49 protein-coding genes and 1 pseudogene are annotated in these 57,671 nt (G+C 40.9%); 14 read left to right on the top strand and 36 right to left on the bottom strand.

All coding sequences use genetic code 11. The features are described from left to right. Positions 1–204: 204 nt before the first annotated feature. The gene (locus tag BLS49_RS14240) at positions 205–1,443 is read right to left on the bottom strand and encodes an MDR family MFS transporter (RefSeq protein ID WP_091231648.1); all 1,239 of its coding nucleotides are present in this window, start codon (positions 1,441–1,443) and stop codon (positions 205–207) included. Positions 1,444–1,637: 194 nt separating this feature from the next. Between BLS49_RS14240 and BLS49_RS14235 the strand changes: the two genes are divergently transcribed. The 4 genes from BLS49_RS14235 to BLS49_RS14220 all read left to right on the top strand — a co-directional run bounded on the left by BLS49_RS14235 (position 1,638) and on the right by BLS49_RS14220 (position 7,332). Further along, entirely contained in the window at positions 1,638–2,987 is a 1,350-nt protein-coding gene (locus BLS49_RS14235) for an amino acid permease (RefSeq protein WP_091231644.1), read from the top strand. A gap of 90 nt (positions 2,988–3,077) precedes the next feature. Beyond that, entirely contained in the window at positions 3,078–5,348 is a 2,271-nt protein-coding gene (locus BLS49_RS14230; protein WP_091231640.1) for an alpha/beta hydrolase family protein, read from the top strand. Positions 5,349–5,424: 76 nt separating this feature from the next. Then, complete coding sequence (locus BLS49_RS14225; protein ID WP_091231636.1) at positions 5,425–5,658, top strand: hypothetical protein; 234 nt, start codon at positions 5,425–5,427, stop codon at positions 5,656–5,658. A gap of 249 nt (positions 5,659–5,907) precedes the next feature. Next, positions 5,908–7,332 carry a M14 family metallopeptidase gene (locus BLS49_RS14220; protein ID WP_245742423.1) on the top strand — a complete coding sequence of 475 codons (1,425 nt, stop codon included), beginning with the start codon at positions 5,908–5,910 and terminating at the stop codon, positions 7,330–7,332. A gap of 21 nt (positions 7,333–7,353) precedes the next feature. On the opposite strand, the gene BLS49_RS14215 is transcribed toward BLS49_RS14220, so the two are convergent. Both BLS49_RS14215 and BLS49_RS14210 read right to left on the bottom strand, forming a co-directional pair. After that, positions 7,354–8,202, bottom strand: coding sequence for a DUF6544 family protein (locus BLS49_RS14215; RefSeq protein ID WP_091231629.1), 849 nt, complete (start codon positions 8,200–8,202; stop codon positions 7,354–7,356). Between the two features lie 4 nt (positions 8,203–8,206). Then, positions 8,207–8,665 carry a MarR family winged helix-turn-helix transcriptional regulator gene (locus BLS49_RS14210; RefSeq protein WP_091231626.1) on the bottom strand — a complete coding sequence of 153 codons (459 nt, stop codon included), beginning with the start codon at positions 8,663–8,665 and terminating at the stop codon, positions 8,207–8,209. A gap of 196 nt (positions 8,666–8,861) precedes the next feature. Here BLS49_RS14210 and BLS49_RS14205 point away from each other — a divergent pair, with 196 nt between their 5' ends. After that, the gene (locus tag BLS49_RS14205) at positions 8,862–10,181 is read left to right on the top strand and encodes a DUF5050 domain-containing protein (protein ID WP_175471419.1); all 1,320 of its coding nucleotides are present in this window, start codon (positions 8,862–8,864) and stop codon (positions 10,179–10,181) included. A 99-nt stretch (positions 10,182–10,280) separates the two neighbouring features. Here BLS49_RS14205 and BLS49_RS14200 read toward each other — a convergent pair whose 3' ends face one another. Then, complete coding sequence (locus BLS49_RS14200; protein ID WP_091231619.1) at positions 10,281–11,195, bottom strand: MBL fold metallo-hydrolase; 915 nt, start codon at positions 11,193–11,195, stop codon at positions 10,281–10,283. Between the two features lie 97 nt (positions 11,196–11,292). After that, positions 11,293–12,207 (bottom strand): AraC family transcriptional regulator, encoded by a 915-nt coding sequence (locus tag BLS49_RS14195; RefSeq protein WP_091231616.1) that lies wholly within the window; start codon positions 12,205–12,207, stop codon positions 11,293–11,295. A 319-nt stretch (positions 12,208–12,526) separates the two neighbouring features. On the opposite strand from BLS49_RS14195, the gene BLS49_RS14190 reads away from it, so the two are divergent. Then, positions 12,527–13,732, top strand: coding sequence for a GNAT family N-acetyltransferase (locus tag BLS49_RS14190; protein ID WP_091231612.1), 1,206 nt, complete (start codon positions 12,527–12,529; stop codon positions 13,730–13,732). Positions 13,733–13,834: 102 nt separating this feature from the next. On the opposite strand, the gene BLS49_RS14185 is transcribed toward BLS49_RS14190, so the two are convergent. The 13 genes from BLS49_RS14185 to BLS49_RS14125 form a co-directional block, all read right to left on the bottom strand. Then, positions 13,835–14,752, bottom strand: coding sequence for an N-acetylglucosamine kinase (locus BLS49_RS14185; RefSeq protein WP_091231609.1), 918 nt, complete (start codon positions 14,750–14,752; stop codon positions 13,835–13,837). A gap of 12 nt (positions 14,753–14,764) precedes the next feature. After that, on the bottom strand, positions 14,765–16,327 hold the full coding sequence (locus BLS49_RS14180; protein ID WP_245742436.1) for a glycoside hydrolase family 3 protein: 1,563 nt from the start codon (positions 16,325–16,327) through the stop codon (positions 14,765–14,767). A gap of 17 nt (positions 16,328–16,344) precedes the next feature. After that, positions 16,345–17,487, bottom strand: a complete 1,143-nt coding sequence (locus tag BLS49_RS14175; RefSeq protein ID WP_091231598.1) for an exo-beta-N-acetylmuramidase NamZ family protein — start codon at positions 17,485–17,487, stop codon at positions 16,345–16,347. 15 nt (positions 17,488–17,502) lie between these two features. Beyond that, positions 17,503–18,207: a PIG-L deacetylase family protein gene (locus BLS49_RS14170; protein ID WP_091231595.1), complete on the bottom strand. Its 705-nt coding sequence runs from the start codon at positions 18,205–18,207 to the stop codon at positions 17,503–17,505. Positions 18,208–18,209: 2 nt separating this feature from the next. Continuing rightward, complete coding sequence (locus BLS49_RS14165; RefSeq protein WP_342707201.1) at positions 18,210–19,181, bottom strand: GNAT family N-acetyltransferase; 972 nt, start codon at positions 19,179–19,181, stop codon at positions 18,210–18,212. A 12-nt stretch (positions 19,182–19,193) separates the two neighbouring features. Then, positions 19,194–20,402, bottom strand: coding sequence for an anhydro-N-acetylmuramic acid kinase (locus tag BLS49_RS14160; RefSeq protein ID WP_091231590.1), 1,209 nt, complete (start codon positions 20,400–20,402; stop codon positions 19,194–19,196). Beyond that, positions 20,402–21,262: a carbohydrate ABC transporter permease gene (locus BLS49_RS14155; protein ID WP_091231586.1), complete on the bottom strand. Its 861-nt coding sequence runs from the start codon at positions 21,260–21,262 to the stop codon at positions 20,402–20,404. Before BLS49_RS14155 ends, BLS49_RS14160 begins: the two co-directional genes overlap by 1 nt. Before the next feature lie 18 nt (positions 21,263–21,280). After that, positions 21,281–22,183 carry a carbohydrate ABC transporter permease gene (locus tag BLS49_RS14150; RefSeq protein WP_091231583.1) on the bottom strand — a complete coding sequence of 301 codons (903 nt, stop codon included), beginning with the start codon at positions 22,181–22,183 and terminating at the stop codon, positions 21,281–21,283. Between the two features lie 106 nt (positions 22,184–22,289). Then, entirely contained in the window at positions 22,290–23,744 is a 1,455-nt protein-coding gene (locus tag BLS49_RS14145; RefSeq protein WP_091231582.1) for an ABC transporter substrate-binding protein, read from the bottom strand. A 57-nt stretch (positions 23,745–23,801) separates the two neighbouring features. Continuing rightward, positions 23,802–24,707, bottom strand: a complete 906-nt coding sequence (murQ, locus tag BLS49_RS14140) for an N-acetylmuramic acid 6-phosphate etherase (protein WP_091231579.1) — start codon at positions 24,705–24,707, stop codon at positions 23,802–23,804. A 551-nt stretch (positions 24,708–25,258) separates the two neighbouring features. Beyond that, complete coding sequence (locus BLS49_RS14135) at positions 25,259–26,122, bottom strand: MurR/RpiR family transcriptional regulator (protein WP_091231576.1); 864 nt, start codon at positions 26,120–26,122, stop codon at positions 25,259–25,261. Positions 26,123–26,233: 111 nt separating this feature from the next. Further along, positions 26,234–27,595 carry a (Fe-S)-binding protein gene (locus tag BLS49_RS14130; RefSeq protein WP_091231573.1) on the bottom strand — a complete coding sequence of 454 codons (1,362 nt, stop codon included), beginning with the start codon at positions 27,593–27,595 and terminating at the stop codon, positions 26,234–26,236. Then, on the bottom strand, positions 27,588–29,003 hold the full coding sequence (locus tag BLS49_RS14125; protein ID WP_091231571.1) for an FAD-binding oxidoreductase: 1,416 nt from the start codon (positions 29,001–29,003) through the stop codon (positions 27,588–27,590). The genes BLS49_RS14130 and BLS49_RS14125 overlap by 8 nt, the downstream gene beginning before the upstream one ends. 116 nt (positions 29,004–29,119) lie before the next feature. Between BLS49_RS14125 and BLS49_RS14120 the strand changes: the two genes are divergently transcribed. Together BLS49_RS14120 and BLS49_RS14115 are read left to right on the top strand one after the other, a co-directional pair. Continuing rightward, positions 29,120–29,836, top strand: a complete 717-nt coding sequence (locus BLS49_RS14120) for a FadR/GntR family transcriptional regulator (protein WP_091231568.1) — start codon at positions 29,120–29,122, stop codon at positions 29,834–29,836. A gap of 427 nt (positions 29,837–30,263) precedes the next feature. Beyond that, a complete protein-coding gene (locus BLS49_RS14115; RefSeq protein ID WP_245742420.1) occupies positions 30,264–31,586 on the top strand; it encodes an MATE family efflux transporter in 1,323 nt (440 codons plus the stop codon). 248 nt (positions 31,587–31,834) lie between these two features. Here the strand turns inward: BLS49_RS14115 and BLS49_RS14105 are convergent, their stop codons facing one another. The 10 genes from BLS49_RS14105 to BLS49_RS14060 all read right to left on the bottom strand — a co-directional run bounded on the left by BLS49_RS14105 (position 31,835) and on the right by BLS49_RS14060 (position 44,175). Then, positions 31,835–32,899 carry a sensor histidine kinase gene (locus BLS49_RS14105; protein WP_091231557.1) on the bottom strand — a complete coding sequence of 355 codons (1,065 nt, stop codon included), beginning with the start codon at positions 32,897–32,899 and terminating at the stop codon, positions 31,835–31,837. Beyond that, a complete protein-coding gene (locus tag BLS49_RS14100) occupies positions 32,889–33,575 on the bottom strand; it encodes a response regulator transcription factor (protein WP_091231784.1) in 687 nt (228 codons plus the stop codon). The genes BLS49_RS14105 and BLS49_RS14100 overlap by 11 nt, the downstream gene beginning before the upstream one ends. Continuing rightward, entirely contained in the window at positions 33,556–34,245 is a 690-nt protein-coding gene (locus BLS49_RS14095) for a phosphatase PAP2 family protein (protein ID WP_245742418.1), read from the bottom strand. The genes BLS49_RS14100 and BLS49_RS14095 overlap by 20 nt, the downstream gene beginning before the upstream one ends. Continuing rightward, a complete protein-coding gene (locus BLS49_RS14090; protein ID WP_425432151.1) occupies positions 34,221–34,802 on the bottom strand; it encodes a class I SAM-dependent methyltransferase in 582 nt (193 codons plus the stop codon). Before BLS49_RS14090 ends, BLS49_RS14095 begins: the two co-directional genes overlap by 25 nt. Before the next feature lie 180 nt (positions 34,803–34,982). Continuing rightward, positions 34,983–36,341: a glycoside-pentoside-hexuronide (GPH):cation symporter gene (locus BLS49_RS14085; protein WP_091231556.1), complete on the bottom strand. Its 1,359-nt coding sequence runs from the start codon at positions 36,339–36,341 to the stop codon at positions 34,983–34,985. Positions 36,342–36,374: 33 nt separating this feature from the next. Next, entirely contained in the window at positions 36,375–38,420 is a 2,046-nt protein-coding gene (locus BLS49_RS14080; protein ID WP_245742416.1) for a beta-glucosidase, read from the bottom strand. A 221-nt stretch (positions 38,421–38,641) separates the two neighbouring features. After that, on the bottom strand, positions 38,642–41,104 hold the full coding sequence (locus BLS49_RS14075; RefSeq protein ID WP_091231550.1) for a GH39 family glycosyl hydrolase: 2,463 nt from the start codon (positions 41,102–41,104) through the stop codon (positions 38,642–38,644). A gap of 284 nt (positions 41,105–41,388) precedes the next feature. Further along, positions 41,389–42,411: an NADH:flavin oxidoreductase/NADH oxidase gene (locus BLS49_RS14070; protein WP_091231544.1), complete on the bottom strand. Its 1,023-nt coding sequence runs from the start codon at positions 42,409–42,411 to the stop codon at positions 41,389–41,391. Between the two features lie 91 nt (positions 42,412–42,502). After that, positions 42,503–42,931, bottom strand: coding sequence for a MarR family winged helix-turn-helix transcriptional regulator (locus BLS49_RS14065; RefSeq protein WP_091231542.1), 429 nt, complete (start codon positions 42,929–42,931; stop codon positions 42,503–42,505). A 686-nt stretch (positions 42,932–43,617) separates the two neighbouring features. Next, a complete protein-coding gene (locus tag BLS49_RS14060; protein WP_091231539.1) occupies positions 43,618–44,175 on the bottom strand; it encodes a GbsR/MarR family transcriptional regulator in 558 nt (185 codons plus the stop codon). 244 nt (positions 44,176–44,419) lie between these two features. Between BLS49_RS14060 and BLS49_RS14055 the strand changes: the two genes are divergently transcribed. After that, entirely contained in the window at positions 44,420–45,625 is a 1,206-nt protein-coding gene (locus BLS49_RS14055; RefSeq protein ID WP_091231536.1) for a quaternary amine ABC transporter ATP-binding protein, read from the top strand. After that, positions 45,622–47,397 carry a glycine betaine ABC transporter substrate-binding protein gene (locus BLS49_RS14050; protein ID WP_091231531.1) on the top strand — a complete coding sequence of 592 codons (1,776 nt, stop codon included), beginning with the start codon at positions 45,622–45,624 and terminating at the stop codon, positions 47,395–47,397. Before BLS49_RS14055 ends, BLS49_RS14050 begins: the two co-directional genes overlap by 4 nt. Positions 47,398–48,149: 752 nt before the next feature. Here the strand turns inward: BLS49_RS14050 and BLS49_RS14045 are convergent. The 6 genes from BLS49_RS14045 to BLS49_RS14020 form a co-directional block, all read right to left on the bottom strand. Next, positions 48,150–48,914 carry a stalk domain-containing protein gene (locus BLS49_RS14045; protein WP_091231528.1) on the bottom strand — a complete coding sequence of 255 codons (765 nt, stop codon included), beginning with the start codon at positions 48,912–48,914 and terminating at the stop codon, positions 48,150–48,152. Positions 48,915–49,467: 553 nt separating this feature from the next. Further along, a complete protein-coding gene (locus BLS49_RS14040) occupies positions 49,468–49,944 on the bottom strand; it encodes a YhcN/YlaJ family sporulation lipoprotein (RefSeq protein WP_091231525.1) in 477 nt (158 codons plus the stop codon). Between the two features lie 65 nt (positions 49,945–50,009). After that, complete coding sequence (locus tag BLS49_RS14035) at positions 50,010–51,491, bottom strand: oligosaccharide flippase family protein (protein ID WP_091231523.1); 1,482 nt, start codon at positions 51,489–51,491, stop codon at positions 50,010–50,012. Between the two features lie 74 nt (positions 51,492–51,565). Continuing rightward, positions 51,566–52,678 (bottom strand): amidase domain-containing protein, encoded by a 1,113-nt coding sequence (locus tag BLS49_RS14030; RefSeq protein WP_091231521.1) that lies wholly within the window; start codon positions 52,676–52,678, stop codon positions 51,566–51,568. Continuing rightward, on the bottom strand, positions 52,675–53,232 hold the full coding sequence (locus tag BLS49_RS14025) for a class F sortase (RefSeq protein WP_175471418.1): 558 nt from the start codon (positions 53,230–53,232) through the stop codon (positions 52,675–52,677). Before BLS49_RS14025 ends, BLS49_RS14030 begins: the two co-directional genes overlap by 4 nt. 121 nt (positions 53,233–53,353) lie before the next feature. Beyond that, entirely contained in the window at positions 53,354–53,647 is a 294-nt protein-coding gene (locus BLS49_RS14020; RefSeq protein WP_091231511.1) for a hypothetical protein, read from the bottom strand. A gap of 482 nt (positions 53,648–54,129) precedes the next feature. Between BLS49_RS14020 and BLS49_RS25800 the strand changes: the two genes are divergently transcribed. The 3 genes and pseudogenes from BLS49_RS25800 to BLS49_RS14010 all read left to right on the top strand — a co-directional run bounded on the left by BLS49_RS25800 (position 54,130) and on the right by BLS49_RS14010 (position 54,945). Beyond that, the gene (locus BLS49_RS25800) at positions 54,130–54,363 is read left to right on the top strand and encodes a DUF5348 domain-containing protein (RefSeq protein WP_175471417.1); all 234 of its coding nucleotides are present in this window, start codon (positions 54,130–54,132) and stop codon (positions 54,361–54,363) included. A 2-nt stretch (positions 54,364–54,365) separates the two neighbouring features. Next, positions 54,366–54,491, top strand: a pseudogene (locus BLS49_RS14015) (Arm DNA-binding domain-containing protein); the annotation flags it as partial. Next, positions 54,463–54,945 carry a tyrosine-type recombinase/integrase gene (locus BLS49_RS14010; protein WP_175471416.1) on the top strand — a complete coding sequence of 161 codons (483 nt, stop codon included), beginning with the start codon at positions 54,463–54,465 and terminating at the stop codon, positions 54,943–54,945. The pseudogene BLS49_RS14015 and the gene BLS49_RS14010, both read left to right, overlap by 29 nt. A gap of 130 nt (positions 54,946–55,075) precedes the next feature. Here the strand turns inward: BLS49_RS14010 and groL are convergent, their stop codons facing one another. Next, positions 55,076–56,695: a chaperonin GroEL gene (groL, locus tag BLS49_RS14005; RefSeq protein ID WP_091231508.1), complete on the bottom strand. Its 1,620-nt coding sequence runs from the start codon at positions 56,693–56,695 to the stop codon at positions 55,076–55,078. Between the two features lie 52 nt (positions 56,696–56,747). Next, positions 56,748–57,029, bottom strand: coding sequence for a co-chaperone GroES (gene groES, locus BLS49_RS14000; RefSeq protein ID WP_091231505.1), 282 nt, complete (start codon positions 57,027–57,029; stop codon positions 56,748–56,750). Between the two features lie 381 nt (positions 57,030–57,410). On the opposite strand from groES, the gene BLS49_RS13995 reads away from it, so the two are divergent. Further along, on the top strand, positions 57,411–57,671 hold a 261-nt coding region (locus BLS49_RS13995; protein ID WP_175471415.1), incomplete at its 3' end, for a transposase.

The following is a 57,671-nucleotide window of genomic DNA, read 5'->3' as shown; positions in this document are numbered from 1 at the left end:
CGAATGAGAAGTGTGGGCAATGGCGCATTATACTAACACTCTCTGGATATTGCTATAGTCGAGTAATGTGTTCTCCGCTTATCCCTCTGGCAAGGTAACCCCTGTATAGATCAAAATCAATTTAATTTGTTTGTTTTCTACTTACAAAATAAACCCGTCGCTTATTCAACGACGGGCTTACGATCATTCTATTTGAAGCTTCCTTCACATCTTCTCAGCATATTCTTCTTGCACTTGTTGCATATGCATATGCCTGCGTCCCAAAAGAAGAAACGGTAATCCAAATGCTGTGGTCAGTGCAACAATCGTAAAAATAAGAACCGACGAGGATGATCCGTATATATCCAGCAAATACCCGCCTAGCAACGGAGCTATAACGTTACCGAGATTGTTAAAACCGAAAACTCCGAAATAAGTCCCTCTTAATTCCGGCTTGGCGATTTGATCTACCAGCACATCGGTCATTGTAAACATCAAAACTTCTCCAACCGTGAAAATAACAACCCCTATCAAAAAAGCGGACACGGTATGGAATGCCCCGAAAACAAACAAACTGCATGAGACAAATATATTCCCAACAATTAGAGGAGTGATTGGCGAGAAGCGACTGGCCATTCGGACAAGTGGAAACTGAACGATCAGGACAACAACGGCGTTTAAGGATAGCATATAGCTGAACCATTTAGCTCCGTCCGTAATATCAGGACTCATTTCCATGTACTGTGGCAACGTCGAACTAAAATGTCCATATCCAAGCACGCAAAAAATCATCCCAATCAACACGTACACAAACGTGCGATCGCTTCCTGTAACTCTCATGGCTCCAGCTAAAGAGAGCTTGTCCGCTTCACTGCGCTCAGCCTTTCTCCCCATCTGAGAGTTGATCAGGAATTGAATGACCAATACAATGCCATACAAGAAATAGATGAGACCGGCAATATAGAAGGCTCCCCCTGATGACGACAAACCTAATTGAAGTCCAAGGATCGGTCCGACGACTACACCTAGGTTAATAGCCGCATATCGGAGGTTGAATACAAGAAGCTTATTTTCTTTAGGTGTAATGTCAGCAAGCAATGCACGCGATGTCGGCTCAAATAAAGCTCTGCACAATCCGTTAAGTGCATTCACAACAAAGAACATCCAAATCTCGTCTGCAAGCGCAAATCCAATAAATACGAATGCCCAGCCAAATACGGAGATGAACATCACCGACCTTCGCCCGATTACATCCGAGATATATCCGCCATAAAAGCTGGCAAATACCCCAATGAGGGAGCTGACCGCTACGACTATGCCTGTCTCTGAAGGGGATGCTCCTAATGATTTGATCAAATAAATGGACAGGAACGGGATGCTCATAGATGTTCCCATACGGCCAAAAATCGTACCCACTATGATCGTCCATGATAATGGATGAATGCCTTTAAAAGCTTTAAACATGAAGCACACCTTCTTAAATTATGTAAATTTTAACCAAATGATAAAATTGAACAACGATCAATTATGTTAAGTGATCATACTATATCACTTCATTAGTGTAAAGTAATGTCATTTCCTTCACACCAGGTTTTGTTGTAATATGATCTGTACATCAAAAGTGCATCGAACTCTAGATTTTCAGGAGGCTTATAGATTTGAAATCAAATCCAACATCACTGCAAAAAGGACTTCTGCCACGCCATATCAGCTTTATGGCTATGGGGGGAGTTATCGGTACGGGCATCTTTAAGGGAAGCGCGGAAACTGTAAGCTTGGCTGGCCCTGGAGTTGTATTCTCCTACGCATTTGCGGGTCTGCTTCTCCTTATTGTGATGGGGGCTATTGCTGAAATGGCAACGGTTTACCCTGGACTAAACATGAAAGATTTTATACGGAATGCTATGGGGGAACGTGTTTCCTTCGTTGTTGGTTGGCTCTATTGCTTCATGTGGTACTCGGTCTGTGTAATCGAGATTATCGCTGCGGGAAGCTTTCTGCAATTTTGGCTGCCTGATATCCCACTGTGGATTCTTAGCCTGGTCTGCGCATTGTTTATCGTAGCTATAAATATGTTGAGTGTTGGCGGCTACGGTGAATTTGAATTTTGGCTTGCCGCAATCAAAATAGGTATGATTATTGTTTTTATCGTATTAGGTGCTGGAATTGTATTTGGGATCATTCCTGGAGCAGAGACCACAGGCCTGCATAACCTAACCAAATACGGTGGTTTTTTTCCTAACGGATATGCAGCGATTTTCTCAGCCCTGCTTGTTGTCATGTTCTCTTATGGCGGATCAGAACTGATCGGGATTACGTTATCTGAAACACAGAATGCAGAAAAAGTGCTGCCTAGGGTTGTAAAAAGCTTTATTTTACGAGTCATATTGTTTTATACGCTGCCCATTCTTGTCATTTGTACATTAATTCCGTGGAACAGTCTGAATGAGAACGCCAGTCCTTTCGTACAGGTGCTCACTTCCGCAGGACTTCAAGGCTCTGCACATTTGATGAATTTCATACTGATCACGGCTGTATTATCAGCCGCAAACTCCGGGATTTACGGGGCAACACGTATGCTTCATTCTATGGCCGTCGGCGGAGAGGCACCACCATCATTAGCTCGCCTATCATCCAAAGGAGTTCCAGTAAACAGCCTTAGATTAAGCGCTATTGTCTTAATACTCGGTTCCATGATTGCTTATTTTGCACAAGAGGGATTGTTCCGTCTGCTAATGGCTGTTCCTGGCTTTGTCGTGCTGCTTGTATGGATCAGCATATGTATTGCCCAGCTTAAGCTTAGAAAACAATATCCTTCCAAACCAACCTTCAAGCTCTGGGGATATCCTTACATCACTCTTTTCGGAATTTGCTGTCTATCCATTATCGCTCTGTTCTTCTTGTTTGATGCTCAGAACCAGATTAGTATAGGTATTTGTCTTGTTGTGTTCGTTGTCTTAACAATATGGTCCAAATTCCGCTTCCAACCGAAATCGAATAAGGATTAACTGATTTCTCCTGTATCTCCGTTAACACCGCCGTGATAAAATGAGTGTTATCGGGTTTTATAAATCCTGGCCTGCCTTTTGGAGGAAATTATGGAGATTCAATTAGGAACTGAGTATGTTGTAAAAAAACCGAAAATTCCGTTTCGTGCTAAGCTGGCAAACAGAGTACGACAAACCTACCGATACGATACCGCCTTTTGGCGTAGCAGCATTGCCGGCCCATGGGGGGCCGGCATCTTCGTGTTTTCATTATCTGCGATGGGAATGCCTACTGGCTTTGGAGCCCTCATCGATATCATGCTGTTCGCATTGGCCGGTACAACAGCCATGTATGTAATATCTCATGCTATCGCAATTTTACTAGCATTGACGGGATTACCTGTCCCCAGATTATTCGCAGGCTCTGCCATTTTTAGCTGGGCAGCTTCATTTGTCGCCTTTTTCATAGAGGATCAGGACTTTATTGTTGCAGCATATATCTCAATAGCTATTATGATTGCCGGATTGCTTATTGGATTATCCTTCGGCCTGCTCATGAATAAAAGAGTAAACCTATATAACAAAATAGGCTTTGTTGCAGTGATCTTCACAGCCTGTATAACCATCGTACTGTGGCCTAGCAAATATGAGAATGCTGCCGTTATTCAAATGGATTCAGTAGATGAAATGTCATCCGAGAACCCTGCTGAGAATGGTCCATATAAAGTACAGCATTTCAATTACGGAAGCGGCAACGATGTATGGCAAGCTGAATTTGGCAAGAGAGTTGATCTAGTCTCTGATTCTGTGGACGCGAGCACATATATTACAAAATGGTCCAAATTCAGAACCGTATACTGGGGCTTTAATCAAGCTGCTCTCCCCCTTAACGGAAGAGTATGGATGCCTGAAGGAACGGGTGCATTTCCGCTTGTCCTGATCGTTCATGGCAATCATTTGATGGAAGACTACTCTGATGACGGTTATGCCTATCTCGGAGAGCTTCTTGCGAGCCGCGGATTTATTGCGGTATCGGTAGACGAAAATTTTCTTAATTATTCTGTATGGACGGGTATTCCGGATAATGATATGCAAACTCGTGCCTGGATTCTTTTGAAGCATTTACAGCAAATTGATAAATTCGCAGTCGATCCAAGCACCTCTTTTTATAATAAGGTGGACTTTTCTCAGATTGGCTTGATTGGTCATTCACGTGGAGGGCAAGCTGTAGCAATGGCAGCGGATTACAAGCGTTGGTTTGCTTTGGATACTACATTAGATGATATAGATGAATATAACATTCAAGCAGTTGCCGCTATTGCACCAACCGATAAAAAAATCGATGGAATGTACACCAAATTGCAGGATGTGAACTACCTGACTCTCCAGGGCGCACGTGACGGTGATGTGAAAGATTTTGATGGAGAACGCCAATACGCCCGTACTACGTTCACCAAAAATACAACAGACTTCAAAGCTTCCCTGTACATTGCTGATGCGAACCATAGTCAATTTAACAGTGGATGGGGCGGACATGATATAAGCTATCCGAAGGGTATTCTGTTAAGCCGGAAAGGAATGTTGTCTGCAGAAGAACAAAGAAAAATTGCAAAAGTATATATTTCTGCTTTTCTTGAGGCAACACTTCATGAACAGGAGCAATATCTTCCTTTATTTCATGATTATCGTACTGGCCTTCACTGGTTGCCGGAGACATCCTATTTAAATCGGTATGAGAGCGGACAATTTGTTCCTTGGGCTCGCTTCGATGAAGATGCTAATCGGATGAGCATTCCGCAAGGTGGAACAGCAGTTGGCAAGGAAGTTAAGTGGAAAGAAGAAGAAGCTAAAAATCGAAGCCGATCGGGTAAAGGGACACGCGGAGCCGTACTCGAAAGAGATGGTGAAGAAACGGCAGCCTCGACCTACAGTATTAGCTGGAAGCATGCGGCTCCTTCGGGTGATGAGGTTACGAATTCATCGAAATCGCAATATCTCTCCTTCTCATTATCGGATCGCAGCTACGAGCTGGAAACTAAGCTTGAGACAGAGATCGACGAATTATCAAAACTTGATATCGATGTGGAAATTGAAAGCGTGGATGGCGTAATATCTCACCAGCCCTTGTCCAGATTCATGAGTATCTCGCCACTTCCCGAAACCAGATACACTTTACTTCCCTGGCTGGATCTTAACTTGTCAGACGGTAAATATAAAGACCCGACAGAAGCCGTATTTCAAACTTATATGATCCCTCTGTCTTCATTTACCGAGGCTAATCCAGTAATCGATCTCTCTGGAGGAATCAAGCGATTGACCTTCCGGATTAACGGAGGGCCAGGTATCATTATGCTTGATGATATCGGCATCCATTACAATTAATCCTGCGAAATGTATCATAGCCGTTACCATCACACATTCTCCTCATAACCTAATACAAAGGAGGATGAGTGAATACATGGAAGCCTATTATAACTGTATGCGTTTGAAGAATAGAAATGTTCGTATCTTGACTAGAGACGGAAGTCATTATAAAGGAACAATCGTTGATGTCGACCACAATTATGTTTATTTACGTCCAATGTCTAGAGGAAATGTGCAAACATCTGCTTTTTATCCGTACCCATACTCTGCTGCTAATGATATTTTGACATTAAGCCTTTTCACCCTACTTGCCATCGCACTTATCTGATCAAAATAATTCATTTACCGGACAATTATAAAAGAGGTGCCAGAGCCATTTTGTTATGGCTTTTGGACACCTCTTTTATGTTCTGCAAGCTTTAAAATCTAGTAATTTAGACTCATTTATCTACCTGATACTAATTGACGAAGTAGGTACATTATCTTATAATATTCTATTTATGACAGACATAATAGGAGATGTGGAGTATTGATGAAGACATCGCTTACAAGAAAAGTTTTTTGCAGGAGACTACTATTGTTCTTATGTTTTATGCTGCTAGGTTCTCTCATTGGATTACCAAATTCAGTACAAGCGTCCTCAGCCATAGTGAACCCGAATCAGGTCTATTCCTATTCAATTATGCAAAGAGATATCGAGAAGCTAGCTGCGGCATACCCTGAGCTCATATCCTATGAATCCCTGGGACAGACCAAGTACGGTCGAGAGCTTTGGGCGATTAAGCTTGGCAGAGGCGAATCGACTATATTTCTTAACGGATCACATCATGCCAGGGAATGGATGACCACTACTCTTTTGATGAAAATGATAGATACATATGCTGCTGCTTATTATAATAATGCAGAGATTTCGAAAAATAACATACGTGATTTACTAGACAAAGTCACAATCTGGATTGTACCCATGGTGAACCCAGACGGAGTAACCCTGTCCCAGCAGGGAACAGCCGGATTATCTTCATCCTTAGCAAAAACGTTAAAACAATATAATGGTAACAGTACTAACTTTAACCGCTGGAAAGCGAATATGCAGGGGATCGATCTTAATCGTCAATATCCTGCTAACTGGAGTAATATTAAGAATTCCAAGGGATACCCATGGTATCAAAATTATAAAGGGAAGCAGCCCGCTCAAGCTCTGGAAGTGCAGATCATGATGAATTTTACATATAAAATCGATCCTGAATTAACTATTGCCTATCATAGTTCAGGAGAAATCTTATTCTGGCATTACAACACATTAAGTAAAAATCTAGCAAGAGATAAATCAATAGCCTTGGATATTAGTAAGCTTACAGGATACTCTCTAGTTCAGCCGGAGAAAAACCCTTCCGGAGGAGGGTATAAGGATTGGTTTATCCAAGAATTTGACCGCCCTGGATTGACCATCGAGATCGGGGAATATGTTGGTGAACGAAGCTTGGCATTAAGTACTTTTAAAGGAATCTGGGCCGAAAATGTCGGGGTTCCTTTATATTCCGCACAGAAATCATATGCACTATGGCTTGAGAAGCAAAAGGTTCAATATTTGCAGCAGACCATGAGCTTGTTAGGAGACACGAAACTATATTCTAAAATCAATGCCTCGAGCGGGGTTTCTGATCTGGAGCCGCAGGAGGTCGAAATTACTGCACAGAAGGGCGACTGGTATCAGGTAAATACCCATCAAGGCACAGGGTGGATTCATCCTTCTCCAGGAATGCTGATCAACATTGAGAATATCAATGCAACGGTGAACCTGCAGGAAGATACCCTTACTTATAAATATCCGGACTCATTCTCTCCGAAGGTGTCTATTGCCTCCCCGCAAACTGTTCAGGTAACAGGAAAATGGGATAAGTGGCTGCTCGCCTCTTTTGAGAATGGCAATTGGTGGATCGACGGTCGCAAGCTGGAGCTTCAAGAGCCAATGGAAGAAGCTGCTCCTGAAGCTACCAAATAATTAGATTTATTATTCATATATCTAAAACCCATACTCAATGCTAGTATGAATTCCATCAAAATATAGTAAATCACCCTCATCATAATTCCAAACCGCTTGTAACGTAGTCGGCTGTTTAATGCCATTATGGTCCTCATAATCGCTAATGATGGCCGTCCATGTTACTTGCTCTCTTTTCCCATCCATTGCAATGGCTTCTCGATCCTCTGTTGTAAAAGAAGTCATTTCCCCTTTTTCATTAAAGGTAAATATCCCACTAGCGCTTGTCCCGTAACAGGATATAGTTGCTTTTGCATGCAAATCATCGATTTCTTCCCATGTTACATAATCCTGCAATGCAGCATCAGGAGCCAATAGACTCTCAGATAAAAAAGTGACCAGACTCGCTCGGTCCATATCTTCACCTCTTTGATCAAACAGCGTAATGAGCTTTGCTATTACACCCTTCATAGAGCCTTTGCCATCTATGTACGAATCAATGCCTTGAAATGGAACTCCAAACATGGAGCTATCAATTAATGCAATTCTGATTGGTTTATTTACTATATTATATTGTGTATAATCGACTTTTATCGTAGATTTACCTCTGCCTAACGAGAAATCAACATTGTTAAAAGCTACTTTCATATAGGACATTTTAGGTGTTCCAATAAATCCGCAATACCTAAAATATTTTTGTACAGGGGCAGGTAAATCTGCAATGTCTGCTTCCGTAAAATATTGTTGTTCTTTCTCATTGTTCATAGCAATTGCTTGTTTTTCTCTATTAATAGAGATGTTAAATTCCCGTGTAGTCTTAGAGTAAGGAATGTTAAAAAATATAACGATCAAGCCTACAATTACTATAATCACTCCTAAAAATATCCCCATTCTTCTATTCCTCCTTCTCATTTTGCTTCTCCATTTCAGCGATATTATCAGAAAGCTTCACAAGTCCGTTGTAAAATCCTCTTAGCAAATCCTCATCAAACCCATTGAACAATTTATCTATAAAGAGCCTTTCAACTTCCTCTCTCTTCTCAAAATAATCCATGCATTTTTTTGTCAGACAAACTCGAATCATACGTGCATCCTTAGAATCCTTAATCAATTGAACAAAACCTTGCTTTTCGAGAATTACAGCCATCTTCTTTACATTTTGCCTGGAGTTCCCGATCAATGCGGAAATCTCACTGATCGCAAGTGATCGATCCCCAAATTTCAAAATGATGGCGATAAAGAGCCATTGCTTAATCGTAATGTTAGGATCTTCTTTATCCCCTAGTACTTGCATTCGATTGGCTAATGTAAACATGTTTCCAAAAATATATTCCTTCTGTCCTATATCCTTCATGTGATCTCCTCCCACTTAAAGGTAACTAGTTACGTTTACTTTATGTAACCAGTTACCTTTTTGTCAATAATTTAAAGCACACAAATAATGAATTTTGCAGTGCCTCTATAAACTATCTTCTAATATATACCGATAAAACAATAAGTTTACACGCATCATGTTTTACAACAACTATTACGTAGGAGAGGAAAAAACAATGACAATGACAAGACATCCAGTAAAAAAATTCATCTTCACCCTGGCCATTTTTGCACTCATATTTGGTGGAAGCATTCCAGGAAAGGCTGCTGCCGAAAAGGCAGCAACAGCTGCTTCCAGCAACGCCATCGTTTATTATTTATCAGATGATGATAGTCTGTATCGTGTAAAAACTGATGGCAGTCCTTCCGAGAAAATGCAGGACAGCTTTGAAGGCTATAAGGTAAGAAAAGCCGGAAACTATATGTACTACTACTATGATGATGAAAACACTTCTATCACAACTCTGCAACGAATTTCGTTAAGTGCGCCCTTGACTGCCCCAAGCAACTTTGGTGGAGATAAGGAAATTTTATATTATGATACATCAGGCAATTATGTTTACTACATGAATGAGGACGGCAACATCTATCGTGCATTAGGCGATGCATCGAGCAACGCGGAAGCCAAGCTGATCGCAGATCATGCCAACACGGAATTTCCTAATTTCTCTATAATAAATGGACGTATATACTATAATGCATTAAAAGATGGGTACACCACCTGGGCAGCCTCCAAAGCGGCTGACGGAAGCGGTAATGTACAATGGATTGCATCCGGAGCTGTAGAAGGCTCGTTTTTTGTACACACGTATAACTCTACCCTGTATCTGATGGTCAATACGAATCCGGCTGAAACACAGTATTCCACCGACTGCGTAGTTCTTTACTATTTGCCGATCAACGGCGGAACCGCCAAAGCAGTTAACGCCAAAGCTCCACTGGACGTAAACGCAGTATATTCAGGTTCTTGGATCAACGATGGTTATGTGTACAATAAAGGGATTCGACTGGACTCGAAAAAAGAATATGATTACACACTTGGCAAGGGGCATATTATTACGAAAAGTGGAACAACCTTTCCGCTAAATAAGACTGGGGTATACGACATCGTCAATTCTGGCACTAACAAGCTCGCTTATGTAGATGCCTATGGTAAAGCCCATGTTAGCACCATTACCAACAACAAAGTGACTTCCACCAAAACAATTCAAAGAACCAATGTTTCACGTATCATAAACCTTATGAATAACGGTAAGGTCAAGTCAACCATCCTGTTTGCAGGCAGCGGAACCTATGTACTTAACGACGATTTGTCCACTAAAAAGCTGGAGGGAATCGAATGGGACAACTCCACCTATGAAGAAGGAATTCCAGGTATTTTCTATGCCAATTCAGCCGACAACTATCGTCTCTATCGAATGAATGATGATGGTAAAGCATCCGTTAAACTCACTGATGACAAAGTGTCAAGCGTCCTGCTCATTACCAAACCTTAGACCCAAAGCTACATTGTAAAAAGACGTGAATGAACGATGACCCGTAAGATGAACACTTTAAATAAAGTGTCCAGCTTTACGGGTCATTTGTGTTTATTATTATTTTAACAACACATATCGCCAACCACTCTGACTATCGATGTCCTCCCTGCTAACAAACAGCGTATCGCTTTCCGTGCGATCCTCAATCTTGAGCTTTTCCAGAATATACTCTACTGTCTCAGGCTCGTAATGTCCCGGCATCGCTATCGCTGGTTTAAGCTGCTCCAGTGCTCTAACGGTCTTATCTTTACCAAACCCAAATCCGCCGGCATCGGAAAAAACAGAAATAGATACATCTATTTTTCCAAGCGCCTTAAGCTGATCTTCGGTTAACTCAGTCTGTGCCATATCTCCAAAATGGGCTATTCTGAGGCCATCTACCTCAAATAAATAGATCATATCCGTAGGATTGGCAGGATTAAATTCACTGCTATGGCTCGCGGGAATACCTGTGACTATAACGTCATTTACCGTAAATGTCTCCTCTTTGTAACGGGAAACCCGGCTTCCCTCAATTTTCTGCTTCAAATAGGGCACTAGAAACTGTGGATCAGAGTGATCCGGATGAGTATGGCTTACGGTAACTATATCTGCTTTAATCAGACCATTTGTGTTTGGAACGAGGTTCGGGTCTGCTATTATTACCGTTCCCTTGGAAGACACAATCGCATAAGAATCATGTCTGGCTGTTTCTTTGGAAGTTGTAAGAAGCTTAATCATGGTCTTGCCTGAATCATTTTTGAGCGTAGTTGTATCTAGTGTGATAGCTCCCTCTTCCTTTTGTGCCCCCTGATCCGCGTCATTTATCCCGTTGGCCTCACCCTGCTTATTCTGAGACTGCTGCACCGAATTCTCCGTCAAACTGCTATTAACCTCTTGATTGTTAACTGTCCCTGAACAACCAGTCATCCAAACAACCAAAATAGCGACCATACTCCACATTTGAACACGACGGACAATTTTTCCGTTCATTTCATAATCCCCCTTATGTCTTGTTGGAGTGATTGTATCTCAACCAACCTGACGGGGAACATGGCGGATCGACCGAAATGAACTGCAAATCGACAATTTAATGATGTGATGTCAGCCAGCAATGCAGCTTGCGGTATTCGGTTGGCGTACACCCGGCGTAATTCCGAAAGCTCCGTATGAAATGAGCGTCATCACTATATCCGATCATGTGAAGAATCTCATCGTTCGGAAGCAGTGTATTTCCCAGCAGCGAGGCCGCAGTCTGCATGCGTATATTACCCAGATAGGTCATAACGGATTGACCTGTGCCAGCTCTGAATTTTGCATTTAACGTTGTTTTGTTCGTATGAAAAAGCTTTGTGAGATGCTCCAGCTTAATTTTTTCGCGATAATGAACATGCAGATATGTAACAACAGCTTTAAGCTCGTCGTCTAGCTTAATGAGAGGAATTTCTGAAGGAGATAGAGTAAGCTTGTAGTTACGGCTAATCAAAAACAACAGCTCCATTAAATACGATCTGCTGCGGCAGGGCCAGTACGTGTCATGCTGCGTGAACAGGATCTCGTCGATTTGCTCCAGCAAATTCGAAATATGGCGCGCTGTAGCGGTATCTAACGGGATGCAGCCATAATAATATGGTGAACGCTCCAAAAACGGGTTCAAGCACCATACATCCTGTGAATCGCTGCCCAGAAGCGCTTCTGGATCTGCGAGATTTTGAAAAGTAAAGCGGTTGTTTATGATATCCGGATTAAAATAAATCGCCTTGCTCTGCAGCCCCGTACAACTTGAAATATCCAGCTTTGCTGCCTCATTAAGACAGTATACCGCAGGGGCGATCAGTCTGTAGCTCTGTGAATCCAGCTCAATGATCCCCGTTCCCTCTTCAATCAGCAGCAGCCGATATCTGGTTCCCGCACCGATATTCCCCTCTTGTATTGTCTCTAAATCACATCGCATGACATGGATTAATCCGGGATAATGAAGACGACCTATTGTTACCAATTCCATAACCAGTTGCTGCCTCCCATCAATTGATGGAATTAATATAGCATAGTTGCTGATCGTTAACTATAATCGTTAAAAAGAAACCAGTTTAACCCGCTGCGGTTCTTCCCTTGAGCTAATCCTGCATTAATCAACGCAAGTGTTCCCCAGCCTACAAGTTAGAATAGGATCAAGTCAACTCAATTCTTCCCCTACTCCTTTGTTGACGAAATTTTTTTTCAATATTAAACTGTTAATTAAGAAATTAAATTTCAATATGATCAGCTCATTTTTTATTTATATTGAATTTGCCCTAACATTGCGGCACAGGAGGAAATGAAAGATGACGACGACACCAAACATTATCGTAATGAACCATCCAACTAGAGAGCAGCTTGAAAAGATTTACGATATTTTAGATGAATGCTTTTCCGTAGGCCGGGCTTTTTTCCAAGAAAGATTAGACCTCGACACCTCATATGATCCAGATACAACATGGTTTGCGACGGTTGACGGTGAGATTGCTTCTAATGTACAAATTTTTCCTCTTTCTATTAGAGTCGGTCAGGCGATCTTGAAAACGGGTGCAATGGGCAGCGTCGGTACAGATCCAAATTATCGCGGAATGGGACTAGCGCACAAAATTCTTAACGCACAAACAATTTACATGAAAAGAACCGATTATGATATAAGTTTGCTTCTGGCCAGTAAGCATGCGTTTTACGAAAAGGCTGGCTGGAGACTTATTCCCGAGACTGCCTACGCAATTGAAAAGCCAGTAAGCTTTGAACAGCAAAGCAGTGACGAAATCATTCCTTTTGAACCTCGTTATCTCGATGATATTCGTTTCATCTATGAACAATTTAGTCAAAATCGCACCTATACCGTCGTTCGCAGTGAAACGTATTGGAATGATCTATTAAGCTGGCCAGAATGGAAAAAAGCAGATTGTCTTCTGCTTCGCCGAAATGAAAAAATCGTTGCTTATGGCATTATTGAGAAGAAGAATACGGAACAAGTATTTATGAATGAATTGCTGTATTTAAACGAAGCAGAGGACGGCGTTGAAGCTATGTTCCATGCCCTATGTCAGCTTCGCCCGAATGCAAAACAAATATTAGCGATGTTGCCAGAGGATCATAAGCTATATTCCTATTACCAAGAGCATCAAGCACAATCGATGCAAATTAATATGGCAATGTGGAAAATGATCAACTTAAGTTCAACCTTCCATAAGCTTCAGCCTGAATTAGAAGATCGTCTTAGCCGTAGCAACATAATTGCAAACCAGGATCTGCATATTGCACTGCAATGCAATGAGGACTGTATCTATCTGGATTACAAGCATAAGCAGCTTTCCGTTTCCGATGCTAGTAATCATGAAAATGTCTATACTTCAATAGTTGTGGATGAGCGTGATCTAATGACGTATATCATGTTTGGCTATAATGAGGCAGGCGCAGCAAAGGACAGTGCTGAACATGCTAATATTTTGCAAGCTTTATTCCCGAAACAACAAGCTGTGTTTTATTTGACCGATAAATTTTGAGCATTTTTGATTCATACTATTTTACAGCCTATTAATTAAAGGGTGTGTCGCAAGTCCAACTGCTCGGACTTATGACACACCCTTATTTTGTAGCTATAAACGTTAATCGTTGTTCATTTTTGTTCTTCCTAACAGCACAGCACCGTAGGCGGCATCCTTAATCGGCAAGATCAGCTTGGTTTGCGGATAGCTTTGAGCAAGCTTTCGCTCTAATGCTTCTTTCACAAAGCGAGACTTTTGCAGCACACTTCCTGCAATCGCAATCGGACTATCATACAGCTTAAGTCGCTCAATAACAGGCACTATAAGTTCATACAGACTGGCTGCACATTGCTCCGCTAACGCTAGCGCATGCGCATCACCCTTCTCGCATGCGGATGTCATAATCGGTGCGAGCTGCGCAATATCTTTTTTCGTCGTATTTTTATCATAAACAAAGCCAATTATCTCTTTCACAGTGCCTAGTCCAAGCTGCTCATACACCATCGCTGGAATGATCGTATCCTTTATTCTTCCGTCCTCTGCTTGAACTAAAACGGATAATAGATCGCGCCCAATGCTATAGCCGCTTCCCTCGTCATCAATCAGATGTCCAAAGCCACCTGTGCGATGCTGCGCTCCCTTTTCATTGACTCCGAAGCAAATCGATCCTGTACCGGCAATGAGAATGATGCCTTGCATCGCATTTTGTGCTCCGTATAGTGCTGTTTCTTGATCACCAGTAATCGTTAATGGGCCTGTGTAACCATTATCTCTCACATGCTGCTCCAAAAAATTGACGACTAGTGGATTACTTATTCCCGCCGCACCTATACATATATGGGCAACTTCTTGTAAATTACCGCAGTAGAGCTTCGTTTGATTAAAAATTTCCTCAAAGGAGGCAGCAATAGCATTAGCATCACCACCGTTATAATTAATAGGCCCTACTGTAAAGGTTAATAAAGTATCTTCCTGCTCATGGGTAATGATAACAGCTGTCTTCGTGCCACCCCCATCAATTCCAACGATATATGCCATACTCATATCCCCCTAAAGCTGAATCGTAATATTGGCAGTAGGTGCAATCTCACCATTTAGAATTGGAACGACTGATTTGAAAGCATCTAGAGTATACTCAAATGCCGCAATTCCACAGAATTCACCTTCGATTAATGATAAATCATACGGGCGACCTAATGTAATGGCCGTTACTTTGCAGCCAGCTGCCAACAGCTTCTGAACAAGCGCAAGCTGACCTTTGTTTTCACGCGCATTGAACAAGCCGATTACAATATGCTTGTAGCCTTGTACTTTTTGCAGTATAGCGTTGATTTGCTCATCACTCGGATCAATGTCAATAATCTCATACGCTACATTAAATTTCTCACCCATATATTGCGGGAAGTTAAGATCTTGATTTACACTGCTGGACGCAAGATCGGTGCGATATGAGTAGGAGCCGATAAACAATACTTGGTCATCACCTGGTTGAATTGTTTCAAGCTCACCTTTAATGTGACAAATCGTTTCCGTACGCATTAGCTCATTAGCACGGCGATGCACATCGCAGCCAACCACTTCGTAATCTGGTTCCTCAATAGTCGCATATTGTGCTTTATAAGCTAAAATTTTTGTAACAGCTGCATCAATTACCGCTTCATCCAAATCACCGATTGCTACAGCTTCTTCGATCAAAAGAACTGCTTCCTTCACCGTTTCAGCCGTATGACTAATGAATACCAAATCAATACCTGCTTTAACAGCTCCTAACGCTCCCTTTGCCGTACCATAGTAGCGTTTAATCGCGTCCATTTCCAAACAATCCGATACCACTAACCCTTTATATCCTAATTTCTCTTTTAATATTTCTGTAATAATCGTGTAGGACATTGTTCCCGGCACACCGGACTTTTCGATTTGTGGGAATAAAATATGTGCACTCATAATCGCTTGCGCACCTTGCTCAATTGCAGCCTTAAACGGCAGCAGCTCAAGCTGCTCTAATTCCTCAAGTGTTTTTTCAATTGTAGGCAAGCCAATATGTGAATCGACATTGGTATCACCGTGACCTGGAAAATGCTTAAGCGATGACATGACGCCGCCATCGAGCAATCCCTTCATCATTTGAACCCCATACTGTGAAACAGTTTCAACAGAATCACCATAAGAGCGAACGTTTATGACCGGATTCAATGCATTATTGTTAACATCCATAACCGGTGCAAGGTTGAAGTTAATGCCCAAAGCTTTCAATTCCCTTGCAGTCATTCTACCTGCCGCGTACGCATTTTCAGGTCGTCCTGATGAAGCAATTGCCATTGCTCCAGCAACATTTGTCGCATCTTTAGGCATTCGAATTACTCGACCGCCCTCTTGGTCGATCGTAATAAAACCCGGGATGCCTGTATGTGTTGTGAACCATTGCTGTAGTTCAGTAACAAGCTCACCTAATTGATGTTTATTGTCGATATTATGTGAGAATAAAATAATATTGCCGACTTTATATTGCTCAATGACTTCCCTCAGCCCAGGAGTGATCTCAGTTGATGGGAAGCCTGTCACGAACATTTGCCCGATCTTTTCGCGTAAGCTCATTTGTTCTATTGTTTTCATCAATTGCTCACCACCCTCTAGCGATATAAATGATATTGCCGTTTCATTTCCGCAAATTGCTTGCTTTCCTCTGCAAACTGCTCAAGCAGTTGTTTTGCTTGAATATTTTCCGGACGATACATGCTATCTCCACCAAGCAAATCAATAAATGGGCGTGACCCCTCCTTCACAGGAGGCAGGAACGAAAATGGCTCATACAAATCTCTGATCGTAAACAATAAGGTTACGCCAACCTCTAACGGCTTCAACACTTGAATATCTGTAATATAAAGTTGAACGCCACCGCATAGCTCGCCAGTATGCTTAGATGATGTCGGCTTAAAATAAACAGGACGGAAACGTACGCCAGGAATTCCTTTTGCGTTCATCTCATCTGCCAATTGTTGTGCTTGAATGAATGGAGCACCAATCATTTCAAATGGGAACGTTGTACCACGTCCCTCGGAGCAGTTCGTGCCTTCAAATAAGCATGTCCCCGTATATAATAACGCTGTTTCATATCGCGGCATCCCAAGTGAAGGATGTACCCATGTCAATCCTGTATCCGGGAAGGACATGCTCCGTTCCCAGCCTTCCAAACGAACGACATGAAGTGATGCGTTCCAATTCATTTGATCATTTGCCATCGTTGCTACTTCACCCGCTGTTAGGCCATATCTGGCAGCCAGCTCGTAATTTCCGACAAATGATTTGAAGCCCGGCTTCAAAATATTGCCTTCTACGGTGACCCCGTTAAGCGGATTAACACGATCAAGAACAACAAATTCTACGCCTGCCTTCGCACAATCTTCAAGTGCATACAGCATCGTATAAATAAATGTGTAATAGCGTACACCCACATCTTGGATATCGTACACAACGATATCTACTTCCTCCAGCATTTCCTTTGTCAAACGCTTGGAATCTTTGCGGTACAAACTGTAGACCGGAACATTCGTAAAATGATCCCTATATGTGTCTACTAATGCCCCTGCATCCAAATCTCCGCGAACGCCATGTTCAGGCGAAAACATCGCGGTAAGATTAAAGTTTTCATGTAAAATAGTAATCGTAGATTCAAAATCTTTCGTAAGCCCTGTCGGGGCTGTAATTAATCCGACGCGCTTGCCTTTAAACAAATGACGATACTTCGTAATAGAATCTATTCCATTTAACACCATATGAAATCTGGCCTCCTACCAAAGACTAGACTGTCTAACCTTCATCGTTTCAGCAGGCACCATAAATGCTTCTGCATATGACTTTCTTGCTTCACAGCCGCGAACTACTGCTAACGCTTTATAGTAATCCATGTATTTGAAAGATTTACTATTCGTCACAAACCAATGCTTGCTTAATGCATCGATCCATAAATCAAATGCAGCTTGATCGAAATCTACATATACGTAAGGAACATAATCAACCGCATCTTCCCAGTTTTCAGAATAATATAATCTTGCTGCAAAATGAGCTGGAAGCTCACGTTCAAAGGATGCCAAGCCTGCATAGAAACGAGCATCGTTAACAATATGATGCGTTAGCGCATGATCCTTATGCATACTGTTTTTCCAGTGTGTAATAATAATGTTAGGCTTCACGCGACGAATCACATCGCAGACTTCCATACGAACTTGTAGATTATCAGGCAATTCTCCGTCACAATAATCAAATACTATTGCTTCACCGCCAAGCATTTCCGCAAAAACATGCGCCTCTTTCACTTTTTGCTGACGATATTCCTTCATATCCTGTCCTGCTGGCACACCTCTCTCACCTGCAGTTAATGCTAGTGTCACAATGTGATCTCCCTTTAAACTATGACTCGCGAGTACACCACCAGAAGCTAGTTCCACATCACCAACATGTGCTCCAATTGCTAATACTGTTAATTTTTCGCTCATCTTTAAAGTTCCCTCCGTAATATAGAAAATTGTTTTTCAATATTAAAGCCAGCTTTTTGATAGATTCGAATAGCCGGATTATTACTTCCAGTGAATAAAGAGATATATTGACAGCCCACATTTTGAAAAGCTTCAACCATTCGGAAAAATAGTACACTGCCGAGGCCATAGCCCTCATGCTCAGGATGCACCCCGATACCGCAAAAAAATGCTCGACCATTCGGTTGTGAAATAATTGGACCTGCAAAGCCAACTACCTCGTTGCCGTGCACAGCTACCACAAGAGGAGCGCCATCCTTCACGAAAGAAACAACATCCTTCTCCCACTGCGGATTTTGCAGAGCAGCAAGCGTTGCTTCAAGCCCTGTATGTAACTCAGGTACATAGGGTTCAACGTAATAGTCCTTGTTATTTGCTTTAGCTTCCTTACCTAAAATATCTTCGGGAACAATAAAGCTTCCAAGTTTCAAATACATGCCGCATTGCGTCGCTCGATCTTCGTAGCCTCTAGCAATTAGAGCTTCATATAATGGCTGGTCCTTACTGATGCCTGGAGCATTATTATGCTCATGCTGCGGCGCACTTGGAATATTCCATATCAGCTTTACTGGATTAAAAAACAATACATCCGCTTGTTTTTTTCCAAGCTCTTGAAATCTTTCTTCTAAGAGCAATAGAAAAGCATCGTAAAGCTCTAGAGAAGCCACATCAGCATCAATAATTACACTGGTAATGTAGCCGGACACATCTCCAAGAGGGAGATCATCACCACTGCAGCCAGCTGCAAAACCAACAATCCCTTTTTCATTACTACCTACCCACATACAGTGAGCGTCAAAATAAGGTTGATCAATGAATGTATCTTGAAACTCTTGCTCTGTAAACGGCTTATAGTCATATTTTGTAGCCTCACGATTCCAAAGCTCTACAACTGCAGAGTGATCTTCAATTAAAAAGGGTCTGATTTGCATCATTCAAGCCTCCAGTTAACGTCCAAGATAGGGGTAGGAAACCTTTCCCATTATCACTGGTTGAGAAGCTCCAGTTACTAGTGGAATATTGTTAGGTAAGCGCTTCATCGTGTAATATGCTAGCATAGCAAAAGCAATTGCCTCCTTAGCATCACTATTGCCGCCGATATCTTCCTGTGTTAGCACTTGCACCTTATGCGGTGTAAACAATTGCTGCAAATCACGCAATAACGTTTTGTTATAGCTGCCGCCACCGCCAATTAACAATTGCTGAGCTTGATGTTTAGGCGCAATATACCGTTCATAGCTATCGACGATGCTCCATGCTGTTAAGTACGTAGCTGTTGCAACGACATCTTCAGCTGTCCAGTTATTAGCCCTCGTCAGTTCCATAATTTGCGCAACATATTGCCCACCAAACCGTTCTCTGCCTGTTGATTTGGGTAAAGGCATCTTATAATATTCATCTTGCTGCATCCATTTCAATAGTTCATCAATCACTTGACCGCTCGCGCTAATTTCGCCGCCAACATCCATCGTCATTGGCGCATATAATTGCGATACAAGCCCATCGATAATCATATTTCCAGGACCAGTGTCAAAAGCAAACACCCCTTCCGGTGAGGCATTTGCAGGCAAAACAGTTACATTGCCTATGCCGCCTATATTTTGCATCAGAAGTGTTGTCTCTGGATTGCTAAACAATAAATATTCGGTAAATGGTACTAACGGTGCTCCTTGTCCACCCATTGCCATGTCAGCGACTCGAAAATCTGATACGCAAGGAATTCCTGTGCGATTCGCGATCACTGCACCATCTCCGATTTGAACAGTACAATGCAGGTTATAGTCGCCCATAACATTCTCTTCCGGTGCATGATAGATCGTTTGACCATGTGATCCCACTGCAAATATTTGCGAAGGCGAAAGTCCGCTTTTCCCTATAATGGATAATGTGGCTTGGGCGTATAGTTCGCCAAGCCACATATTCATCGCGCCAACCTTATCAATCGTCGCATTAGCGGGATCAAAAAGCTCAAATATTGAGTTTCTAACTTGCACCTCAAAAGGAGTGTTCTCAAAAGCCAGTAATTCAACCTCTACTCCCTGCTCTCTTTCGGCTGGTGGAGAAAGTTTAACTACTGCTGCATCAATACCATCTACTGATGTACCAGACATCAAGCCAACTAAGTACGCTGCATCAACTTTTGATTGTTTGTCCATTAACCTTTCACCGCTCCAACGGTTACCCCTTCAAGGAAGTATTTTTGTAAACTGAAGAACAAAATAAACATTGGAACTGCTGAAATGGTTGCCCCCGCCATCATTGGTGCAAAGTAAGTTGTATTCGCAAAGCGGAAGTTTTTCAAGCCGACTTGAATGGTTTGCATATCCATAGTATTCGTTACTAGGAATGGCCAGAAGAAGTCATTCCATGCCGCCATGAACGTTAGGATAGCTAGAACTGCCATAACTGTTTTAGATAGAGGCATAATGATATGCCAGAAGATTTTAGGTTGAGAACAACCTTCGATTTTAGCAGCCTCAATAATTTCGACTGGAATCGAAGACATGAACTGTTTAACCAAGAAAATGTTATACACCGTAACTAAGCTTGGCATAATCAAAGCAGTGTACGTATTTTGTAAATCAAAGACATTTACGATCAAAATATATAGCGGAACCTGTGTTACTTGACCAGGAATCATCATAGATCCTAGCAAAATAGCGAACAAAATATTTTTTCCTTTAAATTTCATTTTTGCAAAAGCATATCCCGCAAGTGTAGCAAAAAATACGTTAGATACCGTAATACACGCTGCTACAATAAAGGAGTTCAATAACCAGTCCAATGAATGGGGGCTGAATTTAAAGAAAAATTTATATGATTCAAATGAAATCTTCGATGGAAAGATAGAATAACTCATTGCGCCAGCTTCTACCGGATCACCAAACGAGGAAATGATCATAAAGTATATCGGGAAAATGGTAGCTGCAGCAAATAGGATAAGGAACGTAATGATTAGACCATTACGGACGAACAGATACCCTTTGCTTCTTAAGCCATTGTTGTACAAACCCATAGTATTCTGCCCCTTTCCTTAGTATTCTACATCTTTACCTATAAACTTAAATTGAAGGAATGAAATAAATCCGATAATCGCTGCTAGAACTAATGATTGTGCTGCCGCCTCACCAAACTCAAAATATGTGAACGCATTGTTAAAGATTAACAAACCTACCATTGTTGTAGCATGGTCTGGTCCACCGCCTGTCATAAGATAAGCGTTTTGGAATACTTGGAATGAACCAATGACACCAGTAACAAGTAGGAATAGCGTTGTTGGCTTAAGGAAAGGAACGACGATAAACCAAAGCTTTTGCAAGAATGTCGCGCCGTCAATTTCAGCTGCTTCATAATAGCTGTTATCAATACCGAGTAATGCAGCTAGATAAATAATAATTGCTGTACCGTGACTTGATAGCCATGACATTAATACAAGTGAAAACATTGCAGTTGCACTGGAACCAAGCCAGTTTTGATTAGATACACCGAAGAAACCCACCAACTGATTGAAAATACCTGTTTTCAAGGGATCGAAGATCCATAACCATACAACAGCAAGCGCTACACCAGATGCTACAGCTGGCAAGTAATATAGTGCTTTAAAGATTGTTTGTGTTCTTTTCTTGAAAGGAATAATCAAAATTGCAATTAAGAAGGATAGAAAAATATTAAATGGAACAGTTAATAGGGTATACACTAATGTATTTTTCAATGCTTTCCAGAAAAGTTCATCTGAAAATGAGTTAGCGAAGTTTTCCAGGCCGACAAAAGTGGACCCTAATGGACCATATTCTTGTAAACTGATAATAAAAGCATTGATGACTGGATATGCGGTAAATAAACAAAACGCAATAAGTGCTACTGCGATAAACGCGTATCCCCAACCTGAGTCACTTTCGAGTTTCAATTTTTTTCTTTTAGTCAACGTTTGATTCATTGGGTTGCACCTCTCTTCTTAAAAACAGTACAAGCTCAACACTAATTTAGAAGGAAAGCTGTACGTTATAGCTACGTACAGCTTTCACATGTCAGTCTAGGACAGACTAGTCAACTACAACACCATCTGCACCGAAGGACTTAGTAGCTGCAGCTTTAACTGCATCATACATTTGTTGTGGAGTAATCTCATTTGCAAGTAATGCTTGTAGCTTAGGAATGATTACTTCTGTTTCAATTTTAATGGCTTCAGCAGCTAGATCAGTAGGAATGTCCGTACGAGCCGGTATAGCTTTTGACTTCATGATGTCACTTGCAGCGACATTATCTGCGTTACGTTCAAATGACTCGGCTGGTTCTAAAGCACGTGCAGATGCTGTAACTGGTGTTGTAAAGATCTCGCTGCTGTAATTTGCAGCAACTTGACCTGAAGACAAGTAAGTCATAGCAAGAGCAATGTTTTGTTTATGTTCTTCAGAAGGATCTTTTTTACCACGAAGTGCGATATAACCATCAACTACAGAAGTTGGAACATAATCAGCACCATTGAATGTAGGAACCGGAAGAACAATGTAATCTGCTTCGATAGAATTTGCTACAGCAGAGCCATCATTAGCTTTAATTTTTTCATTGTTTAGACGAGCAGAGTTTTCAAAAGATGAAAGACCTTTACCAGTGATCATGGTTTGACCAGTTAGGAACATGTTCCAACGTTTACCTGCATCGATAGAGCTTAGCTCTTTCGGCATAGAACCATCATCAATCAATTGACGAAGAGAAGTTAGAAGACCTAGGAAATTTTTGCTAGTGTAAGTGTATTTAAGATCCTTATCGAAGTATTCAGGAAGACCTGCAGATTTCGCCATAATACCTAGGTAATCTTTAGATGTTACACCAGATGTCGCGAATACGAAACCGTAACGAGTTGTTTCACCTTTATCGTTTTTCACTACCCCTTTAGCGATAGCTTCACGGAACTTATCGTAAGTCCATCCGTTTTGTTGGACTGATTTGTAATCAAGACCTGCTTCTTCAAGGAACTGTTTGTTACCACCAATAGAGTGAATTTCCATGTAAGCTGGAAGACCGTATTGAGCATCACCCAATTGGAAAGATTGCAATGGAACTGCATCATAGTCTGCTTTCACTTCATCAGAAAGGTATGGATTAAGATCAAGTAATACATTTAGTGCAGCATATTTAGAAAGTCCAGTCGAACCAATCCAAGCAATATCTGGAGGAGAACCAGCATTTACTTGAGTATCAAGTTTTTGTGTCATATCTTCCCAGCTTGCTGGTTCGATTTTCAATGTTAGATTAGGATACATTTCATTGAATTCTTTTTCCATTTCAGTAAATCTAGCTTGAAAGTTTCCTGTTACTGGAGGTAATAGTGCTGTAATCGTATCTTTTTTGGGCTCAGAACCACCATTACTGCTACCTGAGTTACCGGAATCTGTAGAAGCTGTAGAATTATTTCCGTTTCCTCCGCAAGCGGATAATAGTGATAACATCATGATTACTGACAAAAATAGAGTTAATACACGTAATCTTTTTTTCATCGATAGCAGCCTCCTCAATTTTAGAGCATCAATCCCGTTATTCCACTTTTTCGCCACCTAAGCCAATGATGAGATTGCTTGTTTCAAGCGTCCTCCATTTGCATTAAGTGCTTGTTCTGCTTCTTTTGCATCTAACCCCGTTTTAATCATCATAATTGCCAACTTACAGTTCATAGATGCTTTTTCTAGTGTTTCTGTCGCGGTTGATGTATCTACACCAGTCGTGTTCATAATAATGCGGATCGAACGATCTACGAGCTTAATATTGCTTGCCTTTAGGTCAACCATTAAGTTGTTGTACGTCTTCCCTAACTTGACCATTGTGCATGTTGTTAGCATATTAAGCACCAACTTCTGAGCAGTTCCTGCCTTTAATCGAGTCGAGCCGCTAATGACCTCCGGCCCTACAACAGGTGCAATACAAACATCTACAATGGGTTCGAACTTTGAGCCTTTGTTGTTACAAACACCGATCGTAGCTGCTCCAAGCTCCTTTGCTTTCGCTAAAGCTGCAATAACGTAGTTTGCACTGCCGCTTGCCGAAATCCCAATAAGTACATCTTTGTTTGTTACACCGATACTTTCGATTAATGCGATCCCTTCATCCATATCGTCTTCACAGCCTTCAACCGCAGTACGCAAAGCAATATCACCACCAGCGATATAGCCCTGTACCAAGGAAGGATCTGTACCAAAGGTAGGAGGACATTCGGAAGCATCCAAAACACCTAATCTTCCTGATGTGCCAGCTCCTATGTAAAACATTCTTCCACCATTAGACAACCTATGATGTAGAATATCTACCGCCTTTGCAATCTGCGGAATTTCCTCAGCTATAGCTGCAGGAACCAGTGCATCTTGTTGATTCATTAACTGGATCATTTCTTCCGTAGTACATTCATCAATCATTAATGTGTCTGGATTCACAGCCTCTGTTGTTAATCCCGCAAGGTAGTCATTCATAGCCATCCTCCTTCTTGCCAGTCTTGATCTCACTTGTAATTAACAAGATGTGTAAGATTAACTAACAAATCTTATGCTCTAATACTAATACAATAGTTTTGCTCCGTCAATAGTTTTTGAAATATAATTTCATTAAGAAAATAAATTCTGATGTTTTATTTCATTCCTTACACACTCTGTTATACCATATTTATAAAGCGCTTACAAGTGATTGATAAAATTTTTATCGAACGCTTACAGCTCTATTGCTACAGTATTCCTGAAAAAGGAAAACCCTGTCTTATATGCTGATTACTGATCCAAAAGGAATATGAAATTGCATCATAACTATTCAAATTTTATTAAAAATTTTCATAAAATCAGTGTACTAAGCTTTCAATTATGGAATAAACTAATCATAATATTCGCTCGGTAAAACGTTTTCATTTTTGTAGCTAATCTAACATGAAATAAGAAAATAATACGTTAAGTATAAAAATTAGTGCATGAAATACAAAAAGAAAGCATTGATCTAGGATCAATGCTTTCTTTCATATTCATTTCATCAGAATCTAATTTCTAAGTTTTTTCTTCAATATATTATGTGTTTTTGTTAAGTAGGTTTTTACTTCATCGTATTCTGCACTGGCAACACCAGCAAATAATATATCGATGATCGTAAGCATCGCAATACGTGAACCCATAGCGCCACTGCGAATGGTTATTTCAGGTGTAGATATACTAAGAACAATATCCGCCCGCTCTGCAAGCTCACTTTTATTGTATTTCGTAATCGCAATACATTTCGCTTTGTTCTTTTGAGCAATTTCCAGTGCATCAATAATATCACTAGTTGCTCCAGAGTTAGAAATGAAAATGGCAACATCATCTTTCTCAAGTAAAGTTGCTGCTGTAAGCTGACTATGACCATCTGTATAAGCATGACACATCTTATTAATTCGTGAGAACTTCTGTTCCCCGTCCATACAAATGATTCCTGAGGCACCTATTCCAAAGAAAACAATGCGCTTACTATGACGTAGTAACTCTACAGCTCTTGCAATTTCTTTTCGGTCAATAACACTAAGGGTATCCTCAATAGACTTGCAATTATTCAATGAAATATTTGAAATAATTGTCGATAGATCATCACCTGGCTGAATATCTGTATACTGAGCCTTTGAATCCTCATCACGGGAACCCAAAGAGGCCGATATACTCACAATAAAATTGCGATATCCGCTGTACCCCATCGTCTTACAGAAACGTAGGACAGATGCATCACTTGTTTTACTCGATTGAGCCAATTCCTTAATCGACAAATGGGGGATTTCTTCAGTATTTTCTAAGATGTAGTCTCCAACCAATCGTTCAACTGGAGTAAAACTTTCTCTCATTTCACGAATCTTAATTAAAACGTTATCATTTAAACTCATAATCTACCTACTCTAGATTTAATTAATACCTTAAATCATATCATAAACAATATAGACAACCTATTTCAATAGCAAAACATATTTTGACATAATAAAAACATCCAAAATTTGCTATTCTGAAACAATCATCCGATCATGTAAAAAGTCAACGATATGCATCGCCTTCATCGGCTGATCTGGCTGATGCTTTTCAATACCAACCTTCATTTGGAGTAGACAGCCCGGGTTACTCGTCAACATATAGCTTGCTTGCGTATTATTCGCATGCTCCATTTTGTGCTCAAGAATGGAACCTGCCATCTCAGGCTGTACAATATTGTATATACCCGCAGAGCCACAGCAGCGATCGGATTCGACCATTTCAATATAATCAGTGTTAGCTACTTGCTTCATTAATGTTCGTGGGGCGCTAGAGCCTTTCATTACATTGCGCAGATGACAGGAATCCTGATACGTCACCTTAATTTTCTCAGCTTGTGGAGAGCTTTCTTTTTGAGCAAATTTCGGTACACGTCCCTTTTCTACAATCAATGCGCTGACATCGATCACTCTTGAAGCAAACCATTTTGCGGACTCACGGTACTTTTCATCATCCTGCATAAGATGGTCATATTCAACGAGAAGAGCACCACAACCGCCTGCATTTGATACAACATAATCAACACCCAGCTGTTTGAATGTATCAATATTCACAGCTGCCAATTGTCTTGCATCGTTCATTTCTCCACTATGTGCATATAACGCACCACAGCATACCTGACCGTCGGGAATGTATACATCAAAACCCGCAGCAGACAGCAGCTCAACGGTATTCACATTCGTATCTGTGAACATAACATCCATAATACAACCGCGGAACATCCCTACTTTGGCGATGGCCTCACCCTTTCCAGGATAAAAAGTACCGAGACGATCGACTACCCCCTTAGAGCTGGCGGATGGCATAATAGATTCAATCTCCGCTAAATGTTTTGGAAACAGCTTCATTGCACCGGTTGAATGCGCTACTTTTTGCAAGCCGGATTTTTGATAAAACGCAAGTGTTCCCCCAAGCAATTTCAGTTTACTACGCTTCGGAAATACTTTTTTGAATACGGTCTTACGAACAACTTTAATAGGCAATGAATGAGTTGCGTGCTCCTCAATCGCTTCCCTCGTCTGTTCAATTAATTGGCCATACTTCACATCTGCCGGACAAGCTGGTTCACATGCACGACAGCCTAAGCACAGGTTCATTTGATCTTGGAATTGCTGATCTGGAACCATTAGTCCATCTACTGCTGCCTTCATCATCGCAATGCGTCCACGTGGAGAGGCTGGTTCCATGCCTGTCTCACGGAATGTCGGACAAGCAGGCAAACAGAAGCCGCAACGCATACAATTGGTTAACTGATCATAGTCAAGCTTCTCTAATAAAGTTTGAGCTAAAGGATTAGAATGCTCGATTGCTGGTTTTCCTGTTGTATTAGCCATGCTGCACCACCACTCTCTTCTTTGTTTCCTTAGCAAAAATCTTACTTGGATTCAAAATGTTCAACGGATCGAAAGCGGTCTTGATTCCTTTCATTACTTCAACTCCCGCTTCTCCAACCTTCCATTCCAAATAAGGCGCTTTCACAACACCGACTCCATGCTCGCCAGTTATCGTGCCCCCAAGCTCGATGGCAGCTTCAAAAATTTCTGCAAATGCCTCCTCAACGCGATGCACTTCTTCCCGGTCTCGTGCGTCAGTAGTTGCAGTTGGATGCAGGTTACCATCACCCGCATGCCCAAAGGTTGCTATGTTCACATTGTACTTTTGGGCGATTGCATTGGTACGCAATACCATATCCGCAATTTTTGAACGCGGTACAGTAGCGTCCTCAAGTATCGTTGTTGGGCGAAGGCGTGCGAGTGCTGTAAATGCACTACGTCTAGCGGTCAGCAGCTTTTCTGCTTCTTCACGATCCGCTGCTACTTCAATACGATCCGCCTGCTCTTCCCTACAAATAAGATGAATTTTTTCAATATCACGTTCAACCATTTCCGGCTCGCCATCCTGCTCAATAATGAGGATCGCGGCCATATCTAGCGGTAAACCAATTTTCGCAAAGTCATCAACAACTCGAATGGTTGGATTATCCAATATCTCTAACGTTGCTGGAATGATTTGATTTTTAATAATTTTAGATACCGTTCGTGCTGCACCATAAATATCCTTATACATCGCAACCATTGTTTTCTTTGTTTTCGGCTGTGGAATTAGCTTAAGAATCGCCTCTGTAATGACTGCAAGTGTTCCTTCTGAGCCTACTAATAATTTCGTCAAATCATAACCAGCAACATCTTTAGTTAATTTCCCGCCTGTACGAATGACAGATCCATTTGCAAGAACTGCAGTTAAGCCAAGTACATAATCTTTCGTAGTTCCGTACTTTAATCCTCTTAGACCACCTGAGCATTCAGCGATATTGCCACCAATGGTGGAAATTTTCATACTGCTCGGATCTGGTGGATAGAATAGTCCTAACCCTTCAACATGTGCAATAAATTGGCCAGTAATTACACCAGGCTGGACAATAGCCGTTAAATTTTCCATATCCACTTCAATAATTTTATTCATGCGATGCATAACCATCACAATCCCTCCTTGCAATGGTGTTGTACCACCGCAAAGATTCGAGCCAGAACCTCTTGTTACAATCGGAATAAGATTGCTGCTAGCTATTTTCATAATTTCTGAAACTTGCTCTGTTGATTCTGGATAAATAACTCCATCGGGCAAAGCTTGTAGCATCGGAGTTCCATCATAAGAATGTGCGATTAACGCCTCCTGATCTGTCCGAAAAAACTTTTCCCCTACAATCTCTCTTAGTTGTCTAGCAACAGCTTCATTCAACATAATCGATTCCTCCATAGCAAAAAGTAGGCAGGTCATCTGATGACTTTATGATTGATTATAGCGTAATAAAGTAGTACAGTATAGTCGATAGTTATATCATTGGAGGTTAAAGCTCTATGCAGCCGATAAAGGTAGAAACTGAAAAAGGACATGAGATTGTGCAAAGAGTCATTCTTTCACAAATTGAGGAAGGTCTCTTACAACCTGGTCAAAAACTACCATCCGTAGTTGACTTGAGTACCTCCTTCGGAGTAGGTCGCTCCACCATTCGTGAAGCATTGAGCGCATTAAAGGCTACAGGCTGGATAGATGTGAAGCATGGCGGAGGTACCTTTATTAATAAAGTATTACCTACCTCGCAGAGTAACTCTCGTGATCCATTCGAGGAATCGGAAAACGTAAGAGAGATACTAGAAGTTCGTATTTGGCTTGAAAGTGGCAGTGCTGCATTCGCTGCCCAGCGTCGAAATGATCAGGATCTCGAGAGGTTAAAGCAAATTATTGAACAAATGGAGCAAGCGTTGGAAATGAACGATACGCAAATGAGTGAACATGCGGATATCGAATTTCATCTAGCTATAGCAGCTGCATCACATAATGAACTGCTTAATACATTAATGAGTTCACTTTCATGTAAGCTTACCGAGACAATAGGGAAAACTCGTCAGCTGTGGTTTTACGAGGACAAGTCCTCTTCCATACTGCTCTTAAAAGAGCATCAATCCATATATCATGCAATATTAGCTCAAAATAGCGAGCTTGCCAGCCAGTTAATTCAAGCTCATTTATATAAGGTTGCGAATGTATTGAAACATGGAGCCATTCAAGATTAATTTATGATGCGGAATTCCTGCAATTCCTGCAAATGTGCAGGCTTTGTTTATGTAAAGTCTCTAAATGTCCCAAATTCCTGCAAATGTGCAGGCTTTCTCTAAGGATTCTCTTCAAACTAGTCTATTCTGAACCATATTCCTGCACTTTTGCAGGCTTTTGTTCATCCTTTCATGGCTACTTTTTAAAAACTGCATTTTTGCATCCTTTGCCTCATATTATGCCTTTCCACTGCTAAAAAAGAAGCGTCCCTCAAATTATCTTTAGATGACTTATGGGACAGCCTCTTATTTTTTGTCAATAATTGAACTTGGTCAATCAATCCTCAGATGAGTCCGACTGAAACGAGATGATACTATGCATAATTCGTATACTCGCTTGAAAATTCCACTTCATTCCCTGCTGAATAAATACTTCACAGGAGCATCGATGAACTACAAACAAATATTTTCGATGCTTATTCCGATCTTTGTGGATTCTGCCTTTATTGTATTCATTAGCATTTTGAATACAGCAATGGTCAGCTCCTCAGGCGTTGAAGCAGTTAGTGCAGTGAGCATGGTCGATTCGGTAAACATTTTCATTATTAGCGTGTTTATTGCGATTTCAACAGGTGGAACTGTAATTGTCGCTCAATACATAGGCAAGCGAAACCAAGAGCAGGCATCTCGGGCTGCAACTCAGGCGATCTCATCCGTCGCTACCCTTTCTATCGCAATATGCGTGCTCGTTATCATTTTTCATTCTACTATTCTGGACTTTTTATTTGGCAGTGCTGATTCTGATGTTATCTCTAATGCTAAAATATTTCTTATTGGCAGTTGTATCTCCTATCCCTTCATCGCAATCTATCAAGGTGTTGTCGGAGCCTTGCGAGGCGTGTCTGAGACAAAAGCTTCTCTAGTTTTGTCTGTCATATTAAACTTGTCGTACTTTATCTTAAACATATTATTCATTACCATTTTGGATATGGGTGTGCTAGGACTAGCTATTTCCTTAATTAGCGCACGTGTACTAGGAGCTGCTGCATCACTAATCTATCTTTTACGTTACAATCATACATTGCGCTTTGAGCTAGAAAATATATTTAAGTTACATGTTTCAATATTCAAAAAAATTATGTTTATTGGTCTTCCTTTTGCAGCGGAGCAACTGTTCTTCAATGGAGGTAAGTTGCTTACACAAACCTATATCGTTCAGTTCGGCACATTACCAATTACGGTCAATGCAATCGGTAATTCATTATCTATGTTATTCCAAATCGGAGGAACTTCATTAAGTGTAGCGATTGTTACAATAGTTGGACAATGTATAGGGAGGAGAGATATCGCCGATGCAAGAAAGTTTATTAAATCATTTTTAGGATTTTCAAGTGTCTTATTCCTGTTGATTACTGCCATTTTATTGCCCATTTTCCCATGGCTAGTTAACCTATATTCGCCACCTGAATCCATCGTACCAGACATCTTTCATCTCATCCTATTAATCTCTATAGCTCAGCCCATCGTTTGGTCATTTAGCTTTATATTACCGTCAGCTTTACGTGCGGCTGGCGATTCGAAATACACTTCGATTATTGCACTACTCACTATGTGGCTATTCCGGGTCATTCTTGGCTACATATTAGGAGTTACACTTCAGCTTGGTGTTATGGGGGTATGGATCGCAATGGTTACAGAATGGGCAGTACGAGGCATCATCTTTGCATTACGATTTAAAGGAGAAGCGTGGTATAGGAATAAAATTGTATGAAAAAATCTATCCTCATATAGCAAAAGACTTAAGGAAGTTTTTATCTGAAAACAATATTTCCACCAAGAAACTGGTCATCGATCTCGAGGCAGAAACCATTGAAGACTTTAATGATTACATTAATAGACCACATTCAAGAGTCTCGGGAGGGTTGGGGAAAGTGACCCGCAGCCACTCCGGATACTTATTCGATTCGAACAAAGGCTACAAATAATCCTCCTAATTACTGAACTATTCATATCCTCCACTCAATCGAACAAGGGCAATATAATATGAAACCGGAAATGTCCGTCGAAGTGCTCATGCTCTAACGTTCCTCCATGGAGCTCAGCAATACTTTTGGCAATAGATAAGCCTAAACCGCTCCCCGTTTGAATGTTCTGCCGACTTCTGGAATCATCCGTTTTATAGAATCGCTCCAACAGCCGCTCCTCCTGCTCCTTCGTGATCGGTGCTCCCTCATTCTCAACAGTGATTCGCGCCATCCCTTCATAATTGCACAACTCCACACGAATCAATCCAGGTCTTATAGAGAACTTGAGAGCGTTCATCAGAAGATTATCGATAGACCTCCTGATCATCTCGGGATCAACCCAGGCCATGATTCGTCCACTCGGGATCGAGGTTTCCAGCGTGAGTTGATTTTCCTTCGCTATCGGCTCCATTTCAACCAACAGCTGTACCAGCAGCTCCCGTAAATCAATCGTCTCTTTCTGGAGCTTCACTTCATCAATTGTTAACCTGCTGTATTCGAACAAATCATCAATTAATGATTTCAACTGCATCGATTTATTATAGGTATTGCCAACAAAGCGGTTATGCTCCTCCTCGTCCCTGTATGCTTTATCCCTCAACAGGTCCAGATAGCCGATAATGCTCGTAAGAGGCGTCCTCAAATCATGAGAGACACCTGTGATTAATTCCAGCTTCGCTTTTTCCAGCTTACGTTCCCTGTTGATTTGTTCTTCCAGCTTCTCCGCCATGGCATTAATATTAACGGCAATGCCTCCCAGTTCATCATTTCGATTTACCGGAACCCTGTAGTGCAGATTTCCTTGTGCGATGACATCCAGTCCGGCTGCCAAAGTCAGCACATAGCGAATAATATGCCTGGTCAGAAAAAAGAAGCTGCAAAGAAACGGAATAAAAAAACAAAGAAGCCCACTAATAAGATTCAAGTAGTAATTATTAAAAACGTTCGGAATGACTGCAGAAATGGCGATCGCGATAATCGTGCTTATCATGAAAGACCAGATCATACGGATGCGAATATTGTTATTTCCCGCAAGGGTGCTGATAAATTTACTTTTCAATTTTATACCCCACTCCCCATACCGTTTTAATGTACTGAGGCGATCTTGGAGTTATTTCTATCTTTTCCCGGATATTCCGGATGTGAACCATAACTGTATTTTCCGAAAAAAAAGGGGTCTGGTCTTTCCATACACTCTGGTGAATCTTTTCAACACTAAATACTTGCCCGCGGTGATGTGCGAGCAGCTCCAGAATGGAGAACTCAATAGGAGTCAGAGCTACCGGATTGCCGCGTACAGTTACCAAATGTTCATGTTTATTAATAATCAACTCATCGATTCGGATTTCCGACACATTGTCCCGTTGATGGGCACGGAAGTTCTGCCGCCTTAGTTGGGCTTTTACTCTGGCTATAAGCTCCAGGGGATGAAACGGCTTCGTCACATAATCGTCTGCCCCGGTGGACAGTCCGGTAATTTTATCGAGGGATTCTTCTTTGGCTGACAGCATAATAATCGGAATGTCAGACTTCTCCCGAATGTGCAGACATGCTGCAATACCGTCCAAATTAGGCATCATTACATCCAATATAATTAGATGGATCTCATCCTGCTGCAAAATTTGCAAAGCCTGCAAACCATCTACAGCCTCCACCACATGATAACCTTCGTTCCGCAAATAGACATGCAGCACATCCCGGATCTCCCGATCATCATCAACGACCAAAATGTTCATTTTTTTCACCTTGGTTAACTCCCTTTAGCAAAATTGTCTGCTTGAACGGTGACAGCCGGATGAGTACGAACCACAGTATTTCTACCAAGGCAATCGCTCCGGCGATGTCCAGCAAAACATGCTGCTTCACAAAAAGTGTAGAACAAATAATGGAACATGAGCAAATATAGACTGCTGCTATGAAGAGCCTCGACATTTTAGGGCAAATGGATACTCCCTTGATCATTAAATAGCTGGTCAGCACATGAATGCTGGGAAAGCAATTAAACGGTTGATCCGTATTATATACGAAAGCGACAAGCTTGTAGAGGATTCCATACTCAGGAATTGACGGACGGGATACTGTGGTCTGAAATAATGCATAAACGAGGTAGCAGGAAATCAACCCCAGACATTGGGTAAGCAATGTCAGATAGTAGACCCTTTTATTACTAAGAAAAAAAGCAATCAGCATGATGATGATAAAAGGGTACCATAACAGATAAGGAATAATAAAGACCGGTACAAATGGAATCTGTTTATCCAAATCCGTCATCAGGCTGCTCACAATCCCCTCCCCATGATTTAGCAGTCCATAAAAAAGATTCAGCACCGGAATGACCAATATCCATAACAATGGAGTATACGCCCTGAGCTTGGCGTTCATCATGTCACCCGTTTCTTGCGGCATATATAAACAAACGCTGGCGGGATGTTCAGGGGCACGAAACGGATAACCTCAATTTCAAAATGCTCCGTCAATTGCCTCTTCATCTGCTGTGAATATTGAAAAGCAATGAAGAGTCCATCATCCTTAAGTGAAGCTACGATCTGTTGAATAAGCCGATCCCGCACCTCTTGATGGAAATTGAAAAATGGAAGCCCGCTTATAATACAGTCCAGCCGTTCCAGCCCTTCCTGCTCCAGCGCATTCTCAAGCAGGAGACAATCCGCATAACAGGAATAGTCCGGGTAACGAATTGTTAATTTGCCACGCAGGTAGGAATCTTTTTCAAATAGGATAACCCTAGTTCCTGATCTTGCAGCATTCGGGATATACTTGGTAACCGCCCCCGTGCCTGCTCCCAGCTCGGCAATGGCATAGGTGCTCTGCCACTGAATCGGCTCCAGCATTGCCATTGCCAGTTCTCTTGAGCTGGGGGTTATACTGCCTATCTGCTTCGGTGAACGCAAAAATTTATAAAGAAAAACAGACCTCTCTTTGACCCATGTTTTTACATTCATAATCATGAAAGCCGCCTCCCTTATCTAATAGCTCCAATCATAATTGATAAATCTGTAGATAAAGGGCAGGAAATTCTGAAAATAATCTTAAGATTTAAAAAAGAAAAGCAGCCAACCTGCCCGTTATTGATACGGACCCGGTTTGCTGCTTCTGTCATTGAGGCCGACCCAAGTTTGGCCGATTTATTGAGCTCTTCTTGCTTCCAATTCTGCAATAATTTCATGATGCGGTTTATCCCACTTATATAGAAAAACCAGGATGAGAATCGACACTACACTTAAAGTAATTGGCAGCCAAATGAAGCTGATCTCAATCATTTGAAGCGCAGATTGTGTTTGAGTTTGATTAGCAACATAACCTCCTGCTGCAAGCAACCAGGCCGGGATAGCTCCGCCAAGACCAGATCCTAATTTGATTGCAATGCCGGAAGCGGTCGAAGCAAGCAACCCCTGCGCGCGAACCCCTGATTTCCATTCACCGTAGTCAACGGTATCCGCAATTAGAGCAAATAGCAAGCCTACCGGCAATCCAAAGCCGATTGCGCCTATGACTGTACCTGCAAGCACCAATGCTGTACTTTGTCCACTGAAGTGAATAATTAATTGCCCTACAATATTGATGACCATTCCTGAAATAATCAGTGTCTTTTTACTATACTTCTTGGATAAAAACGGTACAAAAATGATTCCTATCAGGGTTAACGAACCAAGAGTATTTACTGTTGCTACAAGATCGGGCTTATCAAGATTGTAGGTAATATAATAGATGCCCGATGACAATTTAATCACATACATGATAAAAAATACTACACCCAGCAAAACTCCTGCAATCCACGGCATATTGCCTTTAATCGATTTGACACTCTCTTTTAGTGGCAGTGATTTGCCTCCGGATCTATCCTGAACACGTTCTCTCGTGTTAAAGAACGTAATCAAGAACATGACCATTCCCACTGCGCCAAAAAGAATCATAGTATGGAAAAATCCCTTTTGCTGATCGCCGTTACCAAAGAATGCAACTAGCGGCAGCAAGGTCAAGTTAACAAGTAATCCACCAAATTGTCCGCCAAACATCCGAAACGTATTCGCAACCGTTCTTTCCTGAATATCACTGGACAAGCTTGGAAGCAGCGTAGTTAATGGATTATTAACTGCTGTATACAATACATTGGAAGCGATATAGAAAATGTAGGCATATACCAGTTTCCCTGAAGCACTTAACTCAGGCCCCATAAACAATAAGATGGTAACGATAGTAAATGGTAAGCATGACCACAAAATCCACGGTCTTGATTTCCCCCATCGTGTATTCGTTTTATCAATCAATATCCCGAAGATGGGACTATCGAGCATATCTACAAGTCTTGCAACTAACAGCAGCGTACCTACAGCAGCAGCACCAATACCATATACATCTGTAAAGTAAAAAGTTAAATAAGTCGTAACCACCGCATAAATCAAGTTTGAGCCAGTATCTCCTAAACCGTAGCTTACCTTTTCCAATAATGACAGCTTTTGATTCGACTCTTCTTTCAGTGCCATAGTGTACCCTCCTGATGAAAACGTATTCAATTTTTACAAGCTAATAATTCCCTTAATTAAATCTTTTTCTGCACTGCTGTTTCCGATAAAGACATCATAAGCTATCTCTTCGAGCTCCCATTCGTTTGTAATAGGATTGAACCATTTGATTTTTTCAATTGGACAGGCGATTTCAACCTTCTCCTTTTGACCTGGCTTCAGTGTAATCCGTTTGAATCCACGTAATACTTTTACAGGTCTGTCCACTCTGGAATGGCTAAAGCCTACATATAATTGAACAACTTCATCACCTGTTGTATCCCCAGTATTTTCAATTTCACAAGACCCGGTGATTTGATCGTTTATTACTTTAAAGGCTGCATTAGAAATCGAAAAGCTTGTGTAAGATAAACCAAACCCATAAGGTAACGAAGGCTCTATTCCTTCCTTTTCCAGCTTGGTATATCCGTGGTAGTAGTCATATTTTATTTCGTTTGCATCCCAATCTACTTTTGGAAGATGGCTTTCGCTTGTTGGTACAATAAAGGGTAGCTTGCCGCCAGGGCTGACATCACCGAATAGTGTTTTGGCTATTGCGGTACCGCCTTCCATTCCAGGGTAATACGCCATCAGGATAGAGGAGACAGCTTGCTTCCATTCTTCAATCATGATCATATTACCGCCAATCAGAACAGCAGCACAGTTTTGGTTAACCGGCCCAACCGCCTGGATCAACTCAATGTCCCAAGTGTGCAGACCGAGACTGTTTTTACGATCTCCGCCCTCTTTAAAATCGGCATCCTCGTTCGTGACGGATTCACCTTCATCATCATGGTCATACCCTACAACAAAGACAACGGTATCAGCCGATTTTGCCAGTTCCTTGGCTTTTTCAATATCTGCTCCATTATCAAAAATAACCTCAGCATTTGGAAGCAAACGCTTGATTCCTTCTAACGGTGTAACAACGTATGGCGGAAACACTCTGCTGGAGCCATAATCGCCAATATTTCCTTTATTGCCAAGCTCTCCAATAACCGCTATACGTTTTGTATCTGTTTTGGAAAACGGTAGAACCTCATGATCATTTTTTATCAATGTCATGGATTTTTCCGCAGCTTCCAGCGCCAAGTCAATATGCTCCTTGCATGCGATAACTTCCTTGCTGTACGTTTCATTGTCGGCCTCTGCAAACGCGAGCAGTGTACGTACAATTCTTACTGCTGCCTCATCGATCTTTTCCTCGCTGACCTGACCGTTGCGTACAGCTTCAACCAGCTTATCGCCAAAATATTTTGTATGGCACATTTCAATATCCATGCCACCATTTGCGGCTTCAACCGTATCTTTAATTCCCCATGCAAAGTCGCTTATGACAAAGCCATCAAAATCCCATTCCTCCTTCAAAACCTGATTTAGTAAATAATCATGATGTCCGCAATGGGTTCCATGATATAAATTGTAGGCACTCATGATGCTGGCTGCGCCTGCATCAACACATTCTTTAAAGTGCGGCAAGTAAACCTCACGCTCTGTACGTTTATCAGCGATTACACTTACCTTAAAACGGGCGCATTCCATACTGTTAAAAGCATAATGCTTTACGCAGGCAATTACGTTTTCATCTTGAACCCCTTTTACTAAGGATGACCCCATGGCTCCCAAATGAAATGAGTCTTCACCGTACACCTCCTGGCTTCTACCCCAACCCGGGTTGTACGGAAGATTGATGCAAACTCCGCCAAAAAAGTTGCCGCCCTGTGCGCGAACCTCTTTGCCGATGGCATGTCCAATACGTTGTTCAAGATCCTGATCGAAGGTAGCTCCTCTGGACATAGAAACCGGAAAACATGTGCTGTTGCCGGATACGACACCGCGAGGACCGTCAACAAATTTTAACTCAGGTACTCCCAATCGATCATTGCCACCAGCTGGATAAGGTATCCAGTTATAGTGTCTTTCCTTGAAGTCACTTAGCATCTGCTCCATGGATACTTTTCCGCTCATTAAATATATTTTTTCTTCCAAATTCATTTGACCTACGATTTCCTTGGCCTTCGAGCTGTAAGATAAGCGATACTGTTTATTCACCTTCATCATCTGTTCCTCCAATCTATTTTTCAATATTATTAAACCGCTTTCACTTTTGAGAAGAGATTTAATAAATATTTATAGCATAAATTTTAATTGAGATCGGATATTGATTCCTTCCTGTTTCTTAGACGAATGATGGGAAAATAAAAATGTATATGTAATTCAGCTTCAGGGAAAAAGAGAAAAACCAAAGAATCACCCCTAATTTTAATGGGAATTTCTTTGGTTTAGTTATAAAACTTATTTAGCAGGATACATTCAACTCCATGAACCGGAACATGCAAAGCAAGATGGAGATCACCCTGTAATGCGAGTTGTTTTAATTTCAATGAAGGTCTGGAAATGTTCTTCAGATAATCTGTTTCTTCATGGTTCAGATCGACATATTCACCCATCCGAATCCATTCATCATAGGCAGAACCGTTATGACGATTGAGACTGTATTGCTTGCATTTATAGGTTCCATAAATATTTTTCAGGTGGATATTTAGTAATAAATCGTTCGACTCTTCAAAGATGTCATAAGAAATCTTTTCCTCTTTTTCACCCCTTATGAACAATTGGTCAGGATAAGTATGGTTGTAAACCAAAATTTGAATATCCTCCCCTTGCCTTGTCATGATATAATTTTTGCCCCTGGCAAATACAGTGCTCCCTAACTTGGATAAAAATACGAAGGCATAATATGCTGATTTCTTGATTCCTTCCGTATTGATTAATCCGGTCCCTCCGAAAAACGGGGTGTTTTTTATATCCCACTCATAGAGAATATCAGATGCAGATAAATAACCAATGGCATTCGTAAGACTAACCGATTTATCCAGCATATTATCAATTATAAAAGTGGCCATAAAGGCTGTATCGTGAAGAAAATTCGTAACGTCCCAACTAAAATTCCAGCGTGTTACGATGAATTCGATATCCTTTTTATAATTTGATTTAAGCATCCGATGCATTTTTTCCAGCAAATTTTTTGTATGATTTTTTTCTTCGTATTGAAATGGAATTAATTTTATATCCACAGGATCAGTTATAGAACGCTCCAACCATTCTTTAAATTTGATTCGATTATGGTAAATATTGCAACTGTAGAAATCAATAGGTATCTCATTCTTCTCGCAATATTCAAGGAGCTTCTCAGAAATATGTTCCTCCGTATGAAAGTTTTCTGCTGCAGGTCCAATTTTTAGTGTTGGAGATATACCTTTAATGAGAAGCGCCGTTTGCTTGTACAACTCTAAATACTGTTCGAGTGTGCCGCTCCAATGAATATCATGTACAGGAAACTCCGTCCATATTTGGAAGTACCATTCAGATACAATGTTATGACTATAGCGATTAATGCAATTCATCATAAAGGATTGAACAAGGGACAGCCATTGACTCATTTCCTTCGGTGGTGAAGTATTCCCCTGATAGTTAAAGAAGCTGGTGCTTTTGCTTGCAAATAAAGGAGGCATATAACTCAAACAAATAAAAGGCTTGACTCCAATATCCACTAAATAATCCAGAATGTTGTTAATAAACTTCCAATTGAATTTAAAACCTTCTCTTTCTTTTTGCACTACGTCCATTTCCTGGTTAAAAACACCTTCAAACCGCAAATATTCAATTTGGATTTCTTCATGTATTTCTTTTATTTGGTCACGTATATTTTGGTTTAATAAAGTATTTGCAGACCCGATATTAATGATTTTGTTCCAGGCCTGCTTCAATTCATACCGCTCAGTTTGAATATCCTTGACGATAGTCATTTGAATTGTATTGTCTTCTATCATTCTTGGCTCGATAGGAATAGCTGCATATTGATTAATTAATTCTACATTCAAATGGTTAATTAAAGATATCCCCTCGTCATACTGCTCCTGATATTTTTTACGTAATTGTAAAGGAGTTAACGAAAATTTGTTTTTTATCGCTTTATAATAGCTTTTTTCATCACTAAAACCTGAAGCTAATGCTACATTTGAAATAGAAGCTTCCTGGTGTTGCAGCAAAAATAAAGAATACCTGATCCTGATTTCTTCTAAATATGCCTTAAAAGTAACTCCTACAATTTTTCTAAATTGATCTGACAAATAGGATGAATTGTAATGCTGCTCCAGCGCGATTTCACTTAACGTAAGCTTTCCTTTGAAATCCTGTTCAACTCGGTTAAGCATTTGCTGAACAATGTTGGAATTTTTATAGAAAAATGGATTTTCCGGTTCCGTCAAAGAGAGCCTTTTACTAAAACGGAAAGTTAAGTATCCTAAGAGCTGAAGAACATCGCTGTTGATTTCTACAGTATGACTGTATTTTCGGGTAATTAACTGACTAAATAGAATACGAATGACATCATATGGTTTTTGATTATCTTCACTATTTTTGAAGGATTTTAAATCGTATAACATGCTATAAAAGTCATGATTGTATTTATTTATAAAAAGACTGTCTATATGTAGTTGAATAAAATAAGCATCCGATGCCTTCGGAACTATTTGATGGGCTTCAAAATGGTTAATTAAAATAAGATCGTTTTCAAGTAATAAATAATCATTTTGACTGACCGTTACCTTCAGCTTCCCATGAAGTAGCCAAATAATTTCCAGGCCTGAGTGTTGGTGGAACTCCTCGGAATTATAATCATTAATCATGAAATGTACAGGACATCCCGGTAAATATGGAATATGAATAAATGAATTTTTCACATCAGTACCTCCAATGATTAATGTTTGATATTCTATCTCCAACTGATCAGAAAAATGCAGTCGGTATAAAACATATAAACAAAAATCAACATCGATATCAAGGGGGGATTACTTTATGTCACCCATTTAGCAAATGTGACTGCTTAAATACACTCCGAGAAAGTCACTTTCATAAATGCATTTGCTGAACATTCTTAATGAGTCATCGGCTTTAAATAAGCCAGGGAACAATAGTACGGCAAATTACCGGATTTTTGTTCCTTGGCTCTTTTCTGCAACCTACATTAGAAACCTGTAGTATATTGTCTGGGAATCGTTGTTTCTTTTCTCAAGCTGGCTGCGGCTTCTAATGCCCAATGAGGGTTTCTTAGCATTCCTCTCCCAACAGCTACCAGATCGGCATCTTCATTTCCGATAACCGCATTCGCCAGAATAGGATCATCAAGTCTGCCAACTGCTATGACAGGAATATCAAGGGCTTGTTTGATTTCACGAGCTAATGGCACTTGATAAGCCGCGTGAGTACCAGGTCTGCCCCATGCGGCAATTGGTCCTTCACCACCCGACGAGATATCAAACATATCTACCCCGGCTTGTTGATATACTTTAGCAAAAGCAATGCTCTCCTGAATACCGTAGCCACCCTCTACATATTCTTTAGCGGAAATACGCATGATGAGCGGCATGTCTTCCGGCATCTCAGCCTTGGCTGCCTCAATAATCTCCCGGCCAAACTTGGTAAGGTCTTTACCATACTCATCGTCTCTTTTGTTGGTAAGAGGTGAATGAAACTGATGGATTAAGTAACCGTGAGCTCCATGTATTTCAATGGCATCAAACCCGGCCTTCACTGCACGTGCTACAGCACTGCGGAATTTCTCCACCAAGCCTTTAACCTCCTCTGTCGAAAGAGCTCTAGGCTGCTTTGAATTTTCATCAAACGCAATAGCAGATGGAGCTACGGGCACCTCTGCGTCTTCCGCTTTTCGTCCGGCGTGAGCAATTTGGATACCCACTTTGGCACCGTAACTATGGCAGGCATCTACAATTCTTTTTAAAGCAGGAATTTGCTCGTCTGACCATAATCCAAGATCAAAATCGGAAATACGTCCATCCGGTTCTACATCCGTCATTTCAATGATAATAAATCCTGTTCCGCCAACTGCACGGCTTACATAGTGTAAATAATGCCAGTCCGTTGAAACACCATCTTTTTTATCAACCGAGAACTGACACATTGGAGGCATTGCAATACGGTTCTTTAATTCCATTCCTTTAAACTTATAGGGACTAAATAAATCTTTCATGAAGAAAGACTCCTCTCTTTTTCAGATAAATGTATGCACACGCATATATATTAGCACGTTTATATATTTTGTCAACTTGCACATTATCGTATCAAAGCTTTTGGATAAGTGCTTGTAATTCTGATTTCAGTCCATCTTTTAAAAGAGCAGATTGTAGAACCTCATTGAAGGTTACAAGCGCTTTTTGTAATTTTTTTTCGCCTAGCTCAGTAATACATGTATAAACCCCTCTGCGATCATCCTCACATATATGTCTTTGCAGGGCTCCACAATTTTTGGCCTCCATTCTTCCTACCAGCCTGGATATAGCACTTTGGCTTAAACCAACCATATCCTGCAGCTGCTGTAATCTCAATTTCTTCTCCTCAGTTTGCGATATGAAATTGAGGACATAAAATTCCTTCAAGGATAAATCAAATTGCTCCTGAAGTGCCTGCTCCAGTTCATCGTTTATTTTCGATTGAAAATGAGTCAAGGTTAACCAAATATCTAAAAGTTCATTTTTATTGTGTTCATTCATTTCCAACTCACCTGATCTATTCTAAAGTATAAACAGCTTTTAAAACCATTATGCTAATTCTATCAAGGTTACATTAAACGGTCAAAACAATATACATAACACAAGCTGTTCTGCTTACCATCGGATAGCGGTTTGCCGTTAACAAATAACGGGGCTACCCCATGAGCAGTTTTTATCTACTCAGGAACAGCCCCTCTATTTGTGATACCCCGAAAAGTGATTCCCCTTCGGTTTTCCTTGCGATACAAAATTTCAAAAATAGACTAATCCTGTCTTTTCTGGTTCATTATTTTTGAAGGCGATTGCAATAACATTGAACTAATGATTGTACGTATATAGGCAGCTGGGTAAAATGTTCTTTCCATCGCTTTTCCTTCTACACTAGAGTTATGAGGTTCGCAATGCAGAATTCCTGAAATTCCTGCAGATGTGCAGGCTTTTATGATGTAAAGTCTCAAAATATGCTAAATTCCTGCAGATGTGCAGGCTTTTTCTAAAATCCTCTTCAAACTGGACACTTACGAAAAAAATTGCTGCACATTTGCAACCTCTTGCTCATTCTTTCATTTCTACTTTAAAAAAACTGTATTTTTGCATACTTTTCCTGATCTTGTACCTGCTTTTACTAATGATGTCGTTCTTTCTTTAGTTCAACTTATATAGTATACTCGAAAATTCTCCCATGGCTAGATTATGGGGGACTTCGGAACCAGCTTATAGATTTCGCCACTTTCCATTGCATCGATCAACCTGTCCAGCCATTCATAATATTGAACAGCCTCCTTCATCTTCCGTTGATCCTCCAAAAGAACATCATGAATAGGCCCCTCTAACTGTGATTGAAGATATACGTTAACCTCTTCAATAGATCGGCGTAGCACAAGAATATTATTCTCTACAGCTTTTCTCCATTTTGTGGAGAAGAAGTCTGTGAACGACTGATACCAGTCGCTTTCAACTTCGTATAAATCCTTACGTGAGCCCTTCTCCCAGACCTTATTGACCATCTTGAGATCAAGCAAGGTCCTAACCCCTGTACTCATACTTGTCTTACTCATACTCATTTCCAAGCCCATTTCATCCAAAGTCATTGGTTTATCAGCAAAATACAACAGTCCATACAAGTGCCCTGTTGAAATAGGTACACCATACAAATCCATGTTTCTTCCTATAGCCTCTATAACACGCTTACGTATCTTCAATAATGTAGAATGTTGTTCCGGAGAAAGCTGGTCCAAGCTCATGCTTGCACCTCCTATCGCAATGTCTCTTCTATATTAAGAAAGTCATACCGAAATGTAAAGAAGACTCTTGGATAGTATGTTGAAGTATTAAGGAGAAATACCAACATTCTTTATGTACAGTTTTTTCTGTTCGATCTTTATGAACAGTTTTTCGTTTGTGCGAATTGAAGTCTTTTGTTACACTAGTAAGCACGAATAGACTCCATAGTATTTTGGCTAAAATTGAATTAAAGGGGTTGATGGTTTGACAAAATCCATAATCGAAGTCCGAAATGTTACCAAATTGTTCGGCCCAAATGCGGAAGCAGGTCTTCATCTCTTAGAACAAGGCTATAGCAAAGAGAAACTGGCCAGTAAAGGAATCACGGTGGGGGTCAACAAGGTCAGTCTCGAAATTAACGAGGGTGAAATCTTTGTCATTATGGGACTCTCAGGAAGCGGCAAGTCCACCTTAGTTCGAATGCTCAATCGACTGATTGATCCTACGTCGGGCGAGGTGCTGATTCACGGGCAGGATCTAATGAAGATGAATAAAGCCCAGCTAAGGAAAGTGCGGCAGAAAAGCATCAGTATGGTATTCCAAAAATTCGCACTTTTTCCGCACCGTACTGTACTTCAGAACGTAGAATACGGTCTGGAAATCCAGAGAATAGGGTTAGAAACCCGTAGGGATAAAGCTCAGCAAGCGCTCGAATTAGTCGGTTTAAAAGGCTGGGGAGACAAAATACCCGATGAACTAAGTGGTGGTATGCAACAGCGGGTAGGTCTTGCTCGTGCTTTGGCAAATGACCCTGAGGTACTTCTGATGGACGAGGCCTTCAGCGCACTTGACCCGTTAATTCGCCGCGATATGCAGGATGAATTACTTGAATTGCAGGAAAAAATGAAGAAAACAATTATCTTTATAACCCATGATCTTGATGAAGCTCTCCGAATCGGTGATCGTATCGCCTTGATGAAGGACGGATCACTAGTACAAATCGGAACACCGGAAGAAATGCTGACTCAACCAGCCAATCGCTATGTGGAACGTTTCATTGAGGATGTAGATCTATCTAAAGTACTCACCGCTGCCCATGTTATGCGGCGCCCAGAGACGATTACACTAGACCGGGGCCCACGCGTTGCGCTGGAACTCATGCGTGAACTAGGAATCTCTAATTTATTTGTCGTGAACCGCTCCAAAGCATTACTAGGAGCAATTACAGCCGAGGATGCTTCTGCAGCAGCGAAGGCTGGAAAGTCATTATCAGACATTCTAATGACTGATGTCCCACGAGTTGAACCAGACATACTTCTCGGTGATATGTTTGAACTCACAAGTTCTGCCAAGGTTCCGGTTTCAGTTGTAGATGGCCAAGGCAAGCTACTTGGTATTATTATCCGGGGAGCTCTTCTTGGAGCACTAGCCGGCTATGTTAATCAATCTGAAGGAGGGGAGCCGAAATGACACCAAAAATTCCGCTCGCTGACTGGATCGATTGGATCGTTGCATGGATGGAGAATCATCTAGGTGGAATGTTTGATGCTATATCCACGGTTATTGAAAACATTGTAACCTTCTTCTCTTGGATATTCCTCTTGCCTCATCCACTCCTCTTCATCACGATTATCGGCATACTAGCATTTGCTATCGGTCGTCTACCGTTGATGTTTTTCACCGTCATTGGCTTTCTGCTAATTGATAACTTTGGTTACTGGGAACATACGATGAATACGCTAGGTCTCGTCATCACCTCAGGACTTATCTCCATCGTGCTTGGTATTCCAATCGGAATCTGGAGTGCTTACAGCAAAGGAACTCATCGCATCATATCTCCGGTCCTTGATTTCATGCAGACCATGCCAGCTTTTGTCTATTTGCTTCCTGCAGTCACCTTCTTCAGTCTTGGCGTTGTTCCGGGTGTAATCGCATCCGTAATCTTTGCAATCCCGCCGACTATTCGCCTGACATATCTCGGTATCAAACAAGTGTCTCAAGAATTAAGTGAGGCGGCAGATGCCTTCGGTTCAACTTCATGGCAGAAATTATTCAAAGTAGAGTTACCTCTTGCCATGCCAACTATGATGGCCGGGATTAACCAGACGATCATGTTGTCCCTATCGATGGTTGTCATCGCATCGATGATAGGTGCACAGGGCATCGGGGCGGAAGTATATCGTGCTGTGACTCAGCTTAAGATCGGTCAGGGCTTCGAAGCTGGACTTGCTGTCGTTGTGCTCGCAATCGTTCTTGATCGTTTCACTCAGAGGCTGCTGAAACCAAAACGAAAAAAAGTCGCTGTCATCGGAGTAAAACGCTCCCTTAGAGGATGGGTTATTCCCACAGCACTAATTATTGTCATCCTGTTCGGAGGAATAATACAAGCTGTGCTTCAGCAAGGTGAAGAAGTCACTTCCAAGACTCAACGGGAGAATTCTGTCGGAACACTTTTCGATTATAATATTATCGGAATCGATCCTGGGTCCGGCATTATGAAATCAACAGCATTAGCCCTACAAGACTACAAGCTGGAGGGTTGGAATTTAATTGAAGGATCTAGTGCCGCCATGACTGCCGCACTGGATAAAGCGATACGCAAAGAAGAGCCAATTGTTATTACCGGGTGGACTCCGCACTGGATGTTCAACAAGTACGATCTTAAATATTTAGAAGACCCGCTTAAAGCTTACGGAGATGCTGAGGAAATCCACACTGTCGCTCGCCTCGGTCTTGCTGAGGATCAACCTTCGGCCTATGAATTTCTGAAACGGTTCCATTGGACCTCGGATGAAATGGGTGAGATCATGACTTCTATACAGAGCGGAGAAACACCAAATAAAGCCGCAGCACAGTGGGCGGAGGCACATAAGGACCACGTGGATGAATGGATTAAGGGCATTCCAACTGTAGCAGGTCAAAGTTTAACTCTGAGCTATGTAGCTTGGGATTCGGAGATTGCCAGTTCTCACCTGCTCCAGTACATCTTAGAACAAAAACTGGGCTATAAAGTAACCGCACTTCAAGTGGAGGCCGGTCCGATGTGGACTGGTGTAGCAAATGGTGATGTAGATTTCACTGCCGCAGCATGGCTTCCCTTGACCCATGCCGATTATTGGGACAAATATAGTAGCCAACTGGAGGATCTTGGTCCCAATATGACGGGTGTTAAAACCGGGTTGGTTGTGCCTGCATATGTGGATATCGAATCGATTGAAGATTTGAACAAATCTATTGAATAGGTCATTTAAATCGTAAATTTGATTATGACCTTGAGATTAGATCCTTGAACCTAAGAGGGGCTGTCCCAAAAGTAGGGTTACTGTTAAAACTAGAAATAGCGGTGCAAGGAAGATGATCCCTGCACCGCTTGATCCTGCCACACATTCTATGACCGTATCTCATGTGTAATAGTGTCATGCTGCGGAATTCCTGAAATTCCTGCAAATGTGCAGGCTTTGTTTATGTAAAGCCTCTAAATGCCCTAAATTGTTGCAAATGTGCAGGCTTCCTCTAAGGATTCTCTTCAAACTAGTCCATTCTGAACCATATTCCTGCATTTTTGCAGGCTTTTGTTCATCCTTTCAAGGCTACTTTAAAAAAAACTGTATTTTTGCATCCTTTTCCTGATATCTTGCCTTTACACTGCTAAACAAGAGGCGTCCCTCAAAGTTATCTTAGATAACTTTTGGGACAGCCTCTCTTCATATATAAACAAAAGAAGGGGGTACTATTACTATATAGGCCATTCCTTAATCTAACATTACTGATACCTGAAAATCAGATTAAAAATAAAACTTGCTTCACCTTTATGGAAGTGTTTTTCCTGTGCTTATATATGAACCACTACCATTTCCAAGCAAATTCGTGAAGCGAAGACCCATAGGGTGGTTATTGCCTATAACCGTCGTCGAGAGACAGAACCATCCATCCAACTGGCTAAAGCCAAAATAAAAGGTCTCACCACTGGTGAGAACCTTGAATGATAGTTATGTTATTTTGTTTTGAACCAAACCCCGCCTGACCCATCATACTTTCGTTCAAACACAATCAATGGTGACTCGTCACTTTTTTTAACTTGAAAAGCTACCCAGCCCTCATTTGATGACCCTACATAGATACTTGCATCAAGTTTAGGATCAGGTGTTACAACTGCCCGGGTATCGTAGGCTGTTCCAGTAGCAGAAACTAATGTGAAGTCACCGCCCCAAAGATCAACCGCAGCGTCGGATTTTGAATTTTTAGTGATCGTAACTTTGGCTTTCACCAGCATATATTCGTAACCATCAGTTGGTTCATTGTTGAACATATTGGCTTCATGAATCATCTGCCAAGCTTGATCACCTCTGATAACTTGCGAAATGCTTACATTTCCGCTGTATTCACTAACAATATTTTTTACGGCAAAAGAAAGCGTTGTTCCAATCTCTGCAGGATTTAGCCGACTATTTTCGCTTGATTTCGTGTTAGTAGTAGGTGTGTCTTGACTAGGAGGAGTACTTGGTACAACAGCGGCTCCCTCACTATTAATCGTGATCGTCCCTGTAGCACTATCATATGTCACCTTCGCACCGAGCATTTCCGATACTGCTCGCAAAGGCACGTAGGTTGTATTGTTGATCACTTTTACCTCTGTTGTTGCTGTTTTTCCATTAACAATCAACTGAAATCTCCCTGCCCCCGCAGCTCCTATAGCAAATGACGATAGAGCCAACGCAATAGCCGCTCCAAACAACAAAAGCTTCTTTCTCTTAATCATCTAATCCCCTCATTTTCCAGATTAATCCTTATTGTCCCATGAAGATTTATATTACACAAGCATAAATATTGGAAATTTATTTTGGTTCAAGTGATGCTATTTTTTTTCAATTCGACGATTCTAGTGTCAAGCTCGGATTTGAGAGCTTCGAGCTCTCCTTTTCCTTTCTTCTGAACGGGCTACTTTAATAAACTGTTCTGCGTCAGGGGTATATTTCTCTTCATATTCTTAATAGCATTCTCATGCTTAGTGATTTCACTAGCACTAGCTACTTTCTCACGTTCTTGTTTCAAAGCGATGAAATCGCTATTAGCTTCACTATTCAAATCACTCGGAACAGTAGTTTCTGCTTCTTTCCCCCAAATATTTCTTAAATCAGACCAAGAATAAATGTTAACATATCCTCTCGGGTAGCTACTAACACAAGGATGATGATACAACTAAACATGTGTATCTTCATGTTACCAGACGTAAAAAGAAAAAAACCTCTCGTAAGTTCGATGAACTCCTGAGAGGCTTATAAAGCAAAACCTTTGTTACCCAAATGTTACTATTATTGAAAAGGAGCTCTAATTGTTTTTCCTATGTCTTGAATAATTACTCCTACATCGTTCCCCAATGTTTTAACAGAATTCTTTCCTGTCATTTTAGTGTTTAATTTTTTTATTCTTTCATGAATCTTTTTATCACTTGTAACATGTACAAAATATCCTGGCTTGCTACCCTCTACTCTATACCGGACATTCTCCTCGACTGATGTTGCAGGTTCCCCTTTCTTAACATCAATACCCACTACAACATCCTTATCGTGTACTAAGACTGTTGCTTTACTTACACCCTTCACTTTTAGTACTTCATCTGAAATTTTTTTTGTGACCGGATTAATTGCTTTCTTGTTTTGCACACTTTTCGTCTTAGGCTTCGCGGAATTTGCCGATTTGTTTGCTGTGCACCCTGTACCTGATAATATGATCAGCACAGCCAGCATAATAATTCCTAACCGGTTAATATTCATTTTTGTAAATGCCATCCTTCTTCCTCCTTTTCGGGTATTTTTGCCTTACTGCTTAAAATTATGCAGTGGTATTTCGAATTTTATTTTCCAGCTGAATAGACATCACCACACCGGAAGATCATGTAAATCCCTGTTAAAGCAAAAAAGAAAATACTGCTCATTAGAAACTCCGGCAAGCTTATTATGGAATCAGGTTTGATTTGGGCTAAAACAGTCATGCATCCCCCGATTGCCAAAACATCTAACAACGCGTAAGGTAAAACTTTGATCAAGTTTAGGTTTCTTTTAAAAACCGTTATATTCAAAGCAAATGAAACAATTTCCATGGATAATAAGCCTGCAGCTGCTCCAACGAAAGCATAGCCTGGTATAGCAATGACAAAATATTGAATAATCGTGGAGATGCATATTCCGGTGGCTAACCCTAAAAATGGAACTTTTTTAACATCCTGAGCCCAAAGTATGCTGGTTGTTACTTCTCGTAGCCCCACAATAATAGGAATGGCCGATAAATATTTGATTAACTCACTGGCCTTATCCGTATGGAATATGTAAAAAGACAATTCCTCCGCATAAATAAATAAAAAGGAAGCTGAAGTTAAACCCCATAACCAACTTAATTTCATTGCGGTGTGTAGAAGCTCATGAAATTTCTGTTCTTCCTTTTGATTCCAGTGAGCTGCAAATCTCATGGTTAGTGTATGGCTTAGAGCCTCTGTTATTAGTGTAGGAGTATAAACGACGGTAAACGCCATACCCGTAATAATGCCGAAAATTGAAGTAGCTTCTGTAGGATTATATCCTGAGGTTATTAAACGATTAGGAATAAGGATCGCGTCAATGAATTCCGATGCCGGAACTAATAAACGGGTAATCGAAATCATGATTGAAGTCCGGATTAACCATCTGATAGGAAATGACGATTCAGCCTGATGCGAACTGGATAAATGTAAATCGTTATGAAAGATATAAATTATTAGTAATGAAAAGGCGATGATCATGCTCAAGAAAGTAGCATACAAACCTTTACCAACAACAATTCCTAATTCTGAAGGCAGGAAATAGTTTATAATTAACAGCATTAAAAATACTCGAGATGCTTGTTCAATAATCTCTGAAACAGCAATAATACGAAATTGTTCAAGTCCCTGTAGATATCCCCGCAATAGACCCAGTAATGGAGCGGCAAAGATAGCTGGAGCAATGCTTTTCAGTGCATCATACAAATCAGGGTTACCAAGTAATAATGCAATCCTTGGAGATTCCCAAAAAACAATTTGACTAAGTATTCCAGCTGAAATGATAATGCCGAAAGATAGCATTTTCAGGAATTTCCAACCTTCTCCCGGCTTCTTAGCAGTAATAATCGCCAAAGCCGTAGACGCCCCTCCAAAAAGCATGATCACAAAACCGTATAACGAATACCCCATTTGGTACAAACCAATTCCTTCTGCGCCAACCAATCTGGCCAGAATTATTCGGCTAATTAAACCAAGTATTTTTACCATTGTCATTGCACTGGCTCTAATTGCAGACTGCAATAATAAATGAGGTTTCTTCATGTTCCCCCCGAGGACACAATGTCATACCTCATTTTTATTACTTTCCAAACTCAGTTATGCTGACAAGCACATAACTAATCCTTGATATGAATAAGCAAATATTTAGTATTTCGATCCCAACCCAGATCAAATGGAACCCTGAAGCGATCAGTTGAATGCGAATTAACAAGCGGATAACCATTTTCATCATACCCAACAAATATCGAAAAATGGTCTATATCATTTCCATGGATGATATAACCAATCAAATCTCCTGGCTGCAACCGTGCAATTGCACCATTCGGATTTTCTTTTGTCGGTGCTACTATTTGATGAAATTTTCCCTTAATAATCTGCTTCCCGTACCCGCTATTAATGAGAAAATTTTTGAAGGAGTCCGTTCTAATCCAAAATTCTGTTCCGCCTGATTGTTTGTAGTATCGCCATTGGTTCGTCATCGGAAGTCCTCCTCCCATTTTGTCCCCAACTACTTGAGAAGCAAAATTGGTGCAGTCCCCTCCTCGGCCTGTATAATCCTTGTAATTCGGGTTATATCTGCGATTATTTCCGGCTCCCCAAGCTGTTCCTGCATACTTGTTTGCATAGGTTACCGCTTGTTTCCTATTAAATCTTTTTCCATTGCTTATATTCCTTGTGTTTTGAACGACAGTCCCAAATCCATTTTGCGCTTCTGCTATTTTGTCGGGATCCTCATCTAAGGGATCTAAGTACCATTCGCGTAAAATCTTCCACTTGCCCTCTGTTTTTTTCATGGTAAGAAAATGACTAGTTCCAATCCCAAAGGATTGAACCGGAATTATTTTATTCAGGTAATCGTAACTTAATTTTAGGGACTGCACTATGGAAACATTAGCTGTTTCATCCATGACCTTTAATCGAACAATCTTTATTTCACTTTCGGCATTAACTAATTTGATTGATCTTTTGTTAGCCCATGTATTGATGTATTTTATTCGCCTCTGTTCATTGTAGAGAGCATTCATGCTTGTTTTATCTGATAAGTAATCAGTCTCCAAAACATGATCATTCTGATAAATCATTGCCTTTGCTCTTTTTTCATATACCTGCTTCAATAATACTTCAATATCATTTTCTGTTTTACTTTTTTGGGCATAAGCTTCCCTACACCAGAAACAATCAATAGTTAAAATTGAAAAACATAAAATCAACTTAATGATTTTAATCATTTGCCACCATCCAATTTAGTGAAAACCACTAACCGTTCTTCGTGTTCTTTCTTTTTTCGACTATATTTCCCAGTACAGGTTATCAAGTTTAAATGATATTCATCAGTATGCCCGAATATTCGCTCAATAGGAGCCTCGGTAGTTTTGAAGGCTTCAACCGATTCGACCCGGAAAGTCATTGATCGATCAGAATGCTGATTACGAACAATAACCGCATCACCAGGATTCAATTTTTTCAGATCAAAAAAAACAGCAGCACCAGTATAACTATCTACATGTCCATCCATAATCATATTTCCTTTTGTTCCAGCAAGAACACTGGGATACAAAAAACCAACTATTTCAGTATCCTTGGGTACATCCATTTGCCCATTATCAAGAACGCCTATAGGAACAACTTTCGCAGATACTTTTATCGCCGGTATAATTAGTTGTGTAGGAATAAAAGGCCTAATGGATTCTAAAGGTGAAATGTCTTTATTATTAGGCAAATCATTTTTTATCAGCACATTTTTTTGAGATTGTTTTTCTTGAGCCGAATGTTGATTTTGCACAGAATGATTGCAGCCTAAGCAACAAATAATTGTTAATAAAAGCGCCAGCGACAAATTCGCGAACAATTTTATTTTCATAATTAAGAAAGAAAGAGGGCTTTAAATCCCTCTTTCATCCCCCCTATTCGGTTTGTTCACTTGCGCCACCAAAACCTGATTTCGGCATTTTAGTAGCCTTTGTTTTTAAACTCTTAGCCTTGATGCTTTTTGCTTTTATTTTTCCTGTACCCTTCAATTTCTTGTGAATTCCAGCTTTATGAATCGATTTCGCACGAATTTTCTTTTCTTCATGTTTTTTCACGTGCTTCTCATGAAGTTTATGTTCGTGTTTCTCGCTTACTGGAGCTGCACTAACAGCCGATACAGAAGAAAGCAACAAGCATGCGGACAAAACAGCAACCGATATTTTTTTCATATTTATTTCATCCTCCTTGAAATTATTATCCCCAGAAGGTATGGTATCCAAATATTCCACCCGCTAAAGCTGGAAATTTCTAAGAAAAAGAAAACGGCGGAACTTTCGTTCCGCCAACAAGAAAATAAAGATTGTTTGACTGTTCCCTTATTTAAAACTCTCTGTGGTTTTACACAACAGGCCGCTTTACTTTACTTCAAAAGATATGGATGAAAGCGTAATGAAATTGCTTAAGGAATTTCGGGAGCGGCAAAACAAATAGTGGTGAAATGCAAATTTTGCAGAAAATAGAGTGCTGGCTTTGCTAGTCCTGCTGAAATTGGAGCGGTCATCTACAAAATAGAAGAGGAAACTACAATCACGGGACTTAATTTGCAGGGTCGTTCCGATTTTCTCTTTCTTCAAGAGTTAAAAGAAGTACTAGTACACCTAATCATAAAAATTGAAATGTTAGAAAGCTCCATCGTTGCTGAAAGACCGTATTGCATAAAAACAAAAGTGGTAGGTATCAAATTGACGACAACCACTATTTCACTTTCGGTTCGCCTATAGAAATACTTTATCATAATGATTTTTACGAGCAAATATTTTGGATCAGAACCAGAATTGAACACAATGGATACAATTACTACGCCGTGGCAATACCAGATGTGTCCCGCTTACAAATCTACAGGCAAGAGTTCGCGAATAACAGTAGTGTTTATCAGGAGGGCTAGGCATGCAAGGATATTTCAGGAAACGTGGAACTACTTGGTCGTTTTCTGTAGAAATAGGCCGAGATCCAGTAACAGGAAAGCGGAAGCAGAAAACAGTAAGTGGATTTAAGACTAAAAAGGAAGCACAAGCTCGCCCAGGATGAAATCAAAAAGCTGAATAAAGATACGTACTACCATGATTTTATATTCGCAAAGACGGAACATAATAAGGGCTACCCTGAACTCATCAAAACGATCCATAACCGCATGAGACGGCTTCTGCTTCTACGGCTCGCTGGACTTAATGAGAAGCTATCCCCGCATTCGCTGAGGCATACCCATGTTTCGCTATTAGCAGAAGCTGGAGCCGATATCTTTCAAATCATTGAACGACTGGGTCATAGCAATGATGAACAAATTCGAACTGTGTATCTACACGTCACTAAGACAATGGAAAAAGAGGCTGCTCTGAAGGTTTACAATGAAATCAAAATCGATTTTGTTGATTCGCTGCTCTTTGCCTATTCAAAGATCGGTGGACATACCGTTTTCACTTTTGAAAAGAAGCTTAACCGAATGCTTGATGAACTACGCAACGCTTAATAAAATAGGCTTCTCACAAAGTTCGATCTGAACTTGTGAGAAGCCTATTTTTTATTCATATGGTCAAAATGTGGTCAAATGACGTTTTCTAACTTGAGATTCCTTGCTAGTCAAGGAACTTCAGGTCAGTTTACATCATGCCGCCCATTCCACCCATGTCAGGCATAGCTGGTTTTTCTGGTTCTGGTTTGTCAGCAATTACAGCTTCAGTTGTCAGGAACAGACCTGCTACAGAAGCAGCGTGTTGCAATGCGGAACGAGTTACTTTCGCAGGGTCAACGATACCTGCATCGAACATGTTCACCCATTCGCCAGTAGCTGCATTGTAACCAATGCCTACTTCTTCTTTTTTCAGGCGATCCACGATAACGGAACCTTCCTCACCAGCATTTGCTGCGATGGTGCGAACAGGTTCTTCCAGAGCGCGAAGTACGATGTTTACACCCGTCTTCTCGTCACCAATTACGTTAACAGCAGCTACAGCACTGTATACGTTCACGAGCGCTACGCCACCACCGGATACGATACCTTCTTCAACTGCTGCACGAGTTGCATTGAGTGCATCTTCGATGCGCAGTTTGCGTTCTTTAAGCTCAGTTTCAGTAGCTGCACCTACCTTGATTACGGCTACGCCACCAGCAAGCTTAGCAAGACGTTCTTGCAATTTTTCTTTATCGAATTCGGAAGTTGTTTCTTCCAGTTGAGCACGGATTTGGTTAACACGAGCATCGATGTCAGCTTTGTCGCCGCTACCGTCAACGATGGTTGTGTTTTCTTTAGTAACAAGTACTTGGCGAGCATTACCCAGTTGGTCGATTGTAGTGCTCTTAAGATCAAGGCCCAATTTCTCAGTGATCACTTGACCACCAGTCAGAGCTGCGATGTCTTGAAGCATAGCTTCACGACGGTCGCCAAAGCCAGGAGCTTTAACAGCTACCGCACTAAATGTACCACGCAATTTGTTCACGATCAGCATAGCTTGTGCTTCGCCTTCAATGTCTTCTGCGATGATCAGAAGCGGTCTGGCTTGTTGAACGATTTTTTCAAGGATCGGCAGAATTTCTTGAGTGCTGCTGATCTTCTTGTCAGTAATCAAAATGTATGGGTTGTCGAGAACAGCTTCCATCTTGTCCGTATCAGTAATCATGTACGGGGAGATGTAACCGCGATCAAACTGCATACCTTCTACAACTTCAAGCTCAGTCAAGAAGCCGCGGGATTCTTCAACAGTGATAACACCGTCTTTACCCACTTTTTCCATAGCTTCAGCGATCAATTCGCCTACTTCTTCGTCAGCAGCGGAGATCGCAGCTACTTGAGCAATAGATTGTTTACCTTCAACTGGTTTGGAGATCTTTTGCAGTTCTGTTACAGCAGCACGAACGGCTTTATCAATACCTTTGCGCAGGCCGATTGGGCTTGCACCAGCAGTAACGTTCTTAAGACCTTCACGGATCAAAGCTTGTGCAAGAACTGTTGCAGTAGTAGTTCCGTCACCTGCTACGTCATTAGTTTTAGTTGCTACTTCTTTAACGAGCTGAGCACCCATGTTTTCGAATGCATCTTCAAGCTCGATTTCTTTAGCGATCGTTACACCGTCATTCGTGATGAGCGGGCTGCCGAATTTTTTCTCCAATACTACGTTACGGCCTTTAGGACCAAGTGTTACTTTAACTGCATTAGCCAAAGCGTCAACCCCATTCAGCATGGAGCGGCGGGCGTCTTCACTGAATTTAATATCTTTTGCCATTGTTAAAAAACCTCCCAAAATGGATGTAGTTTATTCATATGGTTCGGTTAAATTAACCGACGATTGCGTGAATGTCGCTTTCTTTCATAATCAAATATTCTTTACCTTCATATTTGACTTCTGTTCCTGCATATTTGGAGAACAATACGCGATCGCCTTCCTTCACTTCCAGAGGAATGCGCACGCCGTCCTTCAATGCACCGCTGCCTACAGCAATTACTTTACCTTCTTGCGGTTTTTCTTTAGCTGTGTCCGGAAGTACGATGCCAAATGCCGTAGTTTCCTCTTGTTCGATCGGTTCTACCAGTACGCGTTCACCTAAAGGTTTGATCATGAAAAAATAGCCTCCTTTAAATATGTTGTGTTTATGGATTAATTTACTTATGTATTAGCACTCGACATGTTCAAGTGCTAATAACAACTTTTATGATACTCAACTTATAGCAAGATTTCAAGTCCTTGATAACATTTTTTGTCTTAAAACTTCCGTTACCCTACTATGAATTGGACATACCCTTCCCAATTGTATCCTTTGTGGGCTGAAAATATTCTTAATTGCAATTCTAATTGCGGGTCAATGTTAGCTCTTGTCCAAAGTTAGCTTTGTCCAAAATCCCTGCAAAAGTCAGACTGTTGAAAAAGTCATTATTTCACCAAATCACCGCGTTAATATGGTATAATATCTATATAATATATGCCAGAGAGCGGTGATTTTATGTTGTTTACAAATGATACAAACCCTCAATTAGAGTATGAACTGGTCTGCTTGGAGCAATTAGTTCCTCAAGATCATCTTTTGCGCAACATCGACAAATATATCGATTTTAATTTCATTATTGATCTGGTTAAACCTTATTACTGTGAGAACAATGGGCGTCCCTCCCTAGATCCCATCGTATTCTTTAAAATGCTACTGCTTGGCTATCTGTACGACATTCCCTCAGAGCGTAAGCTTGAACGTGCCGTGAACGATACG

This window comes from Fontibacillus panacisegetis, from assembly GCF_900102215.1.
Lineage (GTDB): Bacteria > Bacillota > Bacilli > Paenibacillales > Paenibacillaceae > Fontibacillus > Fontibacillus panacisegetis.
The sequence above is the reverse complement of the archived record's forward strand: the minus strand, read 5'-3'. Positions and strand labels throughout refer to the sequence as shown.

What these genes read in the sequence shown, in the direction of transcription:
- BLS49_RS14030 (WP_091231521.1), bottom strand. Translation starts at nt 52,678, where the DNA reads ATGATTAAAATCATTAAGTTGATTTTATGTTTTTCAATTTTAACTATT.
- BLS49_RS14120 (WP_091231568.1), top strand. Translation starts at nt 29,120, where the DNA reads ATGCAGCCGATAAAGGTAGAAACTGAAAAAGGACATGAGATTGTGCAA.
- BLS49_RS14045 (WP_091231528.1), bottom strand. Translation starts at nt 48,914, where the DNA reads ATGATTAAGAGAAAGAAGCTTTTGTTGTTTGGAGCGGCTATTGCGTTG.
- BLS49_RS14215 (WP_091231629.1), bottom strand. Translation starts at nt 8,202, where the DNA reads ATGGGGATATTTTTAGGAGTGATTATAGTAATTGTAGGCTTGATCGTT.
- BLS49_RS14200 (WP_091231619.1), bottom strand. Translation starts at nt 11,195, where the DNA reads ATGAACGGAAAAATTGTCCGTCGTGTTCAAATGTGGAGTATGGTCGCT.
- BLS49_RS14035 (WP_091231523.1), bottom strand. Translation starts at nt 51,491, where the DNA reads ATGAAGAAACCTCATTTATTATTGCAGTCTGCAATTAGAGCCAGTGCA.
- BLS49_RS14020 (WP_091231511.1), bottom strand. Translation starts at nt 53,647, where the DNA reads ATGAAAAAAATATCGGTTGCTGTTTTGTCCGCATGCTTGTTGCTTTCT.
- BLS49_RS14060 (WP_091231539.1), bottom strand. Translation starts at nt 44,175, where the DNA reads ATGAGCTTGGACCAGCTTTCTCCGGAACAACATTCTACATTATTGAAG.
- BLS49_RS14085 (WP_091231556.1), bottom strand. Translation starts at nt 36,341, where the DNA reads ATGGCACTGAAAGAAGAGTCGAATCAAAAGCTGTCATTATTGGAAAAG.
- BLS49_RS14205 (WP_175471419.1), top strand. Translation starts at nt 8,862, where the DNA reads ATGACAATGACAAGACATCCAGTAAAAAAATTCATCTTCACCCTGGCC.
- BLS49_RS14080 (WP_245742416.1), bottom strand. Translation starts at nt 38,420, where the DNA reads ATGATGAAGGTGAATAAACAGTATCGCTTATCTTACAGCTCGAAGGCC.
- BLS49_RS14130 (WP_091231573.1), bottom strand. Translation starts at nt 27,595, where the DNA reads ATGGCTAATACAACAGGAAAACCAGCAATCGAGCATTCTAATCCTTTA.
- BLS49_RS14115 (WP_245742420.1), top strand. Translation starts at nt 30,264, where the DNA reads ATGAACTACAAACAAATATTTTCGATGCTTATTCCGATCTTTGTGGAT.
- BLS49_RS14180 (WP_245742436.1), bottom strand. Translation starts at nt 16,327, where the DNA reads ATGAAAACAATAGAACAAATGAGCTTACGCGAAAAGATCGGGCAAATG.
- BLS49_RS14195 (WP_091231616.1), bottom strand. Translation starts at nt 12,207, where the DNA reads ATGGAATTGGTAACAATAGGTCGTCTTCATTATCCCGGATTAATCCAT.
- BLS49_RS14070 (WP_091231544.1), bottom strand. Translation starts at nt 42,411, where the DNA reads ATGAAAGATTTATTTAGTCCCTATAAGTTTAAAGGAATGGAATTAAAG.
- BLS49_RS14135 (WP_091231576.1), bottom strand. Translation starts at nt 26,122, where the DNA reads ATGAGTTTAAATGATAACGTTTTAATTAAGATTCGTGAAATGAGAGAA.
- groL (WP_091231508.1), bottom strand. Translation starts at nt 56,695, where the DNA reads ATGGCAAAAGATATTAAATTCAGTGAAGACGCCCGCCGCTCCATGCTG.
- BLS49_RS14040 (WP_091231525.1), bottom strand. Translation starts at nt 49,944, where the DNA reads ATGGCATTTACAAAAATGAATATTAACCGGTTAGGAATTATTATGCTG.
- BLS49_RS14165 (WP_342707201.1), bottom strand. Translation starts at nt 19,181, where the DNA reads ATGATGCAAATCAGACCCTTTTTAATTGAAGATCACTCTGCAGTTGTA.
- BLS49_RS14170 (WP_091231595.1), bottom strand. Translation starts at nt 18,207, where the DNA reads ATGAGCGAAAAATTAACAGTATTAGCAATTGGAGCACATGTTGGTGAT.
- BLS49_RS14155 (WP_091231586.1), bottom strand. Translation starts at nt 21,262, where the DNA reads ATGGGTTTGTACAACAATGGCTTAAGAAGCAAAGGGTATCTGTTCGTC.
- BLS49_RS14190 (WP_091231612.1), top strand. Translation starts at nt 12,527, where the DNA reads ATGACGACGACACCAAACATTATCGTAATGAACCATCCAACTAGAGAG.
- BLS49_RS14050 (WP_091231531.1), top strand. Translation starts at nt 45,622, where the DNA reads ATGACACCAAAAATTCCGCTCGCTGACTGGATCGATTGGATCGTTGCA.
- BLS49_RS14230 (WP_091231640.1), top strand. Translation starts at nt 3,078, where the DNA reads ATGGAGATTCAATTAGGAACTGAGTATGTTGTAAAAAAACCGAAAATT.
- BLS49_RS14160 (WP_091231590.1), bottom strand. Translation starts at nt 20,402, where the DNA reads ATGGACAAACAATCAAAAGTTGATGCAGCGTACTTAGTTGGCTTGATG.
- BLS49_RS14065 (WP_091231542.1), bottom strand. Translation starts at nt 42,931, where the DNA reads ATGAATGAACACAATAAAAATGAACTTTTAGATATTTGGTTAACCTTG.
- BLS49_RS14125 (WP_091231571.1), bottom strand. Translation starts at nt 29,003, where the DNA reads ATGTTGAATGAAGCTGTTGCTAGACAACTAAGAGAGATTGTAGGGGAA.
- groES (WP_091231505.1), bottom strand. Translation starts at nt 57,029, where the DNA reads ATGATCAAACCTTTAGGTGAACGCGTACTGGTAGAACCGATCGAACAA.
- BLS49_RS14150 (WP_091231583.1), bottom strand. Translation starts at nt 22,183, where the DNA reads ATGAATCAAACGTTGACTAAAAGAAAAAAATTGAAACTCGAAAGTGAC.
- BLS49_RS14175 (WP_091231598.1), bottom strand. Translation starts at nt 17,487, where the DNA reads ATGGTGTTAAATGGAATAGATTCTATTACGAAGTATCGTCATTTGTTT.
- BLS49_RS14185 (WP_091231609.1), bottom strand. Translation starts at nt 14,752, where the DNA reads ATGGCATATATCGTTGGAATTGATGGGGGTGGCACGAAGACAGCTGTT.
- BLS49_RS14095 (WP_245742418.1), bottom strand. Translation starts at nt 34,245, where the DNA reads ATGCCGCAAGAAACGGGTGACATGATGAACGCCAAGCTCAGGGCGTAT.
- BLS49_RS14240 (WP_091231648.1), bottom strand. Translation starts at nt 1,443, where the DNA reads ATGTTTAAAGCTTTTAAAGGCATTCATCCATTATCATGGACGATCATA.
- murQ (WP_091231579.1), bottom strand. Translation starts at nt 24,707, where the DNA reads ATGAATGACTACCTTGCGGGATTAACAACAGAGGCTGTGAATCCAGAC.
- BLS49_RS14145 (WP_091231582.1), bottom strand. Translation starts at nt 23,744, where the DNA reads ATGAAAAAAAGATTACGTGTATTAACTCTATTTTTGTCAGTAATCATG.
- BLS49_RS14210 (WP_091231626.1), bottom strand. Translation starts at nt 8,665, where the DNA reads ATGAAGGATATAGGACAGAAGGAATATATTTTTGGAAACATGTTTACA.
- BLS49_RS14225 (WP_091231636.1), top strand. Translation starts at nt 5,425, where the DNA reads ATGGAAGCCTATTATAACTGTATGCGTTTGAAGAATAGAAATGTTCGT.
- BLS49_RS14100 (WP_091231784.1), bottom strand. Translation starts at nt 33,575, where the DNA reads ATGAACATTTTGGTCGTTGATGATGATCGGGAGATCCGGGATGTGCTG.